Genomic DNA, 54,756 nt, shown 5'->3' with positions numbered 1-54,756 from the left:
AGGACGTCGAGGGTTTCAAGGCAAAGTGCCTGGCTCAAGGCCTGAAGTTTGGCGCTACGCACAGGGCGGACGGTTATTCTTTTTCCAACGCCAAAGACCCCGACGGTAATTCCATTTCCATCTCCAGCAGAGCGTTTGCATGCAGCTGAACTTTCATAAGATGCATGCCAATGGCGATGACTTCTTTATCGTCGACTCGCGAGATTCAGCCAGCCCCATCACAAGTGCCATGGTTCGGCGAATGGGGAATCGGAACCGGGGCGTGGGTTTCAACCAACTCGCGGTGTTGCTCGCTTGCGACGATGCCGATGCGCGCGTGATGTTCTGGAACGCAGACGGCTCCGCGCTGGATGTTTGTGGCAGTGCGACGCGGGGTGCGGCGGATATGTTGATGCGCGAAGCAGATGTGACTTCGGTAGCGCTGCGCACTAACCGTGGTCTGCTGACGTGCGAGCGTACTCCGACCGGCGACATTTCCGTCGATATGGGAATGCCGCTTTTTGGCTGGTCGGACATTCCTTTGGCGCAAGCACTGGACACCGCCGCCTTGCCACTGGCCGGCAGTCCAGCCGCGTGCAGCATGGGAAATCCGCACTGCACCTATTTTGTCGATGATCTGGCTAGCGTTGATATCGCGACGATAGGGCCGGCCATCGAAACCAATGCGCTATTCCCACTCAAGACCAACGTTCATTTTGTCCAGATCATTGATCGCACGCATATTCGATTGCGCATCTGGGAACGTGGTGCTGGGATCGCGCTGGGTTCAGGTTCTTGCTCGTGTGGCGCGGTTGTTAATGGGATTCGTCGCGGTTTGTTGGACAGCGTCGTTGAGGTTGAATGTGATGGCGGAAGCGTGACGGTGCAATGGGATGGTGTGGGCGCGGTCTTTCTTATCGGACGGGTGGAAACCGTATTTTCGGGAACAGTTGCGGATGGCTTATTGGACGTTGACAGATGTTAAACTAAGAGTAGTAGCAAACAATCGAAATTTTGTGGAAAAGTTCTGAAGTAGGTTCAGGTTCTCGTATTTCTGATTTTTTTATAGATTTTTTTGATCTTGATTTTTTTGTGCTTATATCTAAAAAGGTGCGATGCTAAGCTATTAGTGATAATAAAAATAATGAATTCAAGCGCTTAAGCTGATGAGTTGCTCGGAGCGGCTCAGCATGAAAGGTAAAAATATAGAAGTGTCGTATTTGAACTTTTTGGAGTTGTGAACTTGAGTGATGGCAAATAGCCCTTTCGTCATTTCCCAACTAGAGACAAGGAGGTCAGGATGAATGCATTCAACGTACTGATTATGTCGGTCCTCGCTGTTGCGCTCACCGGTTGTGGAAATTGGAATAGCGTCTATCGCTCACATAAATTTGAGGATGGCAACTCAGCATTTATTGATATAAAACAACGAGCAATAATCACGGGTGGTGTCACAAAAAAAGCGGACGGTTCTGTGAATAGTGTCGTCACTTGCGCGGAACCCAGCCCTGACGCACTTTCTGCTTATGCCGGGGAGCTGGCAGCAAAGGGGGATGTCGCAGGGAAGGGGGGAGCGGAGTTGGCTGGGGCCTATCAGGAGGCTGCGTCCTTTGTTGGAATGCGAAGCCAATCCATACAAATATTGCGGGACCAGCTGTATAGATTATGCGAAGCAAGGATGAATAATGTTATTTCAGCGCCGCAGTACCAAATGCTCTTGGTTAGAAATCAGAAGTACACGTTGCTGCTCATGGCGATCGAGCAACTGACAGGCGCGTCGCGTGTACCTGTGGTGACCCTTACAAGTACTTCAAGTGCAGAGCTGATTGGGAATGTTGAGGTGGATCGCAAGCAACTTGCTGAGTCCGAAGCCAAGAAAAAGGATATTGAAGCGAAGGCAAAGGGTAACCCGACAGAGGATCAGAAGAAGGAGGTTGCTGCTATCGATGAAAACATAAAGGCATTAAAAAATCGTATTGAGATGGGCCGTCGCGCAATCGCATCAGGTTCTACAACTCAATATGTTGGAAGCTACACGGGAACATCTCCCATGACGGGGGCTTCTTCTGCCGATGTAAAAGAGATGGTGCTCAAGGCCTTCGAGTCAAAAGATTCCGAATATTTGTGTTTTACTAAGCTTGCGGAGTTGGCAGACCCAAATGCTTCCGGTGGGTATGAAGGAGCAAAAGCACTACTTGTGAAGTATTGCGAAGGTATATTGGTTAAAGAACAAAGTCTTGGCTCTGCGGGGAATGGCGCTTTGAAAGGCTTTAATGTTGTAGAGTTCGCGTCAAAGATAGAAAAAAATCCAGCTAAATACAAAGAGTTCATCGAGTTTATGAAGCAGGATGCGGGTAAACCGCTTGCGCCAGACTGAACCAGCTGGGTGTCAGAATTAGAAGTACTTCTGTCGCATATTTAGTGGCTGAATCGAACGGCGTCGGTATCGTTTACGGCGTCTTGACCTCACTCCTCAGCTCATCAATATCCCCAAAGAAAAACTGAAACTCAATCTCCCTCCAACCCAGTTGATCTACAATGCCGCTCCTTCGACAGAGACCGGCATTTCGTGGATGCGTTTTCCCTTGTCTATCAACACCTGAGCGCATGGGTAATCGCACCCGTCACCCAGCAGTTCCTCGGCATTTTCAACCTGAACGGCCGTCTCGGAATTCTGTTTCTCTGCGCTTCCTACGGTGTCGCCTATGGCCTGTTCCGTTTCAGAAAACACCAGGGCCTGACTGACGCCCATTCATTCTGGCAATTCATTGGCGGCAGCCGAGTGCATCTGCACCGTTCGGCGTTGCTGGACTATCGCTACTACTTCGTCCGAGCCATTCTCAAGGTTGCCTTGGTGTTGCCCATTGTCCATCTGGTCGATCCGTACATCCTGCGCTCCGGGGACTACCTGGCTTTTTTCAGCAATCTCTGGGGCGCGCGTCCGCGTCTGGGGGAGAATTTTTCGCTCGCCTTGCTCTATGGGCTGGGGGTGTTCCTGGTGAGGGATTTCGTCCACTACTGGGCGCACCGGGCGTTTCATTCGCGCTGGCTCTGGGCGTTTCACAAGGTGCATCACTCGGCGCCCGTGCTGGTGCCGGCCACCGCGAGTCGGGTGCACTTTGTGGAGAAGATCGTCGAGAAGCTCGGCATCACCGCCTGCCTGGGCCTCTTCGCGGGTGGCTTCTGGTATGTCTGTGGCGGTGAAATCAGCCGCTACACGTTGTTCGGCGTGACGTACCTGGTGTTCATCTTCAATAGCCTGGCGGCCAACTTGCGTCACACCCATGTCTGGCTGTCCTTTGGCCCGGTGCTGGAACATGTGCTGAACAGTCCGGCCCAGCACCAGATCCACCACAGCGATGCACCGCGTCATTTCAACCGCAATTTCGGCGTCAACCTGTCGCTGTGGGACTGGATGTTCGGCACGCTCTATGTCACCAGTTCGCAGCCTGAGCACTTGCGTTTCGGCACCGGAGAACAGGACCACCAGCGTTACCTGACGGTGTATAGCCTGATTGTCACGCCTTTCGTCGAAACTGCTCGCAAGTACCTGCCCGCGTTTTCATATCAACGCCAACACGCCACAATGCGCCGAACGCCTGCCATTGGATCAGCGAGCGCTGTCACGGGTGAGGCTGAGCGAACATCCAGCAAGGAACGCCCATGAATTTCTTCAAGAAGCTCTTCGGTTCATCGAAAGCCCCTGAAACCCAAGACACCCGGTCCGCGCCGCAATCCCACGAGCTTGGCGACCTGACCGAGGCTGAAGCCGCCAACCTGGCCGTCCGGGAAGCTGGCGCAGCGTGCCTGGATCGTCATTGGAGCGCTGTCGGCACGGTCGAGCGGGATGTCCTTGCCTACCTGATCAGCCCGACCTTTTCCGGCGGCCCGTACTGGCCTTCGACCCGTCAGGCCTACCGCTTGGTCCGTCGTGGCGACACGATCATTCTCGCCACTGAAGGCCTGTCCGATCCATTCGATGATACGGAAGGCATGGGCAACGGCTTCGAGATGGAATTGTTCGTCGAAACCGCGGATATCCCCGAGCACGCCTATGGCCCCGTGGGGGAGGTCGATCCATTCAAGCGCAGCTGGGCCTTCGAGCTGCTGGAGCACGTCGCTAAAACGGTGGCCGACGCTGGCGGCATCACCCACCAACTCGACCAATACGGGACGCTATCCCTTGAACTTCCCGGGCTCAGCCAATCGCACCACATGAGCGATCAACTGCCCAAGCTCTTCGTGACCGATGACGATTCCACCGGCGTTCTGCTCGGCGCGCCGAAACCGGATTTTCCTACCCAGCTGGATGACATGCCTTTGTCCCCGGTCAGATTGGTACCGGTGGTATTGATTACGGCGGCGGAGCTGGAGTACGTGCGTTCGGGAGGGCGAGCGGCGCGGGAGGATCTGGTGAGTCGTTTGCAGGCGGCGGGCGCTGGGCATATGAGCAGCCTGCATCGGGCGAGTGTGGTGTGATACATAGCAGCTATTGCTCAGAAACGGATGCTCAAGCGTGTCATTGCTCGCTCTAGTGGTAATCGTCGCATTGGGCATTCAAGGAGAGTGAAGCACCCATGGAATTGATTAAAGAAACTGAAAGAGCTGCCAAAAACGCCCCGATATGAAGCTTTCTTCGTGCTTTAGCAAGCTTTCGGACTTGAGTCACGACGCTATCTGTAGCTGTTTGGGTCATTGGAAAGTTCTCTACCTACAGCTCTGTAATGCGTACTTAAGAAACGATGAATGCGTGGCGAGGGAGCTTGCTCCCGCTTGAGCGCGAAGCGCTCCCAAAAAGGGCCGCTACGCAGCCCAGCGGGAGCAAGCTCCCTCGCCACAGGTTATCGGCTAGAGGCTTATAGAGTGGAACCTGTCGGTGCCGCATCCAAGCGTCGTGCAATCACATCCATCACGTCGCACCCATCACGCAATGGAATGCAGCAAAGCTGTGCCAGATCTTGCAGGGTCGCGGGGTCGATGGTCTGTTCATCGCGCATCGCCAAATTTTCCAGGAACTGGGTAGCGGCACGGATTCGGTAGGCTGCTGAGTCGAGCAGGATGTGTAGCGGGGCGGTGGTATCGACGTAGAGGGGTTGGTCGTCGGCGTTGCTGGTAAGGCCCATGTATTGGTTCGTGACAATTCCCTGTGTTGTTGGAATTGTGTCAGTCGAGTCGCCAAACCCGGCCGCCATTTGGGCGACGCCAAGACTATAGTCGCCACCGCAAAAAATACGCAAGGGATTGATAGGGAAGGGGATTCCCAATCATATGTAGGACGTTGCCATAATCGTAAGCATCCGAACTGTACTTCTTACAAATCAGCAGGGCCTCCACCTACATCTTCCGCGGGCAAGAACATCATCCCGTGCTGTGCGAATACTGGGGGCGGATGGCGGCGTTCACAGCGTTTAAGGAATGACGAATGATTCAAGCCATGCAAACCAGAGAAGTAAGATTGATACCACGTCCCACCCAGTACCCTATCGAGACATCAGTGATTGATTACCGTGGACTGATCCTTGAAGACACCCGTGAAGGCGCCACCGACGGTGCCATCGCGCAACTGGAAGCCAGCCTGGGTGCCCGCCTGCCGGACGACTATCGCCAGTTCCTCAAGACCTGCAACGGCGCCTACGTGGAATACGATGTGCTGGCGACCCTGGCCAATGGCGATGAGGAATTGCTCAGTTTTTCACTGTACGGGCTGGACCCGGACAAAACGTATGAATCCAACCCCTTCGAACTGGAGCAACTGCGGGCCCAGCCCGGCTTCCCCGCAACGGGATTGCTGCCGATCGGTCGCGACGGCGGTGCGAGTATCTTGCTGCTGGATTTACGGGAAGGGCGCCAGGATGTGGCGGCGATGGTCGCGGGCTTGCCCGCCTGGACTGGGCGTCGTCAGCAGGGCGATGAGTACGTGGTGCTGGCGGATTCTTTCAATGGCTATCTGGATTCGCTGCATTTATCGCAAGAGCGGATCGAGGAGCATATCAATCACTTCATGATCAACCCTGAGAGTATCGAGGCGACGTTGGAGTGGTTGGATAAGGGGAGTCCGGGGTGGCGGGAGCGGTATCGGGAATTGTGGAATGCGAGGGTTGTGGATCGGTTGATTTGAAGACTGATTGGGTGGGTGAATTCCGGTCTTGTCCCCTGGAGGCTGTTTACCTCTACTTCCCAAGTCGTCACCAATCGGCAGCTTTACGGGCGTTCGTAGCTTTTTTAAAGACTGCGGATCTTGGCGATGCTTTCAGATAAAGCCGGCTTTCATCTGGAAGTAGAGAAATAGGTAAAGACGACCTGTTGATTCGAGCAGAATTATCTTGGCTGTCTTGCCTAAAGCTTCAGGCAACAACGTTAACTTTCGATAGGCTATGAGCGATGCAAGTGGGAGCTATAGACACGAAGCGGCCTTGGTCAGCACAGTAGCTGTAACTTCGATAGCTGTAACTTCGATCTTCAGTCAGCAAGGATATCTCATTGAACGACTCTGAACATGTGAAAGAACTGTGCGCCCGTTTCAACTCTGGAGAACATCTGAAATTTACGTTTTTCTGGGGGCACCAGCGCAGCAAAATTGCCGTTACGGCTTCGTGCTTCAGCCAATGGTTCGAGGCCGGGTTCATTGTCGAGGGGCAACATTACCCGACAGCCGAACACTTCATGATGGCCGAGAAAGCGGCCTTGTTCGACGATCAGGAAATTCGTGCGCAGGTACTTCACGCCCCGACACCTAATGCCGCCAAGGCACTTGGCCGCAACGTGCGCGGATTCGATGATCAGGTTTGGCTGCAACACCGATACGACATCGTCGTTCGAGCGAACCAGGCCAAGTTCTCTCAGAATCCGCAGTTGAACGAATATCTTCTACAAACCGGTTCGAGCGTTATTGTCGAAGCCAGCCCGGTTGATAACATCTGGGGTATAGGGCTCGCACAGGACAACGCGGATGCGAACAATCCGAATCTGTGGAAAGGCTTGAATCTGTTGGGATTTGCGCTGATGCAGGTGCGGGACGGGGAGTAAGTTATCCCTTCGCCGCTTGAATCCAGTCCTCAATCGAGACGCTCGATGGCGCGTGCAAGATTTGCGCGTGCCTGCTGCTCGAATGCGTCGAAGTACGCTGCGGTCGTATAGATGCGCCCGCGCGCCAGGAATCCCTCCAGGACCTGGCGCCGCTTTTGGCGGTACACAGGCAGAGGCACAAACTGGTACTCGTGGCGAATTTGTTGGTCGTATTCCTCGAACCGTTCGAACGACGCTCCAAGGATCGCCAGATCCGTGTCCATCAACACCGCTTCGTCTGCCGACTTCGGGGCGCCGTCGTGTCGTGTCACCATGATCAGGTCGTAAAGCCTGCGTCGCGTTTCATCGCCCAGGCCGCTATCACGTGCCACGTCGTCCAACCATTGCGCACTGCGCAGTTCGTTGTCGCTGCGAAGGGGGTCGTAGATCACGTCATGGAACCACAGCGCGAGGTCGATTTCGGCGCAGACCTGGCAGGCCGCGTTGACGAATCGGCGCACTTGAAGGCATTCCTTCAGGTGCTGGAGGTTGTGGTAGGCGCGGTGCGGCTCGCAGTAGTGTCGAATGAGTTCCTCATACGTCTCTCGTGACGCGCATACGACGCCAAGCTCCGCCCAGACGCGAGCCCAGGCGGCGAAACCTGCGCCGTCAGCCACGTCGAGGTCGCCCTGTGTGCTGGCCGGGGATAGACCGTTCTCTTCTGGCGAACCCGTCATCGTTTCTCCTGCGCTTCAAAAATGAAAAAGGCGACACTCATTTTGAGTTATTGGGCATCACCCGCCGGCATGTTCCGCTGCCAACATCGACCTGAACTGAGCAATGATCTCTGAAGATAACCCGGCACCTTCGAACACTGCGCAGGTGAAGCTCACGGGGGCAGGGCCTGGAGCAGTGATGATGCGGTCCGCAACCACAGCTACTGGGCTGCTTCGATAAAACTCATTTCCTTCATAACCCACGGCATTCTTTTGCAAGAAGTCGGCGCTGTTCGAGGTATGAGGAACGGTGTCGAGAAGCCCCGCCCTGGCAAGTGCCAGGGTTCCTGCGCAGATACCGGCAATTGTCGCGCCACTTGATCGACTAGCCTGAAGAAAGTCGCGAATATCGGGTGCTTCTGCACGTTCCCAGACCATTCCACCAATGACGACGACAACATCCGGTTTCCAGTCCAGGCATTCTTGCAAACTGCTATCAACCGTTACGGCCAATCCACCCTGGGAGTGGAACTGCCCCATAGCAGGAGCGAAAAACCTGACGTCGATCCCGTAAAAAGGGGACGCGGTTCCAGCGATGAAAGCATATTCCCAGTCCGCAAAACCGGGTGTCAGTATCAAACCCACGCGTGCCATCGATCAGAATCCTCCATGAATGCCAAATGCCTACCACGGCATTTTCGTTAAGCCGCAGCGAGTCAGTACCACCCGTTACAAACTGCCTTTTTTGTCTGTAGGTGGCTGCGCCAGAAACTCCGCTATCAGCGATGCAACCTGCTGCTGAATCACCCCACGAGCACGCCCGCCATCCGCATCCTGACAAATAATGCCATCCCCCGGCACGTGCTCTTCGAGGATCTTCTGCGCACCAGGTTTGCACATCGACATAAAGCTGAAATGGCTCGCGTCTTTGATTTCAACGTAACGGCTTGATGCTTGGGGTAGACGTTTTGCCAGGTTGGCAGATTCCAACTCGGCGGGAAGCTCTCGCGACGGTACGCCAGCCGCGATCACCAGGGCGGGGACAGGCAGTGCGGACAAGCTTTTATCGGTCATGCCCCGTGAAAGGCCGAGGTCCAATGTCACCACCGCAGTAACACGTTTATCGCGCCAATCGGCGGCCAGTTCGGCCTTTGATTCAGTGGTGCTGGCAGGGTTCATCAGTTCGTAAACGGTGCAGCTGGCTAGCTGCGGGTGGGTTTTACAGTCTTGGGCGAAGCGCCCTGGGTCGAAGCGAGCGCCGGCGATTTCCAGGACAGTCCAGCCGCCGAGTGAATGGCCCACGGCTGCAATTCGGCCATTGGCGATGCGGCCAAATTTTTCAGGTTGAGTCGTGACTGCATCGATGGCTCGGCGCAGGTCAACGGGCCGCTGCCATAGCTGCGCCGCTGCTTGGGGGCTGCGGTCATGGGTGGTGCTGCCGGGGTGGTTGATGGCGGCGACGATGTAACCCTTCTGGGCCAAGGAACTGGCCAGCCAGATCTGGTTGCTCCAGTTGCCCCTGTAGCCGTGGGAGAGCACCACCAATGGATGTTCGCCGGCAGTGGGTGGCGCGTTACGCACGGCAGCGGCGCCGACAAACACTGCGTTATCGGCGATCAGTTGCGGGGTTTCGGTGGTTGCGCTGGGGTACCAAACGACCATCTCCAGTGCGCGGCCATTGTGCGGGTCCGGCAGGGTGGAGGATTGGAAACCGACGGGGTTTTCGCTAGCAAATGCAGTGGTCGTCAGGCAAGCCAACAACAGGGCGCCGAAAGCTGTTTTCAATGTCGTTTCTTCCTTGATTAGACGAATGGGGTTGTCGACAAGCTCGGGCATTAAAGCTCAGATTCGAACCGCTGCGCATAACTTTCATCAATCCGAGAAACTAGTCCCCGAAAGCAAACTCCGACGGCGCGAATCGGTCGCTGGTGTCCATACGAATATTGCGCAGCGCCACGGTTTCCAGGTGTGACGCGTAGAGTGACTCCGAGAAATAGCTGATTAGGATTGAGTGTCACCGGCAGAGCCTGAAAGCTGTACGGCGCGTGACTCGTCATTGAAGTCGAAAGGTGGGGCGCCCGGCTCAGGTCGATGGCTGCCGGGGACGATCCGTGTCGCGCCGTTCTCGGGGCCGTAATCGTCGAAAAAAGCCAGGGCGATGGCGATGTCGCCTGGCCGTTGGGCCGACAAGTCGCGGTGCAATTGTTGGTGGCCGCCTCCGGCAAGGGGCTCGCGTCCTTCCACTTGGGAGAGGAAGAATCGTTCGCCGATCAATTCACCTGCTACCGACAGTAGTTGGGGTAGACGACTTCCAATACCCATTAATGCGCCCCACCCACCGGATGGATCTCGAGGTAGCTGTCGACGGCATCGTCTATGGTTGGGAAGAACGCCGTTTCGCCAAGTCGGGCGAACAACCCGAAGCGCTTCAGTTTATCCTTGACCGGATCCTTCATCTCGGCCACGCACAACTTAATACCCGCTGCATGCAAGGTTTCGTCCAGCTCTGCCAACATATCGGCAGAAGTCACATCGACACTGGTGACTGGTTCTGCCGCGACGACCAACCAGAGCACGGGCGTGGGCGATGCCGCCACGGCGTCCAGCACGCGCTCGCTGAACAGTTCGGCGTTGGCAAAAAACAATGGCGCATCCCAGCGAAACAGGACCAGGCCGGGGATCAAGCTCGCGTGCGGATAACGCTGGATATCGTGGTAGCCCTTGACCCCCGCGGCTTGCCCCAGCACTGCGGAATACGGCCTCCAGCCATCCCACAGGAACTCGATGACGGCGATCACGATGGCCAGACCGATACCCTCGATTGCACCGAACACGGCGACGCCAATGGTGCAGGTGATCGACAGCCAGAACTCCCAGCGCTGGATACGATAAATGCGTCGCAGGTCGGCCACTTCGATCAAGCCAATGGCCGACGCAATCACCACGGCTGCCAGTGCGCTGGTGGGCAAGTTCTGCAACAGGTTCGGTGCCACCATCAGCAACAGGGCCACCGCCAGTGCGCCGACCACCCCGGTAAGCTGGGTCTTGGCGCCGGCGGCTTCGGCCACGGGCGTCCGTGAAGAACTGCTGCTGATAGGAAAACCCTGGAAAAAACCCGCCGCCAGATTGGCGAAACCGAGTCCCGCCATCTCCTGATTCGGGTCGACATAGGTCCGGGCTCGCGCCGCGTAGACTCGCGAAAGCACGCTGGTGTCGGTGAACGAGACAAGGGCGACGGCGAAACCGCCGATGATGACCGGGACAATGTCGGCGCGGGTGATCCAAGGAATGGCGAACGCCGGTAAACCTTGTGGAAGGGAACCGATGACCGACACGCTCGCGCGCGTGGCGAGGTCCAGCACGCCCACGGCGACGGTCGCACCTGTCACTGCGATGAGGATGCTCGGGATACGTTTGTTGCCTCTGAGTAGCAGGATCAGCACCAGGGTGGCGGTGCCCACGATGAAGGTGGTCCAGTTGGTTTTGCCTTCCATCACCCCAGTGGCGATGGCCCACAGGTTTCTTCCCGGACCATCGGATTCGATCGAGAAACCGAAGATTTTCGGCAACTGACTGATTAATACCGTTAAGGCAATCCCATTCATGTAGCCGTAGCGGATCGGTTTGGAAAGCAGCTCCGTGATGAAGCCCAGGCGTGCGATGCCCGCCAGGATGCACACGGTTCCCGACACGATCGCCATCATGCCCGCCAGAGCAACGGCGCGCTGGGGGTCGCCACCCGACAGCGGCACAACGACTGCGAGGATCACGGCGGTCAGCGAGGAATCCGGACCCAGCACCAGAATCCGGCTGGGTCCGAACAGTGCATAGGCGAGTAGCGGAACGATGGACGCGTACAGGCCATAGATGCCGGGTAAGCCCGATGCCACGGCATAGGCGATGCCAACGGGCACCAACATCGTGGTGAGCACCAAGCCGGCCATGATGTCGTGGCGCAACCAGGCTATCTGGTACTCGCGCAGCGTGCGAAACCCGGGAAGCCACCGGCCCCAACCGGTTTCACCGCCGATATTGCGGCGTGCAATTCGGCCCGGTTCCGGGACTGGAGGGGAAGCATCCGAATCGCTCATGGAGCTGAGGCCTATAGGTGTACAGCGCAAACTCGCTAAAACGTGCCCGTCAGAATTTTTCGGCGACTCGTCGATACGGATAATCCGGGTCGCGATAGCTGCCTGGCTTTTGCCGCTTGGGCAATACCACCTTCTCGCGTGCGACATCTTTGTAGGGGATGCGGCTGAGCAAATCGGTGATGATGTTCAGACGCGCCCGTCGCTTGTCGTTCGAGTTGGCCACCAGCCATGGGGCATGATCAGTGTCGGTTGCGTTGAACATATCGTCACGTGCACGCGAATAGTCATACCAGCGGCTGTATGACTTGAGATCCATGGGGGTCAGTTTCCAGATTTTGCGTCCATCCTTGATCCGCGCCACTAGCCGTCGGGTCTGCTCCCCTTCGCTGACTTCAAGCCAGTATTTGAGCAGGATCACGCCCGAGTCGACGATTGCACGCTCCACCAGAGGCGTTGTCTTCAGGAAAGTGGCAACCTGCTCTGGGGTACAGAACCCCATCACACGCTCGACGCCTGCCCGGTTGTACCAACTGCGATCAAAGATCACCACTTCGCCGGCCGCCGGCAGATGCGGCAGGTAACGCTGGACATACATCTGGCTTTTCTCTCGCTCGCTCGGCGCCGTTAGCGCCACTACCCGAAAGACCCGCGGGTTCACGCGTTCGGTGATCGCCTTGATCGTCCCGCCCTTGCCAGCGCCATCGCGTCCCTCGAAGACGATGCAGAGCTTGATGCCCTTGGCTTTTACCCACTCCTGTAATTTGACCAGTTCGACGTGCAAGCCACGCAGTTGCTCAAGATAGTCCTTGTTCTTCAGCTTCGGGGTTGGAGCAGCATTACCCTTGGGGACTTTTTTCTTGTCCTTTGCCATGACCAAGACCTCACAAATGGCAGTTGCTGCATCGATAGATAGACCTGCCAGCGCAGCTATCGGCTCGTAGATTTCGCATGACTTCGAGCAAACCGTAGCGCTGCTCTGCTTTTACATTTGGCTGCGAGACTAGCCACGTGAGATTAGTCCATGACCCAAGCGTTTACATTTGCGGCTAAAGACTCTTCGAGCATGAGGGGCATTGTTGATATCGCGTTGAAGCCTAAGTTGCATCAACAAGCGACAGGCTATGCTTTGGGTCTGCGCGGGCATATGAAGCTGAACGCACCGCTTCACCGTAGCTATTGAGCGTTACTTTGGCCTCAGGACAACCGGTATGACAAATCCGCAAGATAAAGCCGAGTCCGACGCGGATTTAGCTCAGATGGTTATAGGGCTAGGGCCCTGCACTTATCTGTTGCTGCTCTTACTTGGGTTGATCCTCCTGTTTCCCTTCCTTGAGGAGGGTTTAATGGCTCGCACGTCGCTCGGCATTCTGTTTTCAACGGTGCTGCTCGTGGGCGCTTTCGCCATCAGGCAGACTCGGCGAGGGTTCATCCTCAAACTATGCCTGGCGCTGCTTGGAATTGGCCTTCAATGGGGGGGGTTGTGGGCTGGGAGTATCGAGATTCTTGAGCTTGCCGGGATTTTCTATGTGGCGTCCCTTGCAGTTTCGTTTAGCGGAGTGCTTCGCTATATCCTCCAGCGCGGGCCAATTACAGCCGACAAGCTGCATGGCGCGCTTGCCGGTTACATCATGCTGGCCTTCGTCTGGTCCTTTATCTATGCCCTGGTCGAGATATCCGCCGCTGGCTCGTTTGGCCCTGACCAACTCGACTTCAGGCAGCCCGGCACTTTCTTCAAACTGATCTATTTCAGCTTCACGACGCTCACAACCACCGGCTACGGTGATGTGATTCCGTTGACTAACCACGCCCGCTCACTGGTGATGGTCGAAGAATTTTCAGGCGTCTTTTATGTTGGTGTTGTGATCGCGCGGCTTGCGGGTCTTTATCCGTCGAATCAGGCCAGGTGATGCTCGATTTGCCTGAGTTGAGTTGTAGCGCATCTGCCAATGTTTGGCTCTTTCATCGACCAAAAAAACTAGCCCCCGAAAGCAAACTCCGACGGTGCGAATCGGTCGCTGGTGTCCATACGAATATTGCGCAGCGCCACGGTTTCCAGGTGTGACGCGTAGAGCGACGCAGAGAAATAGCTGATCAGAATGGAGCGACGGCGTGCGCCGAGCACGTTCAGGCTGCCCGCGTGTACCAGATCGACATCGAACACCAGAATGTCACCGGCAGAGCCTGAAAGCTGTACGGTGCGTGACTCGTCATTGAAGTCGAAGGGTGGGGCGCCCGGCTCAGGTCGATGGCTGCCGGGGACGATCCGTGTCGCGCCGTTCTCGGGGCCGTAATCGTCGAAAAAAGCCAGGGCGATGGCGATGTCGCCTGGCCGTTGGGCTGACAAGTCGCGGTGCAGTTGTTGGTGGCCGCCACCGGCAAGAGGCTCGCGGCCTTCCACTTGGGAGAGAAAGAATCGTTCGCCGATCAACTCACCTGCCACCGACAGTAGCTGGGGCAGACGGCACACGGCCTGAATCTTTGAATCATCGTCCAGCATCGAATAACGCCAGCCCGTGCCGCGGGGCACTGGCCATTGGTCTGACGGTCGCACACCTGCATCGAACACGGCACGAAGGTCGGCCAGCCACTCGGTCGGGATTGCTTGACGGAGCAGGGCGTAGCCGTCTTGGTGGAGTTGTTTGCGGTCAGGCATGGTTTTTTCGACTTCCTTGTGCGGACCTTTGGAAGGCTAGTCTGCAAACCAAAGTGGGACCACCAGCCCTTGATGAGTCAGGGGCTCTGTAGGAGCTGTGTAGGAGCTGTCGAGTGCAACGAGGCTGCGATCCTTTGATCTTTCGCTCCGAACTCAATTGGCAGTGAAAAGATCGCAGCCTCGTTGCACTCGACAGCTCCTACAACGCAGTTCAAGCGGGAGCAAGCTCCCTCGCCACAGGTTGTTGGCTGGCAGGCTTTATAGAGTGGAGCCTGCCGGTGCCGCATCCAATCGTCGTGCAATCACATCCATCACGTCACACCCATCACGCAGTGGGATGCAGCAAAGTTGCGCCAGATCTTGCAAGGTCGCGGGATCGATGGTCAGTTCATCGCGCATCGCCAAGTTCTCCAGGAACTGGGTGGCGGCACGGATTCGGTAGGCTGCTGAGTCGAGCAGGATGTGTAGCGGGGCGGTGGTATCGACGTAGAGGGGTTGGTCGTCGGCGTTGCTGGTAAGGCCCATGTATTGATTCATAAGTAAGCTCCACTGGATAGTTTTGCCCACTGCGGGTCGCCAAACCCGGTCGCCATCTGGGCGACGGCAAAACTATAGACGCCCCTACAAAAACGATGCAATAGATGGATAGGCAGGCCAATTCCCAACGATATGTAGGACCTTTCTGTAGCCCCACCCCCCATTTTCGCCTTTCATCCCCCATTTGCCCCTCGACGCATCCCACAATCCAATCGCGCATTCCCACTCGGCGCGGGATAATACGGGCCTGCTTGGGGTCACAAGCTTTTCTCCCTCGTTGGTATTGGCGGCTCAGAAGGATCGAACGCAATGACAGATTGGCTCCAGAACTATGGAGAAATGGCTGAGCGGGTTCGCCGCCATCCTTGGGAGGACACGCCGCTCGGGCCGCCTGCGCAGTGGCCTGATGTATTGAAGACCACCGTGGCGTTGAGCCTCGCTTCGCATTTTCCCCAGGCCATCGTATGGGGGCCGGACCTGATCACGTTGTACAACGATGCGTTCCTGCCGATCCTCGGCAGCAAGCCCGAGGCGTTGGGTCGGGGGTTCGATGAGGTGTGGCAAGAGGTCTGGCGCGATATCGGGCCGATCGTGCGCGCGGCCTTCGAGGGGCAAGCGACCTTTATAGAGAATTTTCCCTTGGTCATCGAGCGCGGCGGCGGTCCTGAGCAGGCTTATTTCACGTTCTGCTACAGTCCCATCCGTGACCAGTTCGGCAAGGTCGTGGGCATGCTGGATACGGTCACCGAAACCACCTCGACGGTGTTCATGACCCAGCGGCTGGCGGTGCTCGATGCCATCGGCAATGCCGTGGCGAACGCCACCGACCCGCAGAGCATCATGGCGACCACCACGCGGATCGTGGCGGCGCACCTGAACTTGTCCAATTGTGCCTATGCGGACATGGATGAGGACGAGGACGGCTTCACCATTCGTGGCGATTGGGCCAGGGCTGGCTCACCGCATATCCTTGGGCATTATCAGCTGGCCGATTTCGGGCGGCTGGCCGTCGCCAACCTGCGGGCGGGCAAGCCGCTGGTGATCAACGATAACCTCAAGGAACTGGCGCCGGAGGAAGCGGCGGCGTTTCAGGCCCTTGGCATCGCGGCCACCATTTGCGTGCCGTTGATCAAGGGCGGGCGATTGACCGCGTTGATGGCGATCCACGATAAAACGCCGCGGGTCTGGTCATCCTACGACCTGGCGCTGCTGATGGAAGTCACGGAGCGATCCTGGGCCCACATCGAGCGCGCCCGTGCCGACGCTGCCGTGCGCGAAGGCCTGGCGGCCCTGGCCGAATTGAACGCGACGCTGGAAGAACGGGTCGAGGAGCGCACCACGCGCTTGAAACAGACCGAAGCGGCGCTGCGTCAATCGCAAAAGCTCGAAGCCATCGGCCAGCTCACCGGCGGCGTGGCCCATGACTTCAACAACCTGCTGACTATCATTCGTTCTTCGGTCGACTTCCTGCGCATGCCCAGCCTGTCCGAAGAGCGCCGACAACGCTACATGACGGCGGTGTCCGAAACCGTGGAGCGCGCCTCCAAGTTGACCAGCCAGTTACTCGCGTTTGCCCGGCGCCAGCCGTTGAAGCCGCAAGTCATCGATGTGGGCAAGCAAGTGCAGAGCCTGGGGGACATGCTGCAAACCGTCACCGGGGCACGGATCCAGGTCCACGTCGAGTTGTGCGATCGGCCCTGCTACATCCGGGCAGATCTGAGCCAGTTCGAGACCGCACTGATCAACATGGCCCTCAATGCCCGGGATGCCATGAATGGCCAGGGCACGCTGTGGCTTCGGCTCAGTTGTGGCGCTGGCATGCCGCCGATCCGTGGTCATTCCGGGGCCGGGCAATCCTTTGCTGCCATTGCCTTGGCGGACACCGGTACCGGTATTGACTCGCCAGTGCTCGAGCACATCTTCGAACCTTTCTTCACCACCAAGGAAGTGGGCAAGGGCACGGGGCTGGGCTTGTCCCAGGTGTTTGGCTTTGCCAAGCAATCTGGCGGCAACGTCGATGTTTCGACTGTGGTGGGCCAGGGCACGGTGTTCACCTTGTACCTTCCGGAAGTGGCGCCCGAGAAAAATCAAGAGCCGGCCAAGGAAGAACTCACGCACCTGCTGCCGGAAAAGGGCAAGCGTCGGGTGTTGATTGTTGAAGACAACCTGGAGGTGGGGCGTTTTGCCAACCAGATCCTCCAGGACCTGGGCTACGAAACCGCCTGGGCGACCAACGCCGAAGAAGCGTTGGAAATGGTCGGCCCGGGTGCGATGGCATTCGACGCGATATTTTCTGACGTGGTGATGCCGGGGATCAGCGGCATTGCCCTGGCCAGGGAACTGCGCCAGCGTCGCCCGGATTTGCCGGTGGTGCTGACGTCGGGTTACAGCGAAGAGCTGGCCCACAGCGGTCATGAGGGCTTTGAGTTCTTGTCCAAACCCTATTCGGCCGATCAGGTTTCCCGGGTTTTAAACCGCACGATACTGGGGGTTGAATGAGTGTTTCCTTTGAGTTCCATTCGTCGGCCAAGGGCTTTGTTGAATCAACAGTCTGTTGATGACCTACTAGTCTCACTTTCGTGAAGGTCGATATTGTCAGGCAACCGGTTGTTGCCGATATGGGCCTCGATGAAAGGGGAAAGGCAATGGGAGCAGTACCGTACAGCGAAGAGAACACAGCCGCGTATCCGATCAATGAAGGGTTGCAGTGTGGCCAGTCGACCTATCACGCGGACTTCGGTGATGAGCCGATCAAGTCCATCAGGACGAAGGTGGCCAAGGTGCAGCGAGGGGAGAAGGCCAAGTTCCTGCCCCGGGTCCCGGTCAGAAAGTGACGGCGAATCATGGTAGGGGAGCTTGCTCCCGCCGGGCTGCGTAGGAGCTGTCGAGTGCAACGAGGCTGCGATCTTTCCCCAGACAAATTGAGTTTCAAGCGAAAGATCAAAAGATCGTCCGAACGCGGCCCGAGCCTTCGGCAGCTCCTACAGGGCGATTTCGGTTTTTGCGTAAATATTTTTCATCTTTTCTCAGCGGGCGTTTTCTTTCACGTTTCTTTCACAAGCAGGTACGTACTCTCAGCTCATCCGTTAGAAAGCAGTACCTGCCCGTTTCCCCAGCGGGCTTTTTTTTGCCTGTCATAAAATAAACCGCCGTTTCGTTGTCCAACCGTCATGGCTGACGTTGTCTGGCGTAGACTCGCGCCCGCGCGCACCGGCCATTTCTCCCCGATGCGGCATTCTTGAGGTTTCTATCATGCGTTTGACTTTGTCCACCTTGGTACTGGGATTGGTGGTTGCCCAGGGCGCGATGGCTGCCGGCGACGGTACCGCCGCGGTCGGCGGTGGTCTGGGCGGTGTGTTGGGCAACGTAGTCGGCCAGCAGATGGGCGGCAGCACCGGCGCCGCGATTGGCGCGGGCGTTGGCGGCGCAGCCGGTAGTGCCGTGGGCGCGCGCAAGGGCAGCCGCACCGAAGCGGCCATTGGCGGTGGCTTGGGTTCGGCCGGCGGTTCGGTTGTCGGTAATCGTCTGGGCGGCTCCACCGGTTCCACCATCGGTGCAGGCATCGGCGGCGCGGCGGGCGGCGCATTGGGCAGCAACCTGTCCAATGACAACGATGGTCATTCCGGTGGCAAGAAGCACAAGCACAAGAGAAAGCATCGTTAAGCGGATGCTTGGATGAATAGACCCCGGCCTTGCCGTGATGCTGTTCATTTGGAAAAAACGGCGCTTCTTTCAGAAATGGGAAGCGCCGTTTTTTTTGAGAAGGCTCGGTATTTACTTGCTTTGGTGTGTATATCCATTACCGAAAAAACGGATATACACTCCAACCTGACCCCCCCAAAAAAACGGCAAATCAAAATCTCCGGAACGATTGCCATCCCCCCGCTTCGAACTCATACATCCATCAACAATTGCGAGGTGTACCATGACGCCGCAAACGCAAGACAAGGACGAGAACGACTCCTCGGGCACGCCTGTCGTCAATGACCCGGGCAATGAAGACCCCGGTTCCCTGATGGATGACGCCCAGGTTCCCTTGATCGAGGAGGATGAAACCCCGGAATACCCGCTGCCTTCGCCCACCAATTCCCTGAGCCGCGACCAACGTCCACCCGATGACGATGCCGGCGTGGAGCAGGTCCCCAGCGACGATGAGGATGTCGAGGCGACCCCGGATGATCCGGACATTGCCGGTGAGGATGCCTCCGGCAAACCGAGCTGACACCAGGCCCGCCTGTCGATTCAGCGGCACCATCGTCCCGCCACGCGTGCCACACATCAGGTAAGTATCTTGAAAAGGAGACTCACCATGATGAAGTCCAACATGACCGCGCTGACACTCGCCGGGATTCTTTCGCTCGGCTCGCTGGCTGCCTTGGCAGATTCTTCGGGTGGTACGCCCCCCGTGGACAAGGGCGGGATGCCACCTTCCACAGAAATGGAGGCCGGCTCTAGTTCCGGTGCCAACGGTAACGCCTTGCCCCCAGGCTCCGTGAGCGGCGGGAACGGCGGCGATGCCAGCGGCAGCAGCACCAGCCCCGGTACGGGCAGCGGTTCGATGAGTGGTGGCAGCACGATGGGCGGTGCCGACGCCGGCGGAGGGACCAACGGAGGAACCGGTACCAGCGACAGCGGTGGCAGTGGTTCGGGCTCTGGCAGCTCGGGCCAATAGCCGTCCCACCATCATCCGGCACCGATCTGCTTTTGTGACGAGGGCGCTTGCTCCCGCTCGGTTGCGCTCTGTAGGAGCTGCCGGAGGCTGCGATCTTTTGATCTTTCGCTTGAGATTCAAGTGTCTGGGGAAAGATCGCAGCCTCGTTGCACTCGACAGCTCCTACGACGCAACCGAGCGGGAACAAGCTCCCTCGCCACGGACCCCGTCCATAGATTTCCCATTGCCGCCTCCAAGCCCCCTTGGTTATCCTGCTGAATCCTTTAAGGCGAACAGGCCGCCCTGGCCGCACCTGAGCCATCCCTGGAATGTTGTGTTGATAACGGATCAGATGCGATGAATGCACCGCTGAAAGAGTTTGGCCCGATCAAGGCTGTGATTTTCGACATGGATGGGCTGTTGCTGGACACCGAGGGGATCTACACCGAGGTTACCTCCATCATCGCCGAACGCTACGGGCGCACCTTCGATTGGAGCGTCAAGCAGAACATCATCGGGCGCGGGGCCACGGACCTGGCCAATTATGTCGTCCAGGCACTGGAGTTGCCGATCACCCCCGAAGAGTTCCTGGTCATCCGCGAGCCCTTGATGCGTGAGCGCTTTCCTCACGCCTTGGGGATGCCCGGTGCCGAGGAACTGGTGCGGCATTTGAAAGCCCACAACGTTCCGATTGCGGTGGGCACCAGTTCGTCGAGCCCTACGTTTGCACTGAAAACCACCTTGCACCGGGACTGGTTCGCACTGTTCGACTTCATCGTGACGGCGGATGACCCTGAGGTCGGCGCGGCAAAACCGGCGCCGGATATTTTCCTCACGGCTGCCCGGCGCCTGGGTATCGATCCGCGCGATTGCCTGGTGTTCGAGGATTCGCCGTTCGGCGTGACGGCCGCCAAAGCCGCCGGCATGACCGCCATTGCCATTCCGGATTCGGCCATGGCGGATGAAAAATATGCCCACGCCGACGGAATCATCCGTTCCTTGAAAATGTTCCAGCCCAGCCTTTGCGGTCTGCCGGAGTTGGAGTGGGCCTGACACTGTCGCGCTACACAGCAAAACGCCGGTCATGGTTAATGCCATGACCGGCGTTTTTTCATGCTCGGATCAGGCGCCGAAACCACCGTCGATGGTCAGGCTGGCACCAGTGATGTAACCGGCTTCCGGCCCTGCCAGGTAAGCGACGAAGCTGGCGATTTCATCGACGTTGCCGTAGCGCCCGACAGCCATCAGCGACAGCAGGCTGGAGGCGAAGTCGCTGTCGGCCGGGTTCATGTCGGTGTCCACCGGGCCGGGCTGCACGTTGTTGACGGTGATCCCGCGTGGCCCGAGGTCACGGGCCAGGCCTTTGGTCAGGCCCACCAGCGCGGATTTGCTCATGGCGTATGTGGCGCCGCCGGCGAAGGGCATGCGGTCGGCGTTGGTGCTGCCGATGTTGATGATCCGGCCCCCTTCGCCCATGTGCCGCGCAGCGGCCTGGGTGGCGATGAACACGCTGCGCACGTTGATGGCCAGGGTCTGGTCGAAATCTTCGAGTTTGAATTCATCCAGCGGCCCCATCGCCAGCACGCCAGCATTGTTGACCAGGATGTCCAGCCGGCCAAAGGCCTCGACGGTGGCCGCGACGGCGTTACGGATGGCCTCGGCGTCGGCGCTGTCCGCCTTGATCGCCAGGGCCTTGCCGCCTGCAGCGGTGATGCTGTTCTGCAGTTCTTCGGATTTTGCGCCAGAGCTGACGTAGGTGAAGGCCACGGCGGCGCCTTCTGCTGCAAGGCGTTTGACGATGGCGGCGCCAATGCCGCGAGAACCGCCCTGGATCAAGGCGACTTTACCGCTCAGTGCTTGGTTACTCATGATGATCTCCAAAAAGTGCCGGGGCGAGATGCCGCGGTGATGGAGCGAGTATCAAGAAGGTGCGGTGGGCTGTGTAGACCGCCATTGCTATAGTCTGTCTAAACCAAAAGTTTAGAGTGAGGCTCATGGAGACCTTCAACAGTATCGAATGCTTCGTGCGCAGCGCCGAAGTCGGCAGCTTTGCCGAGGCGGCGCGACGTTTGAGCGTAACCCCGGCCGCGGTGGGAAAAAGCGTCGCCAAGCTGGAGGCGCGAATGGGCGTACGCCTGTTCCAGCGTAGCACCCGCAGCCTGAGGCTGACCGAAGCCGGCCAGTTGTTCCTGGGGGAAGTCGGCAGCAGTTTCAACACCATCCAGAATGCCGTCGCCAACCTGGCCAGCGCCGGTGGGCAACCGGCAGGGACGCTGAAGGTGAGCATGGGCACGGCGTTCGGTCGATTGTTTGTCGTGCCGTTGCTGGGGGAGTTTCTGCGACGCTACCCGGCGATCAACCCGGACTGGCATTTTGATAATCGCCAGGTGGACCTGATTGGCCAGGGCTTCGATGCCGCCATCGGCGGCGGTTTCGAGTTGCCCCAGGGGGTGGTGGCGCGCAAATTGACGGTGGCTCATCGGGTGCTGGTTGCCTCAACCGACTACCTGCGAACCCATGCCGCGGTGACAGAGCCGGAAGATCTGGCACAGCACCAAGGCATCCTGATTCGTTCACCACAAACCGGGCGGGTCCGTTCCTGGCAACTGACCAGCCGCAATCGGGAACACAGCCCGCTGACGCTCAAGACGCGCATGACCATGAGCGATTCGGAAGCCGACTGCGCGGCCGCCGCCCAAGGGCTTGGCATCGGCCTGGTGAGCATGCCGATCGCCGTGCCCTTCCTGGAATCCGGAGCACTGCAGCGGGTGCTGCCGGACTGGTATGTCGACGATGGCAACATCTCCATCTACTACGCCGAACATAAACTGTTGCCGGGCAAGACCCGGGCGTTTGTGGATTTCATCATCGAGCAGTTTGCCGAGCAGGGGTTGGCGCGGCGGTTCAGTGCGGTTTGAGCTGGGCTTCGGACCGAGGCGAGCCCTTCGCGAGCAAGCCCGCTCCCACAGTAGATCGGTGTCGTACACAAACCTCGTGACTAGCACTATTCAATGTGGGAGCGGGCTTGCTCGCGAAGGGCGCGCTGCGGTCTAAAGCCGTGAACTCACCGCCCAAACCGCCCCGGCCAGCCAATGATGGTCTTGGGCCGGGGCGTCGCGTAGGTGCGTACTTTCGACGTCGACAGCCCCAGTCGCACCAGCGCTTCGGCAATGGTTACCGCCGCCGTCACCCCATCGACCACCGGCACCCCGGTGCGCTGGCGGATCTGCTCGTCGAGCCCGGCCATGCCGCCGCAGCCCAGGCAGATCACCTCGGCCTTGTCCTGGCTCACTGCCAGTTCGGCCTGCTGCACAATGGCTTCCAGCGCCCGTTGCGGATCTTGCTCCAACTCCAGCACCGCCAGGCCGCTGGCCCGTACCGAGGCGCAGCGCTCGAACAGGCCGGACAGCTTGAGCCGGTCTTCGATCAGCGGCACGGTGCGGTCCAGGGTCGTGACCACCGAGTAAGCGTGGCCGAGGAACATGGCGGTGCTGGCGCCGGCGTCGGTGATGTCCACCACCGGCACGTTGAGCAGTTCCTGCAGGCCTTCACGGCCATGCTCGCCATAGCCGGCCTGGATCACCGCGTCGAACGGCTGGTCGTAGGACATCACCCGGTCCATCACCGCGATGGCCGCCAGGTAGCTTTCAAAATTGCCCTCGATAGAGTCGGCACCGAAATGCGGCGTGAGCCCGACGATCTCGGTGCCCGGCGCGGCGACGGCCTGGGCCTGTCGGGCGATAGCCTGGGTGATGGATTCAGTGGTGTTGACGTTGACCACGAGAATTCGCATGAACTGTCCTCCTTAACACACAAAAGTAAGCGGCCCGAACCTGGCGGGCCGCCTTGAGCGATCAATGACTGACGTTATCCACCGCGATGGATTCGCCGCTGACGTCCTCGTAGTACGGCTGGCGTTTGGCGATGATCAGGTACAGCAGCCCTGCAATTGAAGCGCCAATCAGCCAGGAGAACGGTGAAACACTGTCAAAACCAGGCACCAGCGCCAGGACAATCGCGATCAGCGCTGCCGGAATGAACGCCGCCACCGCGCGCAGGTTGACCCCACTGCTGTAGAAATACGCACCGTTTGGGTCCTCGCTATACAGTTGCGGCACGTTGATGCGGCCTTTTCGCAGCAGCCAGTAGTCGACCATGATCACCCCGTACAGCGGCCCGAGCAGGGCGCCGAGGCCGGACAGGAAATACACGATCACCAGGGGGCTGTTGTAGAGGTTCCACGGCAGGATCAGCACGGCAATGGCGGCGCTGATCAACCCGGCGCGGCGGAAGGTCAGGTACTTGGGCGCCAGGTTGCTGAGCACAAAGGCCGGGGCGACGAAGTTGGCCATGATGTTCACCGCCACGGTGACGATCAGGAAGGCCAGGCAGCCCAATACGAGGAAGAAGGTGTTGGGGATCGAGGCAATCACCTGGGTCGGGCTTTCAATGATTTGCCCATTGATCTGGAACTGCGCACCGCAGAGCAGGATGGTGATCCCGGCAAACACCAGGATGTTCACCGGCAGGCCCCAGAAATTGCCGACGACGATGGTCCGGCGGCACGGCGAGGAGCGGGCGAAGTCGCAGAAATTGAGGATCAGCGTGCCGTAGATCGACAGCCACAGCGCGCCACCGGCAAAGATATTGCGCCACATCTCGCCACCGGTCAGCGGTTTGCGGATCGACCAGGCAATGGTGGCGTCGGCCTGGGTGTACATCCAACCGGCCAGGGCCGCGACAGTCACCAGGATCACCGGCCCGGCAAAGCCTTCATAGCGGCGCACCATCTCCATGCCGTAGGCCAGGATCACCAGTTGCACGAACCAGATCGCCACGAAGCACACCCAGCCCAGGCTCGACAGGCCGAGGATCGAGTCGTGGTCGTAATCGGCAAAACCCGGGTGGATCGCCACCAGCAACACGCGCAACACCACCGAGGCCAGGTAGGTCTGGATACCGAACCAGGCAATGGCGATGACCGCCCTGATCAAGGCCGGAATCTGCGCGCCATGAATCCCGAAGCTGATCCGGCTGATCACCGGGAACGGCACCCCGGTTTTCTGGCCCATGTAGCCGGACAGGTTCATGAAGCCATACACCAGCGCCGCGCCAATCCCCAGGGACAGCAAGATCTGCCAGCCACCCAGGCCTAGCGCATACAGGCCGATGGCGAAGGAGTAGTTGGCGATGTTGTGCACGTCGTTGGTCCACAGGGCAAAGATGCTGTAGCGACCCCAGCGTCGACCTTCGGCCTTGGTCGGTGCCAGGTCTTTATTGTGCAGCCTCGGGCTCAGGGCCAGGGGCGCGGCGGTGTTGTCGTCGAGGGCCGTGGTGGTGGAGGGCAGATCCAGCGCGATGTTATTGGAGAGACTTGTACGCATTCCGGCAGGCTCCTGATTCTCGGCGCAGCGATGACTGTGCATGAGCGCGGGGCTCGACAAATCTTCGTCGCGGCGGGCGAGCATCACTAATTACGGGGCATCTGCAGCCTGTACGGGATAGGGCGCTTCAGGCTTGCGGATCTAAAGTGTGTGTATGTTTTATATAAGTTGTATACAAAACACGTGTCGACTCAAGCCAGATTTATGCCACTTACGAATCTATCCGAAGAAGTGCTAATTTCGTTTCGTTATGATGTTTGAATAAGTAACTGAAATACCGTGATTTAAAACTGACCGTTTAAACAGGTATTTATTTTTTGGCGAACGCCAACAGGGTTGGGAGGGCAGGCGAGGCGGGAGGTGTGTGTAACCTTTGGGGGCGGTAATGTAATAAGTGCACACAAAAATGCCACTTGTAGTGACATTTTTGTGTACAGGGTGCGGCGAGCGCTTAGACGGTCTTGGATTTGGCGATGATGTTCCCGGCGTGCAGCCCGCATTCTTTCTGCGTGGCTTCTTCCCACCACCAACGGCCTTCACGCTCGTGCTGGTTTGGCAGCACCGGGCGGGTGCAGGGCTCGCAGCCGATGCTGATGAACCCACGCTCATGCAGGCTGTTGTAAGGCAGTTCCAGCATGCGGATATAGCCCCAGACTTCTTCGCTGGTCATCTGCGACAGCGGGTTGAACTTGTACAAGGTGCGCTCCGGGGTGGAAAACGCCGTGTCGATTTCCAACACCGCCACCTGGCTGCGGGTGCCGGGGCTCTGGTCTCGGCGCTGGCCGGTGGCCCAGGCGCGGACATCGGTCAGTTTGCGCCGCAACGGTTCGATCTTGCGGATGCCGCAGCACTCGCCGTGTCCGTCCTTGTAGAAGCTGAACAGGCCTTTTTCCTTCACGAAGGGTTCAAGTTTCGTGTAGTCCGGCGACACCAGTTCGATGTCGATCTTGTAGTGCTCGCGCACCTGGTCGATGAAACGATAGGTTTCCGGGTGCAAGCGGCCAGTGTCGAGGCTGAACACCTTGACGTTCTTGTTCAGTTTCCAGGCCATGTCCACCAGCACCACGTCTTCGGCGCCGCTGAAAGATATCCACAGCTCGTCGCCGAATTCGGCGAAGGCCAGTTTGAGGATGTCCTGCGGGGACTTGTTGGCATAGGTCGTGGCGAGTTCCACGACGTCAAACGATGGGCTCATCAGGGCGGTTTCCTACAGGTCGGTGGCGCTGGGCGCTCTATATGGGGCTGATGGTAGCAAAAGCTGTCGGGGCTGGCGCGTTCCTGTGCGTTGCGCAGGCTTCGACGAATGGCTAGAGTCGGCAAGCCTTTTGTTCGCTCAACCAATAAACATCAAAGAAAATGGGAGTGTCTTGTGGAAATTGCCTGTCTCGACCTGGAAGGTGTACTGGTCCCGGAGATCTGGATCGCCTTCGCTGAAAAAACCGGGATTGACGCCCTCAGGGCAACCACTCGGGACATTCCCGACTACGACGTGCTGATGAAGCAACGGTTGCGCATTCTCGACGAGCACGGCCTCAAGCTCTCCGACATCCAGGAAGTCATCGCCACCCTCAAGCCGCTGGACGGCGCCATCGACTTCGTCGACTGGCTGCGCGAACGCTTCCAGGTGGTGATTCTTTCCGACACGTTCTACGAATTTTCCCAGCCGTTAATGCGCCAGTTGGGCTTCCCGACGTTGCTCTGCCATCGACTGATTACCGATGACAGCGGGCGGGTGACCGGCTACCAGTTGCGTCAGAAAGATCCCAAGCGCCAGTCGGTCCTGTCTTTCAAGAGCCTTTACTACCGGGTGATTGCCGCGGGAGATTCCTACAACGACACCACGATGCTGGGCGAAGCCGATGCCGGGATTCTGTTCCATGCGCCTGAAAACGTGATCAGCGAATTCCCGCAATTCCCGGCAGTGCACAGCTTTGCCGAGTTGAAGCAGGAATTCCTCAAGGCTTCGAACCGCAGCCTCAACCTGTAAACCCAATCCTTGATGTGGGAGCGAGCCTGCTCGCGATAGCGGTGCTTCAGCCGGCATTGGTGTCGACTGACACACTGTCATCGCGGGCAAGCCTTGCTCCCACAGGGGTATGAAGCAATCCTGTGTGCGAGGCTGCTCAGCCTTGTTCCCACAGGGGGATGGCACGCAGCCTGTGGGAGCAAGGCTTGCCCGCGATGCTTTAAAGGTTCTGCAAGGTTTCGAGCAACACCTTCACCTTGGTAATCGACTCCTGGTACTCGGCCTCCCAGTCCGAGTCCGCGACAATCCCGCCGCCGCCCCAGCAGCACACTTGCCCATCCTTGACCAGCAGGCTACGGATGGCGATGGAGCTGTCCATTTCCCCGCGCACGTCCAGGTACAGCAACGAGCCGCAATACAGGCCGCGTCGGGTCGGTTCGAGTTCGTCGATGATCTGCATGGCGCGGATTTTCGGGGCGCCGGTGATCGAGCCACCGGGGAAGCTGCCGGCGATCAGGTCCAAGGCGTCCTTGTCGTCGGCCAACTCGCCGGTCACGCTGCTGACCAGGTGATGCACGTTCGGGTAGCTTTCCAGGCTGAACAACTCCGGCACCCGCACCGAGCCAATGCGGCAGGTGCGGCCCAGGTCGTTGCGCAGCAGGTCGACAATCATCAGGTTTTCCGCCCGGTCCTTGGGGCTGGCCAGCAGCTCGGCGGCGTGGGCTGCGTCTTCGCTGGGCGTTGCTCCGCGGGGCCGGGTGCCCTTGATCGGCCGGGTTTCCACATGCCCTTCGCTGACCTTGACGAAGCGTTCGGGCGACAGGCTCAGCACCGCGCCGCCATCGGGCAGGCTCTGGAAACCGGAAAACGGCGTCGGGCACGCCGCCCGCAGCGCCTGGTAAGCGGCCCAGGCATCGCCCTGGCAGGGCGCGCGAAAGCGCTGGGCAAAATTGACCTGGTAGCAGTCACCCGCCTGGATATACGCCTGGATACGCTCGAAGGCCTGTCGATAGGTTTCGGCGCTGAGGTCGGGGATCATCGCTCCTTCGAGGCTGAAGGCGCCAACGGAGGCCGCAGTCGGCTGGCTGAACAGGGCGATCAGGCGCTGGCGTTCGCCTTCGCCGCAATGGGGGTGGAAGACCAATTGGCTGGTGCCGGCCTGGTGATCGCTGAGCAGCGCCCAGTCGTACACGCCAAAACGCGCGTCGGGCAGTTGCAGGTCGTCCTTGGCGTGGGATGGCAAGGTTTCGAGGTGTCGGCCGAAGTCATAGCTCAAGTAGCCGATCAGGCCGCCGGCAAAGGGCAATTGCACCGTGGTAGGCAGTACGGCGTGCCCCAGCCGTGTCAGTTGGATGCGCAGGCGTCGCAGGAAATCTGCACCGCTCTCGTCCGGCAGCACCGCCAGTTGCGCCAGCGGCCAGGCGCTGAGCAGATCATAACGCCCACGTTCGGCACTCGGCCGGCCACTGTCGAGCAGCACGCTGCCGGGGGCATGACGGATCGCCGCGAAATACTCGGCAGGGTTGGCGCGGTAGGGTAGCGGGTGTACGGAGCAGGTTGGCATGGGCGGGGCAGGTCAGCCGTTCAGGCGGGGGAGCGATTGTAATCCTTCTGTAGGATTTGCTCCTAGAGGGATGTCGGAGATGGGCATGTCTGGAAGGATCGACGATATCTGTGGCAAGGGAGCTTGCTCCCGCAGGGTTGCGCCCGTAGGAGCTGTCGAGCGAAGCGAGGCTGCGATCTTGTCCCTGGCAGTTGAGTCGCAAGCCAAAGATCAAGATCAAAAGATCGCAGGCTTCGCCAGCTCCTACAGAACCCGGCGGGAGCAAAGTTCAATTTTCAACCCTCAACCGGCGCAATATGCCCGAACAACGCCTGGGCAAACGCCACGCGCTCTTCCACGGTTTCGGTAACGCCGCGGGCCTTGAGTTCTTCCAGGTGGGCTTCCACCGCGTGGGTGCGCAGGGTCAGGCCGCAGTCGTTGGCGATCTGGATGTTCAGCCCTGGCCGGGCGTTCAGCTCCAGGATCAATGGGCCTTTTTCCTGGTCCAGCACCATGTCGACGCCGATGTAGCCCAGCCCGCACAGTTCATGGCAACCGGCGGCCAGTTTCATGAAGCCGTCCCAGTAGGGCAGTTGCACGCCGTCCACCGCGTTGGTGGTGTCGGGGTGTTTGGCGATGATGTTGTTCAGCCAGGTGCCGCGCAGGGTCAGGCCGGTGGCGAGGTCGACGCCCACGCCGATGGCGCCTTGGTGCAGGTTGGCCTTGCCGCCGGACTGACGGGTCGGCAACCGCAGCATGGCCATCACCGGATAGCCCATCAGCACGATGATGCGGATGTCCGGTACGCCTTCGTAACTGATGCTCTTGAAGATCTGGTCCGGCGTCACGCGGTACTCGATCAGCGCCCGGTCACGGTGCCCACCCAAGGAGTACAGGCCGGTGAGGATGCTGGAGACATGGTGCTCGATTTCCTCATGGCTGATGATCTTGCCGGACACCGTGCGATAGCGACCCTCGAAACGGTCGGCGATGACAATGATGCCGTCGCCGCCTGCGCCCTGGGCCGGTTTGATCACGAAGTCGCTGCGCCCGCCGATGATCTCGTCGAGCTTGTCGATTTCCTTTTCGGTGGAGATCACCCCGTACAACTCCGGCACATGAATGCCGGCGGCGATGGCCCGTTCCTTGGTGAGGATCTTGTCATCGACGATGGGGTACAGGCTGCGCTTGTTGTACTTGAGCACGTAGTCGGCATTACGCCGATTGATGCCCATGATGCCCCGGGCTTCCAGGGCCTTCCAAGTCTTCCAGAAGCCGAACATCAGGAGTCTGCCTTGAGGAAGGCCTTGAACCGCACCAGCTCGGTCAGGCGGTAGCCGCGATAACGCCCCATGGCCAGCATGAAGCCCACCAGGATCAGCAGGATCGCCGGGAATGTGAACACGAAGTACACCAACTCCGGCACGCTCATGATCAGGTGCGCCAGGGACGCGGCGAACAAGGTGCCGATGGCGACTTTCATCGCATGGCCGGCACCGCGCTCTTCCCAGGTGATGGACAGGCGTTCGATGGTCATGGTCAGGATCACCATCGGGAACAGCGCCACCGACAGGCCGCGTTCCAGGCCCAGCTTATGGCTGAACAGGCTGATGGCGGCGATCAGCACCACCACGAACGTCAGCACCACCGAGAGCCTTGGCAGCATCTGCAGCTTGAGGTGCTCCAGGTACGAACGCAGCGACAGGCCCAGCGTGGTGATCACCGTGAACAGGATGATGCCGAAGCCCAGTTGGGTCTCGCGAAAGGCCAGGGCGATCAGCACCGGGGTGAAGGTCCCCAGGGTTTGCAGGCCGATCAGGTTGCGCAGTATCAGGATGACCAGCACGCCGATCGGGATCATCACCATGATCATGAAGGTTTGCTGGGTCTGCAGCGGCAGGCCGTAGAGCGAGTATTCGAGGAAGTTGGCGTCGGTGTTCTCGTCTGTCAGCTTGGCCAGGCGAATGGCGTTCATTTCGCTGTTGTTCAGGGTGAAGGTGACGGTGGCTTTCTTGCCACCATCGACGGTGACCAGGTTTTCATCGCCGGTCCACCACAGCAGGCGGTCGGAAGATAGGCCCTGCTCGCCGGTGTCCGGGTTGAAATACAGCCAGTCGGTGCCGTTGAAGCTGCGCAACCACAGTTCAGGTGTCTGCGGTAGATCAGCCACCAGGCGGATGGTGTGGACCTTTTCCACTGGCACGTGGGCGATGGACAGCACCAGTTCGACGATTCGCGCCTTGTTGGCCGAGGAAGGGTCGCCGGCCAGCAACAGCTTGACGTTGTCGTCGTTGAGGTTGTTGACCCGCTTGATCGTTTCGCTGATGAACGTCTCGACGTCGGCCGAATGCTGGCGGATCGGCGCGAGCAGGGCTTCGGCGGCCAGCTTCTCCGGACCTTCGACGGCGATGCTGTCGCGGAAGGTCGGGCCCTTGAGCTTGGTTTTTTCGGCGCTGTAGCGCTTGGTCAGCACCAGGCGGTAATAAAGGGTCTGGTTGCCCTTGGCGCGACGAGCCGACCACGTCACCTTGCGGTTACCGTCGACTCGGTTCACTGCCACGCCGTAGTTATTGGAAATGAAACTCTCATTGAGGCTCACGTAGTCGCGGCTCAAGGGCGGCACGAACATCTGGATCTTCACCGGATCCTTGGCGTTGGCGACGAACTCGACCTTGGCGTCGATGTTCCACAAGTCGTCGGTGGCATCTTCGGTCACCGGAATGCCGAGCACGAAAATCTGATAGGCCGTCACCGACAGGCCCAACGCCACCAGGATGGCGATCAGTATTTTCAGATGGAGGGTAAGAGAGCGCATTGGGATTACTCTGCGGTATGAGCGGCATTGGCGCAGGCAGGTTTGCCGGCGGCGTATTTAAGGCTGGGGTCGACCAGTGCGTCGAAGCGCTTGAGCGCCTCGGAACCGATCAGTAACGGGTATTGGAAGGCGCTGCGGTCGGTCAGGTTCACTTCGATGCTGCGCAAGGCCGAGCCCATGCAGATATCCAGTTCGATGACCGGTCGGGCCGTGTATTTCTTGCCTTCTTCCGGGTCGTAGTCACCGGCACGGCGTTTGATCTTGCTGACCCGGGCCAGCGGACGTTCGATGGGGTGCGAGTGGGCCGCGTCGATGGCCAGGTAAAAGCGCACCCAGGACTCGCCATTGCGCTTGAAGCGCTTGATGTCCCGGGCACTCAGCGAGGCGGTCTTGGCACCGGTGTCCAGCTTGGCGGCGACCTCCAGGTCGATGCCCTGCAGGGCGGCGTATTCGTTGAGGCCGTACACGGTTTTTTCACCCGCCGCGGCAAGCCCCGGCAGGCACATGAAGTAAAGAACAGCAGTTAAGGGCTTGAGTGTCATAGATCCTGGTGCGCAGCGTTCCGTTTATCGGTTCAGGCCCTGGCATTACTGCACAAGCTCCCTGGGCAGCCTTCCCTATAAAAGGAGAGCGGCAAATCGCGCGGCATTCTAGCACGGTGGTTTTCTGACGCCACCGCTGGCCGGACGCTACGACGCATTCAAACGAGCGGTTATGGCAATGGGGCTTATTAGACGATTGTCGACAATGTCGATTTATGTTTTGACGTTAACGGCTCTTTTGGTTAGTTTTTGCCGTATTGATTTTAAAGGTGTCGACAATATGCTCGATCAGCTCGAAACCCCGGTGATGGCCCAAGACGATTCGGAGACCCTTTCCGAGAACGTCTTCCGACGTATCCAGGCCGCCATCGTCAAAGGCGAGATCGCCCCGGGCAGCAAGATCTCCGAGCCCGAGCTGGCGCGCACCTACGGCATCAGCCGCGGACCGCTGCGCGAGGCGATCCATCGCCTGGAAGGCCAGCGCCTGCTGGTGCGGGTGCCTCACGTCGGTGCCCGGGTGGTGTCGCTGAGCCACGCCGAGCTGCTGGAACTCTACGAAATCCGTGAGTCCCTCGAAGGCATGGCCTGCCGCCTGGCGGCCGAACGCATGACCCTGGAAGAAATCGACGAGCTGCGCCGGGTGCTGGAGACCCACGAACGCGATGCGGCGTTCCAGGCCGGTGTCGGTTATTACCAGCAGGAAGGCGATTTCGACTTTCATTACCGGATCATCCAGGGCAGCGGCAACCGCACCCTGACGCAGATGCTGTGCGGCGAGCTGTACCAACTGGTGCGCATGTACCGCATCCAGTTTTCCACTACGCCGAACCGTCCGCGCCAGGCCTTTGCCGAGCACCATCGGATTCTAGACGCCATCGCCGACCGTGACGGCGAACTGGCTGAATTATTGATGCGCCGGCACATCGGTGCGTCCAAACGCAACATTGCGCGTCATTTCCAGGACAGCGCCGCCACTGAACGAGGTGAGTCATGAGTTCCAGCAAGAGCACGCCAGGCCAGCGTTTCCGCGAGGCGGTCGCCACCGAGCATCCGCTGCAAGTGGTGGGCACGATCAACGCCAACCACGCGCTGCTGGCCAAACGCGCCGGTTTCAAGGCGATCTACCTGTCGGGCGGCGGCGTGGCCGCCGGCTCCCTCGGCGTGCCGGACCTGGGCATTACCGGCCTGGATGACGTGCTGACCGATGTGCGCCGTATCACCGACGTGTGCGATCTGCCGCTGTTGGTGGACGTGGACACCGGCTTCGGTTCCTCGGCGTTCAACGTGGCGCGTACGGTCAAGTCGATGATCAAGTTCGGCGCGGCGGCCATCCACATCGAGGACCAGGTCGGCGCCAAGCGTTGCGGCCATCGTCCGAACAAGGAGATTGTCTCGCAGCAAGAAATGGTCGACCGCATCAAGGCCGCCGTCGATGCTCGCACCGATGACAGTTTCGTGATCATGGCCCGTACCGATGCCCTAGCGGTGGAAGGCTTGGAGTCGGCCCTGGATCGCGCCGCCGCCTGCATCGAGGCCGGTGCCGACATGATTTTCCCGGAGGCCATCACCGAGCTTGAAATGTACAAGCTGTTCGCCAGCCGCGTGAAAGCGCCGATCCTGGCCAACATCACCGAATTCGGCGCGACCCCGCTGTACACCACCGAACAGTTGGCCGGTGCCGACGTGTCCCTGGTGCTGTACCCGCTGTCGGCGTTCCGCGCCATGAACAAAGCCGCCGAGAACGTCTACACCGCGATCCGCCGCGACGGCACGCAACAGAATGTCATCGACACCATGCAGACCCGCATGGAGCTTTACGATCGCATCGACTACCACACCTTCGAGCAGAAGCTCGATGCGTTGTTCGCGGCGAAAAAATGAACAGGTCGCAGCCTCGCTGTTCCGTAGGAGCTGTCGAGTGCAACGAGGCTGCGATCTCTTCCCTCCATTCTCTACAAATCTAAAAACGGGAGACAGCAAATGGCCGAAGCAAAAGTACTCAGTGGCGCCGGGCTCCGTGGCCAGGTAGCCGGGCAAACCGCATTGTCCACCGTAGGCCAGTCGGGCGCCGGCCTGACCTATCGCGGCTATGACGTTCGCGACCTGGCGGCAGATGCGCAATTTGAAGAAGTGGCCTACCTGCTGCTGTACGGCGAGCTGCCGACCCAGGCACAGCTGGACGCCTACATCAGTAAATTGCGCGGTTTGCGGGACTTGCCCCAGGCTTTGAAAGAAGTGCTGGAGCGCATTCCCGCCGAAGCCCACCCGATGGACGTCATGCGCACCGGCTGCTCGTTCCTGGGCAACCTGGAACCGGAGAACGACTTCTCCGAGCAGCACGACAAGACCGATCGCCTGCTGGCCGCGTTCCCGGCAATCATGTGTTACTGGTATCGCTTCAGCCACCAAGGCCAGCGCATCGAATGCGTGACGGACGAAACCTCCATCGGCGGCCACTTCCTGCATCTGTTGCACGGCAAGAAGCCGAGCGAGCTGCATGTCAAGGTGATGAATGTTTCGCTGATCCTCTACGCCGAGCACGAATTCAACGCCTCGACCTTCACCGCCCGGGTTTGCGCCTCCACGCTGTCGGACCTGTTTTCCTGCATCACGGCCGCCATCGGCTCGTTGCGCGGCCCGCTGCACGGCGGCGCCAACGAAGCGGCGATGGAAATGATCGAGCGCTTCAGCTCGCCCCAGGACGCCATCGAAGGCACCCTCGGCATGCTGGCGCGCAAGGACAAGATCATGGGCTTCGGCCACGCGATCTATAAGGACAACGACCCGCGCAACGAGGTGATCAAGGGCTGGTCGAAAAAACTCGCCGATGAAGTGGGCGACACGGTGCTGTTCCCGGTCTCCGAAGCCATCGACAAGACCATGTGGGAGCAGAAGAAACTGTTCCCCAACGCCGATTTCTACCATGCCTCGGCGTACCACTTCATGGGCATCCCGACCAAGCTGTTCACGCCGATCTTCGTTTGCTCGCGCCTGACCGGCTGGGCCGCCCACGTGTTCGAACAACGCGCCAACAACCGCATCATCCGACCGAGCGCCGAATACACCGGCGTCGAACAGCGCAAGTTCGTGCCAATCGAACAACGCTGAGCTGGAGGGTTCTAGCCGCAGGAACTGGATACCCCCGAAACCCTGTGGGAGCGAGCAAGCTCGCTCCCACAGTGGCCGGGGTCGCTTCAAGTCCGGCGCCACCCTTCTGAAACCACCGTGACCCGAGTCCTGACGATGAACACAGAATTTCGCAAACCGCTGCCCGGCACTTCGCTGGATTATTTCGACGTTCGTGAGGCCGTGGACGCCATTCGCCCCGGCGCCTACGACGGCCTGCCATACACCTCTCGCGTGCTGGCGGAAAACCTGGTGCGGCGCTGCGACCCGGCCACGCTGGGCGAGTCGCTGCTGCAACTGATCGAGCGCAAGCGCGACCTGGACTTCCCGTGGTTCCCGGCCCGCGTGGTGTGCCATGACATTCTTGGCCAGACCGCGCTGGTGGACCTGGCAGGCCTGCGCGACGCCATCGCCTTGCAGGGCGGTGACCCGGCGCAGGTCAACCCGGTGGTGCCGACCCAACTGATCGTCGACCACTCGCTGGCGGTGGAAAGCGCCGGTTTCGACCCTCAGGCCTTCGCCAAGAACCGCGCCATCGAAGACCGGCGCAACGAAGACCGTTTCCACTTCATCAACTGGACCAAGAAAGCCTTCAAGAACGTCGACGTGATTCCGCCGGGCAACGGGATCATGCACCAGATCAACCTGGAAAAAATGTCCCCGGTGATCCAGCAGCGTGACGGCGTGGCGTTCCCCGACACCTGCGTGGGCACCGACAGCCACACGCCCCACGTCGATGCCCTGGGCGTGATCGCCATCGGCGTCGGTGGCCTGGAGGCCGAAAGCGTCATGCTTGGCCGCGCCTCGTGGATGCGCCTGCCGGAAATCATCGGCGTCGAGCTGACCGGCAAGCTGCAACCGGGCATCACCGCCACTGACATGGTGCTGGCGTTGACCGAATTCCTGCGCCAGCAAAAAGTCGTCGGTGCCTGGCTGGAGTTTTTCGGCGAAGGCGCCAGTGCCCTGACCTTGGGCGACCGCGCGACCATTTCCAACATGGCCCCGGAATACGGCGCCACGGCGGCGATGTTCTATATCGACCAGCAAACCATCGATTACTTGAAACTCACCGGTCGTGAAGACGAGCAGGTGCGGTTGGTCGAGACCTACGCCAAACAGGCCGGCTTGTGGGCTGACAATCTCAAAGGCGCGCAATATGAGCGTGGCCTGACCTTCAACCTGTCGTCGGTGGTGCGCAACATGGCAGGTCCGAGCAACCCGCACGCCCGGGTTGCGGTGTCGGACCTGGCTGCCAAAGGCATTTCCGGACAGTGGGACGATGTGCCGGGGCAAATGCCCGACGGTGCGGTGATCATCGCCGCCATCACCAGTTGCACCAATACCAGCAACCCGCGCAACGTGATCGCCGCCGGCCTGCTGGCGCGCAACGCCAACCGCCTGGGCCTGGTCCGCAAACCGTGGGTCAAGTCGTCCCTGGCGCCGGGTTCGAAAACCGTGGCGCTGTACCTGGATGAAGCCGGCCTGACGTCCGAACTCGAGAAGCTGGGCTTCGGCGTGGTGGCGTTCGCCTGCACCACCTGCAACGGTATGTCTGGCGCGTTGGACCCGGTGATCCAACAGGAAATCATCGACCGCGACCTGTATGCCACCGCGGTGTTGTCGGGCAACCGCAACTTCGACGGGCGTATCCATCCGTACGCCAAGCAGGCGTTCCTTGCCTCGCCACCGCTGGTGGTCGCTTATGCCATCGCCGGGACCATCCGCTTCGACATCGAGAAGGATGTACTGGGTGTGGTGGACGGTCGGGAAATCCGCCTCAAGGACATCTGGCCGAGCGACGAAGAAATCAATGCGGTGGTCAAGGCCTCGGTGAAACCCGAGCAGTTCCGCCAGGTGTACATCCCGATGTTCGCCATCCAGGAAGACACCGGGCCGAAAGTGACGCCGCTGTACGATTGGCGCCCACAAAGCACCTACATCCGTCGTCCGCCGTATTGGGAAGGCGCGCTGGCCGGTGCGCGGCCGCTCAAGGGCATGCGCCCGCTGGCGGTGCTGCCGGACAACATCACCACCGATCACCTGTCGCCGTCCAACGCCATCATGCTGGACAGCGCCGCCGGCGAATACCTGGCGAAAATGGGCCTGCCGGAGGAAGACTTCAACTCCTACGCGACCCACCGCGGCGACCACCTGACCGCGCAGCGCGCCACCTTCGCCAACCCGAAACTGTTCAACGAAATGGTCCAGGAAAACGGCAAGGTCAAGCAGGGCTCCCTGGCCCGGGTCGAGCCGGAAGGCAAGGTCATGCGCATGTGGGAAGCCATCGAGACCTACATGGAGCGCAAGCAGCCGCTGATCATCATTGCCGGAGCCGACTACGGCCAGGGTTCGTCCCGGGACTGGGCGGCCAAGGGCGTGCGACTGGCCGGTGTCGAGGCGATCGCCGCCGAAGGCTTCGAGCGCATCCACCGCACCAACCTGGTGGGCATGGGCGTGTTGCCGCTGGAGTTCAAGCCCGGCACTGATCGCAAGACCCTGGGCATCGACGGCAGCGAAGTCTATGACGTGATCGGCGAACGCACGCCGCGTGCGACGCTGACCCTGGTCATCACTCGCAAGAACGGCGAGCGCGTCGAGGTGCCGGTGACCTGCCGCCTCGATACCGCTGAGGAAGTGTCGATCTACGAGGCCGGTGGCGTATTGCAGCGTTTTGCCCAGGACTTCCTTGAATCGGCGAATGCCGTCTAAATCACAGTTGCGGACACCCCCTTGGGTGTCCGCTTGAGGAGCATCATGGCTCACGCACCGCAAATCAGAATACCCGCCACCTACATGCGTGGCGGCACCAGCAAAGGCGTGTTCTTCAGCTTGCAAGACTTGCCCGAAGCAGCCCGCGTTCCAGGCACCGCCCGGGATACGCTGCTGCTACGGGTGATCGGCAGCCCCGACCCGTACGAGAAGCAGATCGATGGCATGGGCGGCGCGACGTCCAGCACCAGCAAGACCGTGATCCTGTCCAAGAGCACCCGGGCCGACCACGATGTCGATTACCTGTTCGGCCAGGTGTCCATCGACAAACCGTTCGTGGACTGGAGTGGCAACTGCGGCAACCTGTCGGCGGCGGTCGGTTCATTCGCGATCAGCAGTGGTTTGGTGGACGCCGGCCGCATCCCGCAGAACGGCGTGGCCGTGGTGCGGATCTGGCAAGCCAACATCGGCAAGACCATCATCGCCCATGTGCCGATCACCGACGGCGCGGTGCAGGAAACCGGTGACTTCGAACTCGACGGCGTGACCTTTCCGGCGGCTGAAGTGCAATTGGAATTCATGGACCCGGCGGCAGAAGAGGAGGGGGGTGGTGGCTCGATGTTTCCCACCGGCAACCTGGTGGACGACTTGGAAGTGCCCGGCGTTGGCACCTTCAAGGCGACGCTGATCAACGCCGGGATCCCGACGATTTTCATCAATGCACGGGACGTCGGCTACACCGGCACCGAATTGCAGGGTGCCATCAACGGCGATCCCAAGGCCTTGGCCATGTTCGAGACCATCCGCGCCCACGGGGCCTTGCGCATGGGCTTGATCAAGCACCTGAACGAAGCCGCCCAGCGCCAGCACACACCGAAAGTGGCGTTCGTTGCACCGCCAGCGGACTACCTTTCATCCAGCGGCAAAGCCGTGGCGGCTGGCGACGTTGACCTGCTGGTACGGGCGCTGTCCATGGGCAAGCTGCATCACGCCATGATGGGCACCGCAGCGGTGGCCATCGGCACGGCCGCGGCGATTTCCGGCACCTTGGTCAACCTCGCGGCCGGTGGCATCGAGCGCAATGCCGTGCGTTTCGGCCACCCGTCCGGCACCTTGCGCGTCGGCGCCGAGGCCAGCCAGGTCAACGGCGAGTGGACCGTGAAAAAAGCCATCATGAGCCGCAGCGCGCGGGTGTTGATGGAAGGGTTTGTGCGGGTGCCAGGGCAAGCCCTGAGCTGAGTTGAGCCCTGTGGGAGCGAGCTTGCTCGCGAAGGCGGTGTGTCAGTCGACAAAAATGTGATGGCCCCACGGCGGATGACTGTCAGCCTCCCGTCAGCGCCGTGACGACCAGCTCCACATTGCTTTCCAGCTCCGCCACCGGGTCGGCGCCATCGGTGCTCAACACCAGTAATTGGCTACCTCCTTCGGTAATGGCTGCTTTCAGCGCATCCGAGGGCTGGCGATGGTGCAGCACCAGCGCCACGTCATTGTCTTTCAACGTCGCGCTCAACTGCTTGAGGGCTTCGGTTGTCCAGTCGGCGTCGGGCCGGGCGTCGGTGCTGATTGCGTCCAGGTTGAGCCCGCTGATCAGGTAGCCAAAATGCTCGCTCAGGCTGATCACGCTCAGGTTATCGGCGCTGGCGAGGCGTTTTTCGCTGTCGGCGCTGAGTTTGAGCAGGCGCTGCTTGAGGGCCGCCAGGTTGGCGTCGATCTTCGGTTTGTCCGCCGGGGCCAGGCGCACCAGGTCGGCGGCGATCACGTCGGCCATGCGTCCCAGGTTATGGCTGGCCATCCACGGCTGGCTCGCCAGGCCGTCGGCGATGCCCGGTTGCACGGCGATACCAGGCAGGGCACCGTCCACGGGGCGGGCGGCATCGACTTCAACGATGCGGATATTGCTGCGTCGCGCCATGGGGTACAGCGGATCGTCCGGCCAGAGCGAGCGCAGGCCGATCACCCCGTCAGCATCGCCGGCCAGTTTGCTCAAGGCCGGCGCGCCACGGCCGCTGAAGTAGGCACTCTGTCGGGTACCGGGCAGAGTGGCGGGTGCGGCCCGCTCCAGGCTGACCTCGGTGCCCTTGAGCAAGGCCTCGCCCAATCCGTAGGTGACCGGCAACGATGCCAGCAGACGGACCTTTTCGGTGGCAGATGACGAGGTGACGGCCACGGCGCATAACGCGACGGCCAGGGTCAGTTGTCGCAATGAAAAAACCATTTATCCAAGATTCCCTTTGAGGCTGGGGACGACACCGCGGGCGATGGCGCTCAGGGCGAAGGCGATGCCGGCCACCAGAATGATTGCGGCGCCGGACGGGATGGGCAGGTCGAACACAATGGGCGCGAGAATCCCGCACAAGGTGCTGGCGGTGGCAATCAGCACTGAACACCAGAAAAAACCTTTCAATGATTGGCTGAGCAGGCGCGCCGCGGCAGCCGGGATCACCAGCAACGCGCCCACCAGAATCGCGCCGATGACTTTCACTGCTGCCACGGTGATCAGCGTCACCAGGATCACGAACAGGTAGTCCAGGGTCTTGACTGCCACCCCGCGCACCGCCGCCAGTTGTGGGTTGAAGCTGGCGAGCATGATGCGGTTGTATAGCGGCAAGGCCAGGGCCATCACCAGCGAGCCGACCACCGCCAGCACCAGCAGGTCATTGCCATTGACCGTCAGCACCGAACCAAACAGTACGTTCTCCAGGATGTGCACGTTGATCTTGCCCGCCAGGATCAGCAGCAGGCTGGCGCCCAGGGCCAGGGACACCGACAGGAAGACGCCGATCAACGTGTCGGGCGCCAGGCCGGTGCGGTTGCGCAGGTAATTGAGCAGGATGCCGAACAGCAGGCAGTAGCCGAACAGGCTGCCGTAAGGCCCGGTGTAGGGTTCGCCGAGCAGGATACCGACCGCCACGCCGGTCAGCGCCGCATGGCCCACCGCCTCGGAGAAAAACGCGAAGCGCTTGACCACCACCAGCGTGCCCAGGCCGCCCAGCACCGGGCCGATCAACAATCCGGCCAGCAACGCGTTGACCACGAACCCATAGGCCAGCGCTTCGGGCAAGTAACCGGACGAGGCCCAGCCCTGGACCATCAGACGAAAGGCTTCATAGCTCATCAGGCAGCGCTCCCGTTCGTGCGCGGATGGGTGGAAAACAGCGTCAGCAGGCGTTCTGGCGTCAGGGTCTGGCGGGGCGGACCGTCGAACAGTACCCGGCGGTTCAGGCCGGTGACACGGTCGGCCAGGCGCCCGACGGCTTCCAGGTCATGTTCGATCCACAGCACGGTGATCCCGGCTTGGCGCCAGTCCTGCAGCAACCGTTCGAACACCTGGATGCCGGCCTCGTCCAGGGCTGACATCGGTTCATCCAGCACCAGCAATTGCGGCGAGGGAATCAGCCCCTGGGCCAGCAACACGCGCTGACGCTCACCGCCGGACAGCGCGCCCATGCGCCGTTTGCGCTTGTCCTGCATGCCGACCCGCTCCAGGGCCTGTTCTATGGCACCGGCATAGTGCTTGCTCAAGCCGAGAAATGCCGGCCGCCGCTGACACATCGCCGCCATGAAATCCTCCACCGTCATGGGCAGGCCCCGGTCGAACTCCAGCGCCTGGGGCACGTAGCCGATCACCCCGGGCTCGCCTGGCCATTGCAGGCTCAAGCGTCCCTGGTGCGGCATCTGTCCGAGCAAGGTCTTGATCAGCGAACTCTTGCCACCACCATTGGGGCCCACCAAGGCATGGATGCTGCCGGGCTCCACCTGAAATGCCACGCTGTCGAGAATGGTGGTGCGGCCCAGGTTCAGGCTGACGTCGGCGAACGCAATCAAGGGGCCGACGCGGTGCAGGGTGAGGGTTTCCTGGACGGTCATGCGCCAGACTCCTGGATCGCCCGGACCACGGTGTCGAGGTTGCCGGCCATTTCCTTTTCGTACTTCTCGGGGCTGTAGTCGCCGTAGGAAATGTGCGAGAGCGGGTACAGCTTCACGCCCGATTCACGCTGGATGGTGTCGACGTAGGTGGACGGGAAGTCCATCTCCGAGAAGATCACCTTCACGTCCAGCTCGCGCAGTTGGTCGATGGTTTTCTTCAACTGGCTGGGGCTCGGTTCGATGCCGTGGGCCGGCTCGACCACGGCGGTCACTTCCAGGCCGAATTCGCGCAACAGGTAGTCGTAGGCGGCATGCACCGTGGCGACCCGCAACTCGGCATTGGGGGCCTGGGTCAGCTTCGCCAGGGCGGCGGCGCGCATCTGCCGCAGGCGCTTGCCGTAGGCGCGGGCGTTCTGGGTGTAGGCCTTGGCGTTGTCCGGGTCGAGCTTGCCCAACTCCCGGGCAATGTTATTGACCTGGGCAATGGAAGCGCTGATGGACAGGAACGTGTGCGGGTTCACGACTTTGCCCGCGCCCCGGGCTGCCGTGCCGGTGGCGGCCAGCAGGGGCACGTTTTCATTGGCCTCGATCACTTTCATGTTCGGGGTTTCGCTGGCGGCGATCATGCGGTCGGCGAAATCGTCGTGGCCCACGCCGTTGAGCACGATCACGTCGAGACTGCTGATACGCTTGATGTCTTCGGCCCGTGGCTCATAGGCATGGGGATTGAAACCGGCCGGGATCAGCGGCACGACCTCGGCCTTGTCGCCGACGATATTGGCCACGTAGCTGTAATAAGGGTGCAGGGTGATGCCGATGCGCAGGCGCTTGGCTGTTTCGGCGTACGCCTGCGAGGTGAACAGGCAGGCCAGCAGGCCGATCAGCAGCAGGTGCAACAAGGGACGGCGTGGGGATGCAATGGGCATGGGCAAACGGTCTTCTCTTGAATGAAGGCGTGGGGTCAGTGCCGGTGCTGGCGGGTTACGCCGGCATCGAATTGCGCGACGATCTGTTGCCAGCCGGCGGCGGACAAAGCGGCGTCGTCCAGCGCGCCGGGCATCGCAAGGCCATTGCTGCGGTTGAGCCAGATGTCCGGGGCGGCGTCGGACGCTTCGCCGATGCGCATCAGAAAGGAACCGGCGACGGACGAATTGGCACTGGCGCCGAAGTAGGCCTGGTCCTGCAGCTGTTGCCAGGCGTGGCCACCGCGACTGACAGCACTCGCGTCCTGGGCGAACGGCGCGAAGCCTTCTTCGGCCAGGGTCTGCGGGCTGGGCAGGGTGGGTTGGTCTTCGCGCAGCAAGCGGATTTCATCCAGGGTCACCCGCAAATCGGCGTAGATGCCTTGCTCGGCGGCACTGAGGTCGCGGCGGGCGTCGAGTTGGTTCGAGGCCAGGCGCGTGATGTCTTCGGCTTTGCCATGCCAGGCCACCACAGACCCGGCGACCAGCACGATGACCAGGCACAGCAGCAACACATACAGGGTTTCATGGCCCGCACCAGCGGGGCGTATGACTTGAGTCGTGGCGTTGGTCATGGGGCCTCGATGTCGGCTTGGTCGATTTCTACAACGTGGCCGGGGCCGGCGTCGAAGAGCACGTAGAACTCAGCTTCCGGCTTCTTGAAGGTCAGCTTCGAGTCGGCACCGAGCTTGCCCGGGACGAGGATGGTCTCGTCATAGCCGATCACATCCAGGGTCACTCCGGGCGCGCCGCTGCCGTCGGAAAAGCCGCCGGTGCATTGGATTTGTTCGGCATCGATGGCCTTGCATTCGCATATCGGGTTGTGGGCCAGGGCGCTGGTGCTTGCACCTGCACAGAACAGCAACGCCAGGCCGTTGGATAAGACGCGCAGGGTCATGGTTTGGGTCCTTGGTTCTTCAGCCAGGCGACGGTGGCCGGGGAGGCCTGGCTCAGTGGAATGGAGGCCTGGTGCATCGAACCGTCCCAACCCTCGAGGGTTATCCACAGTTCGGCATTGGGCTGGGTCTTTGGCGGAACCGGCAACAAGGCGCCCATGCGATAGGGCGAGCCGAAGAAAATCACCCCGGCGGCCCTTAGGCTGCGGGGTTTGCCGATGCGCAGGTAGGTGGCCTTGACCTGGTCGATACAGCGTTCGCACAGGGCCGCGTTGAAATGCTTCATGGGCCCGGCAGGTCCCTGGACGCGTGGGGCTTCGTTGCGAAATTCCGCCAGGCGCAGGCTCCAGGGGCCGACCTGGACTTCGCCGACGTCCCGCTCGCCAAGCCCTGCGTCACCGCGAAACAGTGCGGCTTCGGACAAATACTTGGGCATGAACCCCAGGGGGATCAGCAACAACAGCACGTTGAGGTGGAAGCGCCATTTATGCCAGAACAGGCTCAGGCGTGACGGTGATGAAGCAGTATTGGACGGATTCACAGGCTGCCCTCCGACGATTCACGCTGGATCGACGGCTGCAACGCCTGCGCGATGCGGGTTTCACGGGAGGGTTTGTGGCTACGCTTGAGGGCATTGGCGGTGGCCAGGGCTGTGCGTTTGGTCCAGATCAGCAGCCCGCTGAGGACCATCATGCTCAGGATCAAGCCGAAGAAAAACCAGATCAGCTTGATCCAGAGGCCGCCGAAGTCGCCGGTGTGCAACGGGCGCATGGATTCGGTGACGAACTCCAGTGTCGTGCGGTCCGACAGCAGCCGTGAGGCAGCGACATCGCCGTTGTAGGGATTGATGGTGGCGGTCTGAAACATCAGCGGATACCAACCGCGACCGCCAATTTCCAGATGGCTGTAGGCATTGCCGGGCAGGCTGATGAAACTTGCTTCCAGGCCTGGGATGCGTTGCCGGGCGATTTCAATGGCCCGGTCCAGGTCCAGTTGCGGCGGTGCAAGACCATCGGCCGACAGCGGAACGCTTTCACGCGCCACCACCGGAATGACTGGCGCGCTGGAAATGGAAATCTGATTGTCCGACAGCAGGGCCTCGATCAGGAACCAGATGCCGGTAATGGAAATCACCGCGACGAACCAGATCGACCAGATGCCGCTGAGCCGGTGGAAATCCCCCCAGAAAATCCGCGCGCCGTGGCGGATCCGCAGCGTCGGACGGAAAAAGCCTTTCCAGAAGCGCTTGTAGACCACCAGCCCGGTCACCAACGAGGCCAGCAACGGCAGCCCCAACAATGACACCAGGTACCAGCCCCAGCTGTAGCCATTGGTGAACGGCACCAGCCACCAGCCATGCAGGGCACGGGTAAACCCCCTGAAGTTGAACGTCGGCGCCGAGCCTTGGATGACGCCGCTGTAAGGGTTGACGTAGACCTTGTCGGGACGTCCGTCGGGATAGGTCACGCCGACCTCCAGCGCGAAATGCGACTCGTCCGGGCGGACGATGCTTTGCACCTGGGTTTGCGGCTGGGCGTGCTTGATCGCGGCGACCACCTGGTCATAGCTGAGCAGTTGGGCATCGTCCGAGGGTTTGCTGGCGCGCATCTCGGGGTTGACCAGCCAGACAATCTCCTGGCTGACCACTGCGAGGGTGCCCGTGACGCAAACGATGAGCACGAAAAACCAGATGGGCAATGCCAGCCAGCTATGGACCAGGAACCAGAGTTTGGAGCGGGACTTCTTCGACATGATTGAACGTCTTGATTCGATGAAAGGTTCGGTATTACGGGCTTCGCAACACCGTGAACCCAAAAAGGCAGACCGTGGCTTTTGCCGACGCGGACTGCTGCATCTAATTAAGACGAACGAGCGATCGAAATCCCGAAGAGGAAGATGAAAGAAAATGTTTCGCGAGGTAGGAGCTGCCGAAGGCTGCGATCTTTTGATCTTTTGATCTTTCGCTTGAGACTCAAGTGTCAGGGGAAAGATCGCAGCCTCGTTGCACTCGACAGCTCCGGGGCTAACCCCGCGGGAGCAAGGGCAAGTCAGCCTTGCTGTTGAAACATCTCCCTGGCCCGTTGCTCGATCTGTTCCTGGCTCAGATCTTCCTTGTGCGTCGCCAGGAACCACAGATGCCCATAGGGATCTTTCAAAGTGCCGGTACGATCGCCGTAAAACTGATCCTTGACCTCGGAAATCACTGTGCCACCGGCCGCAATGGCCTGGGCGAATGCGCTGTCCACGTCCTCGACATATAAATGCAGGCCGACCGATGGCGAACGGTCCGGGCTGCTCAGCGGGCCTTGATCGCAAGGCGTGCCGAGCATGATCGGAAAACCGTTGATCCGCAGTTCGGCATGCCCGATGCCGCCGTCGGGCATGGCCAGGCGCATGACCTCGGTGGCATTGAAGGCTTTTTTGTAGAAGTCGATGGCTTCGGCAGCTTTTTGAATGCCCAGGTAGGGCGTGATGTTATGGAAACCTTCGGGAATGGCTTTGACGCCCATGACGTTTCTCCTTGTTGTTATGGGAGGCGAAGAGAGTCTTCGTCGGTTTGCGCCCATCCACTATAGGTCAGCCACTGTGGATGGGCCCATGTCCCGACGAACGCTTCACGGCTGTTCCAACAGGTGAGCCCCAGGCCCGTGTTTGCCCAGCACGTCGCCCTGATTGCGCAGCGGGCAGGCGTCCATCGACAGGCATCCGCAGCCGATGCAACCGTTGAGTCGATCACGCAGCGCCATCAACTGGTTGATGCGCTCGTCCAGGTCCCGGCTCCACTGCGCCGACAAGGTCTGCCAGTCGGCGGCCGTTGGCGCACGGTTGTCCGGCAGGTTTTTCAACGCCTCGCCGATTTCCGCCAACGGAATGCCCAGGCGCTGGGCAACCTTGATCAGCGCCACGCGGCGCAATACTGCCCGTGAGTAACGACGTTGGTTACCTTGGTTGCGTGTGCTTTTGATCAGCCCCTTGGATTCATAGAAGTGCAGGGCCGTGACCGCCACGCCGCTGCGGGCGGCCACTTGGCCGACGGTGAGTTCCTTGTGGACATCGATCTGCGTCATCGCTTCAATTCACTGCTTGACCTCAAGTTAACTTGAGGTTTTACCCTGCACGCGTTCGGATCGCAAGATCCGCCTTACGTGCAGAGGGGACCGTTCATGCAATCACCAAGGAACAATCGCAGTTTCACCCAGTTGATGGAATTCGATATCGAGCCGCAATGGCAGCAGGCGCTGGTCACGGCCTTGTCGGAACAGACCGAGCGCCTGGCTCGGGACCACCGGGGGTTTCTGAGTGCCAGTATCCAGGCCAGCGAGGATGGTCGGCGCGTGCTCAATTATTTGCAGTGGCAAACCCGCGAAGCAGGCGAGGCGGCCCTTCGAAGCTTCGAAAGTGGCGAACAGGATTTCTGGCGGCTGATCCAGGCTCACCGAGCCAAAGCCGTGACGTTCGGCTCGTTCCAGGTGCTGCGCAACATCGAGCGCAGCCTGGACAACGCGCTGCATTGCCAGTTGGTCGACTGAGTGCTGCGGCTGATCCGCAAAGGCAATAGCCACTATCGAGAGGGTTGATTTCTGCCGCGCAGGGCTGGCGGGTAGCCTTTGTTCATCGCCCAACTCCAGAACACCGGACACTCGCCATGAACCGTACCTTTGCTGTTTTGCTGCTGTTGACCGCTACCCTCTTGGGCGGTTGCGCCAGTTCCTCCCCGGAGCTGCGCCCCTACACCGCCGACGAGACCCGCGAACTGGCCCTGGAAGCCTTGAATCGTCGAGGTCTCTCGTTCGATGAGTACCACGCGAAAAAAGCCGAGCTGCTCGGTTCGTCGCAGAAAAACGTGGGTTTCGACGATCAGGGCCAGATGAGCGCCGAGCGGGTCGTGCAACAGCCAGGCCGGTCGAGCTGAGGGACTGTACCGCTTAAAGTTTTGCCCAACTGTCCGTGGGTTTGCGCCAAGGCGTGGGGTAGGGTCATGACTTGACTGACCGCCCCTGATGGACTGACCTGACATGACCCTTTCGCTTGACCTGCTGCTGGGCTTCGCCCTGTTTGCCCTGGTGACCTCGATCACGCCTGGCCCTAACAACACCATGTTGTTGGCCTCGGGAGTCAATTTCGGTTTCAACCGTACCATCCCCCACATGCTGGGTATTACCTGTGGCTTCTTTTTCCTGGTGCTGGCAGTGGGCCTTGGCCTGGGCGCGGTGTTCCAGACTTATCCGTTGCTCTATACCGCGCTGCGCTACATCGGCGCGGCGTACTTGTTGTACCTGGCGTGGAAAATAGCCCACTCCGGTCCGGTTTCGGAAAGCCAGCCGGGAGACAATACGCCGATCAGCTACTGGGGCGCAGCGGCGTTCCAATGGGTCAATCCCAAGGCCTGGATCATGGCCATTGGTGCCATCAGCACGTACACGCCACTCCAGGGTTATTTCTTCAACGTGTTGGTGATTGCGGCAGTATTTGCGCTGATCAACCTGCCAAGCGTGAGTCTGTGGGTAGTGTGCGGGAGCCTGTTGCGCAACCTGTTGCGTGATCGTCGCTGGTTGCGCATGTTCAACTGGGGCATGGCGCTGCTGTTGGTCGCTTCGCTGTATCCGTTGTTGCTCGAAAGCATCAGTTGAGGGCTGAGCTTCGCCGCGATGCCTGCTAAGCTCGCTGTTCAGGAGCGTTCCTACGCACTTTTAAACGAAGTCCGACTTCTTTAAGGTCTTTGATCAGGTATTGCTAGTCTCGAACCCAACGAGGGCGCCTGATCCTGGAACAGGCTCTGCGAGTTTCCTATGAATAAACGTCCTTTGTATTTCGATTACGCCGCCACCACGCCGGTGGATGAGCGGGTCATCCGGGTCATGGTCGAGTGTCTGGGCTTTGACGGCAATTTTGGCAACCCCGCTTCCAGTTCCCATGCCTTCGGCCAGGAGGCCCGGCGCTCGGTGGAGCGCGCCCGCCAGCAGGTAGCGCAATTGGTGGGTGCTCAACCCGAACAGATCGTTTGGACGTCCGGTGCCACCGAATCCAATAACCTGGCCCTCAAAGGGGTGGCCCAGGCGCGTGGTGGTTCCGCCGGCCATGTCATCACCAGCCTGATCGAACACAAGGCGATTCTCGACACGGCGCGCCAGCTCCAAGAGAGCGGCGTCGCGGTGACCTGGCTGGCGCCGGACGCTGAAGGCCTGATCAGCCCGCAAGCGGTTCGCGAGGCGTTGCGCGAAGACACGTTCCTGGTGTCGCTGATGCTGGTAAACAACGAGTTGGGCACCGTCAACGACGTCATAGCCATCGGCGAGAGCGTTCGCGAGCACGGTGCGCTGTTTCATGTGGACGCAGCCCAGGGCGCTGGCAAGGTGCAGATCGATCTGTCTCGCTGGCCGGTGGACCTGATGTCTTTTTCCGCGCATAAGATCTACGGCCCCAAGGGCATCGGGGCGCTCTACGTTGGCGACCATGCCCGGCCACGGCTGTCGGCGCAAATTCACGGCGGCGGGCATGAGGGCGGTTTGCGCTCCGGGACCCTGGCGACTCATCAGATCGCAGCCATGGGCGCCGCATTCGAACTGGCAGCCGGAGCATTCGAAGAAGAACTCGCTAAAATTGCCCGGTTGCGCAATCGTTTGCTCGAACCGCTACTGGCCTTGCCCGGTGTGTGTCTAAACGGTAGTGCGAACCGCCGGATTCCCCACACGCTGAGCCTGACGTTCAACGAAGGTGAGTTCAACCCGGCGACATTGGGTGCATCGATTGCATTTTCCGCGACCTCGGCCTGCAACTCGGCGCAGAACACCCCGTCCCACGTGCTGCTGGCCTTGGGGCACGATGCGCGTGCGGCGGGGCGGACCATTCGCTTGAGCCTGGGCCGCTTTACCACCGAGCAGGATGTCGACGAGGCGGTGCGGCTGATCCAGGCGGCGTGCGCGACTGCGCCGGCGTTCTGGGCCACGACCCCATAAGCCGCCTTCGGCATCGAACAACAATATCAATGAGCAGGAGAAACAATGAGCACCGAGCCTTTGCCCCATGGACTGGTTCCCCAGCGCCTGGCCCAAATCCGCCAACTGATGAGCCGAGAGGGCATTCATGCGCTGCTGGTGCCATCGGCCGACCCGCATCTGTCTGAATACCTGCCGGGTTATTGGCAGGGGCGACAATGGTTGTCGGGCTTCCATGGCTCGGTGGGTACCTTGATCGTGACCGGCAGTTTCGCTGGCGTCTGGGCCGATAGCCGTTACTGGGAGCAGGCCACCAAGGAGCTGGAGGGCAGTGGAATCGAGCTGGTCAAGCTCATTCCCGGCCAGCCTGGCCCCTTGGACTGGCTGGCCGAACAAACGCCTGAAGGCGCAGTGGTTGCGGTCGACGGTGCGGTCATGGCCGTGGCGTCGGGCCGCACCCTGGGTGGCAAGCTTGCGGAACGCGGCGCGCGGTTGCGCACCGACATCGACCTGCTCAGGGACATCTGGGCTGATCGCCCAAGCTTGCCGGATCAGCCGGTCTATGCCCATTTGCCTCCCCAGGCGACCGTCAGCCGGGTCGAAAAGCTCGCCAAGCTGCGCGAATCCCTCAAGGAGCGTAGTGCCGATTGGCATTTCATCGCCACGCTGGATGACATCGCCTGGTTGTTCAACCTGCGCGGCGCGGATGTGTCGTTCAACCCCGTGTTCGTCTCCTTTGCCTTGATCAGCCAGCAACAGGCAATGCTGTTCGTGGCCCTGGACAAGGTTGACGCATCGCTGCGTGCCGCGCTTGAACAGGACGGCGTGACCCTGCGCGATTACAGCGAAGCCGCCGCCGCGTTGCGTGAAGTGCCGGACGGCGCGAGCCTGCAGATCGATCCGGCGCGGGTGACGGTCGGCTTGCTGGATAATCTGGGCAGCGGCGTGAAACTGGTCGAAGGTCTCAATCCAACGACGCTGGCCAAGTCCCGCAAAAGCCTGGCGGACGCCGAGCACATCCGTCGGGCCATGGAGCAGGACGGCGCGGCGCTCTGTGAGTTCTTCGCCTGGCTGGAAGGGGCCTGGGGGCGCGAGCGCATCACCGAGTTGACCATCGACGAACACCTGACCGTCGCTCGCACGCGACGGCCGGACTTCGTCTCCCTGAGTTTCAACACCATCGCCGCTTTTAACGCCAATGGCGCGATGCCTCATTACCACGCCACGGAAGAAGCCCATGCGGTCATCGAAGGTGATGGTCTGTTGCTGATCGATTCCGGCGGCCAGTACTTGGGGGGCACCACTGACATCACTCGCATGGTGCCAGTCGGCACACCCACCGCTGAGCAGAAACGTGATTGCACACGCGTACTCAAGGGCGTGATTGCCCTGTCCCGGGCCAAATTCCCGCGGGGGATTCTTTCGCCGTTGCTGGATGCCATCGCCCGCGCACCGATCTGGGCGGAGCAGGTGGATTACGGCCACGGCACCGGCCATGGCGTCGGCTATTTCCTCAATGTCCATGAAGGCCCGCAGGTGATTGCCTATCAAGCTGCTGCCGCGCCACAAACGGCGATGCAGGCTGGCATGATCACCTCCATCGAACCGGGCACTTATCGTCCCGGTCGCTGGGGTGTGCGCATCGAGAACCTGGTGTTGAACCGCGAAGCCGGAAGCAGCGAGTTCGGCGAGTTCCTTGAGTTCGAAACCCTGACCCTGTGCCCGATCGACACCCGCTGCCTGGAACCTTCGCTGCTGACCCAGGACGAAAAAGACTGGTTCAACGCCTATCACGCCGAGGTTCAGCGTCGCTTGAGCCCGTTGCTGGACGGCGATGCGCTGCAATGGCTCAACACGCGAACGATGGCCATTTGAAGTAGAGGATCAGGCGAGGGCTTCACGGACGAAGTCCAGCCGATCCTGGCCGAAGAACAGCTCATTGCCGACAAACATGCTCGGGGCGCCGAACACGCCCCGTCCGATGGCTTCTTCAGTGGCGGCCTTGAGTGCTTGCTTGACCTGCTCGTCGTTCGTCAGGGCCAGCGCGTAGTCGGCATCGAAACCGCCTTCGTTCAGGACCGCTGCGACAGTCGCGGGGTCATTGAGATTGCGGGCGTCCACCCAAAAGGCGCGGAACAGGCAATCGATGAAGGCCTCGAAGCGTTCGGGTTGGCGCAACTGCATGCCAGTCACCGCGCGCATCAGTTGCAGTGTATTGATGGGGAAGTGTGGATTGAACTGGAAGGCCACGCCGTAACGTTTGGCGAAGCGATTCAGATCCTTGAACAGGTAAGGGTTCTTGGCCGGCACTGTTGCCGGTGATGCATTGCCGGTGGCCTTGAAGACGCCGCCCAATAACATCGGGCGATAGATCAGCTGGCTATTTGTTTGCGCGCACAGCGTCGGCAACTGGGTGTAGGCCAGGTACGTGGTCGGGCTGCCGAGATCGAAGTAAAACTCCACCGATTTGCTCATGGGATCTGCTCTCTTGTTGTTGTGAGGGGAGGGTTTACCAGCGTTCGTTCCAAGGGCGCAGGTCCAGCTCGAAGGTCCAGGCGTCGCGGGGTTGGCTGTGCAGGTACCAGTAATTGTCGGCGATGTGTTCAGGGTTCAGGATGCCGTCCTCATCCTTGGTGGCATATTTCTCCGGGAAATTATCGCGGATGAAGTCGGTGTCGATGGCGCCGTCCACCACCACATGGGCCACGTGAATATTCATCGGTCCCAGCTCACGGGCCATGCTCTGGGCCAGTGCCCGGATGCCATGTTTGGCGCCCGCGAATGCAGCGAACCCCGAAGCGCCGCGCAATCCCGCCGTTGCCCCGGTAAACAGGATCGTCCCGCGCTGGCGCTTGACCATGCGCTTGGCCACTTCCCGTGCATTGAGAAAGCCTGAGAAACAGGCCATTTCCCAGATCTTGAAATACTTGCGTGCGGTTTCTTCGAGGATGCTGCAGGGGACGTTGGCGCCGATGTTGAACACAAAGGCTTCGATCGGGCCGATCTGGTTCTCGATTTGCTCGATGAGTGCGATCACGTCATCTTCTTTACGCGCATCACAGGAAAACCCGTGGGCTTCGCCGCCTTGGGCGCGGATTGCAGCCACCAGAGGCTCGAGTTTGTCGGCGCTGCGACGGGTAACACAGGCAATAAAACCTTCCTGTGCAAAGCGTTTGGCAATCGCTCCGCCCGTGGCATCGCCTGCGCCGACAACCAGTACGACCTTCTTGTTATTCATGGTCAGCCTCATTGGTAAACGATCGTTAACTAAACGGACGTTATGCTAAGATCCGGCAAGCGTCAAGGTGAGCAATCAGGGGCAGGACCATGCGATATTCAGCCAATCACAAAATGGAAACCCGCGAGAAACTGCTCGCCAGCAGCGCCGTCTCTGCCAAAAAGTCGGGTTTCTCCACGGTCGGTGTCGATGGTCTGATGAAGGCGATCGGGTTGAGCGGCGGTGCGTTCTATAGCCACTTCTCATCCAAGGATGAGCTTTTCAAGGCCATTGTTGAGCGGGAGTTGGCCCAAAGCCTGGATCGTCTGAGTGGAGACGGTGCCATGGACTCAATGAAGCTGGAGCGCTGCCTCAAGCAGTACTTGAGCATGAGCCACGTTGAGCAACCCGAAGCAGGGTGTGCGTTGCCGGTGCTGGGTGCCGAGATCGCGCGATCGGATGTCCAGGTGAGGGAGGCGGCGCAAACGTGGATTTGTCGTTTGCACGAAGCCTGGGCGCGGATATTGGGGAGCGACAGTCTGGCCTGGGCCATCCTGTCTCAGTGCGTGGGAGCGTTGGTTGTTGCGCGGATGCTGGTCACGCCGCAGGTCCAGCGTGACGTCCTCAAGTCCAGTCACGAGGAAATAAGGCGCCGAATGGCCGAGCAAGGGCTCGACTGACGTGGCCTATTTACAGATGACGATCATGCTGCGGCTGGTATAACCAGCGGGGTTGAGCCCGAAGAGATAATCCCCGGGTTCCTCGACGACGTCGCCAGACTTGGCAATGACCTTGTAACCCTTGGGCGCACATGAGTTGGCGGCGCTGGCGGCGCACTGGTCCCAGGATGAGGACAGGCCGGAGCAGTTGATGTGCAGACCTTTTTTACCGCGCTTGACTTCAGTTTTCGATGTCGCCGCACAGCCCGCTACTGCAAGTACGGCGATCAGTATCAAAATTCGTTTCATTCCCGTCCTTATAATCGTCGTGGATCTTGTGTCCACGTACGATTGTGTTCGCTCTTGCTTGAAGCGTTCATGACGTCCTGTATGAAAAAATCCATGTCTGACACTGGGTTACTGGTCTAAACATGGCCTAAATGCGTGGCAAATACCAGACCTTCGTTAAATCCTGCTTCAATCTGCCGCGACGGCAGGCTTCGCGGTGTTAGCCATGGTCAGCGTTGCGCCGACCGACGCGAGGATGATGCAGGTAATGGCTAACCACTGGGCCAAGGACAAGTACTCCTGCAGAAAGACCAGCCCTGACAGGGCCGCGACTGCCGGTTCGACGCTCATCAGAGTGCCGAAAGTGCGGGCTGGCATTCGGGTCAGAGAAATCATTTCCAGGGTGTAGGGCAGGGCCGTAGACAGGATGGCGACGCCGATGGCAATTGGAATCAGGCTTGGTGTGAGCAGTGCGGCGCCCGCGTGCACAATGCCAATCGGTGCGACGAACAGGGCTGCGATCATCACCCCCAGTGCGGCGGTTTGCACACCATTGTCCGCGCCGGCCTTCTGGCCAAACAGGATGTACAACGCCCAGCAAACACCTGCGCCCAGCGCATAGCCGGCTCCAAGCAGGTCGATACCGGCATTGGTCGCTCCGGTCGGTATAAGCAGAAGCAGGCCAGCGACTGCCAGGGCGATCCACAGAAAATCGATTGCCCGGCGCGAGGCGTAAATGGCGACTGCCAGAGGCCCGGTAAATTCCAGCGCCACGGCAATACCCAGTGGAACGGTACGAACCGACATATAGAAAAGAAAGTTCATACCGCCCAAGGCCATCCCATAGACGATCACGGTGCGCAGGGATTGGGCGGTGAGCTTGGCGCGCCAGGGGCGTAGCAATAACACCATGATGAGGCTGGCAAAAATGAGTCGTAGCGTTGTTGTGCCCTGTGCGCCCACTACCGGGAACATGCTTTTGGCGAGGGAAGCTCCTGATTGGATGGAGGCCATGGCTATTAATAGCAGGGCAACCGGGTACAGGGTGGAGGCCAGGCTGCGATGTGGAGGGGGCGTCATTACGAAGTGTCGTCCAGAATAAAGGCGGGGGAGGCTGTATTGAGCAGTATATTGCGCATATGTGGCGATTCCGTCTATATATCGGGCAGATTTAAGTGTCTTGTCGGGCTATAGATAGAAAAATCAAATTAGGG

General features: G+C 60.1%; 57 protein-coding genes and 1 pseudogene (1 of these 58 only partly in view). 27 read left to right on the top strand and 31 right to left on the bottom strand.

All coding sequences use genetic code 11. The features are described from left to right. The 5 genes from AC09SL_RS14855 to AC09SL_RS14835 form a co-directional block, all read left to right on the top strand. On the top strand, positions 1-149 hold the 3' end of the coding sequence (locus AC09SL_RS14855; protein WP_058544293.1) for a VOC family protein. It extends 217 nt beyond the left edge of the window; only the last 149 of its 366 coding nucleotides appear in the window; its start codon lies off the left edge, out of view; the stop codon is at positions 147-149. After that, entirely contained in the window at positions 140-964 is an 825-nt protein-coding gene (gene dapF, locus AC09SL_RS14850) for a diaminopimelate epimerase (protein WP_058544258.1), read from the top strand. Before AC09SL_RS14855 ends, dapF begins: the two co-directional genes overlap by 10 nt. A 315-nt stretch (positions 965-1,279) precedes the next feature. Beyond that, a complete protein-coding gene (locus AC09SL_RS14845; RefSeq protein ID WP_058544257.1) occupies positions 1,280-2,356 on the top strand; it encodes a hypothetical protein in 1,077 nt (358 codons plus the stop codon). Between the two features lie 192 nt (positions 2,357-2,548). Continuing rightward, positions 2,549-3,646 (top strand): sterol desaturase family protein, encoded by a 1,098-nt coding sequence (locus tag AC09SL_RS14840; protein WP_058544256.1) that lies wholly within the window; start codon positions 2,549-2,551, stop codon positions 3,644-3,646. Next, the gene (locus tag AC09SL_RS14835; protein WP_058544255.1) at positions 3,643-4,458 is read left to right on the top strand and encodes a suppressor of fused domain protein; all 816 of its coding nucleotides are present in this window, start codon (positions 3,643-3,645) and stop codon (positions 4,456-4,458) included. Before AC09SL_RS14840 ends, AC09SL_RS14835 begins: the two co-directional genes overlap by 4 nt. A gap of 377 nt (positions 4,459-4,835) precedes the next feature. On the opposite strand, the gene AC09SL_RS14830 is transcribed toward AC09SL_RS14835, so the two are convergent. Further along, a complete protein-coding gene (locus tag AC09SL_RS14830) occupies positions 4,836-5,102 on the bottom strand; it encodes a hypothetical protein (RefSeq protein WP_058544254.1) in 267 nt (88 codons plus the stop codon). Positions 5,103-5,473: 371 nt separating this feature from the next. Here AC09SL_RS14830 and AC09SL_RS14825 point away from each other — a divergent pair, with 371 nt between their 5' ends. Then, on the top strand, positions 5,474-6,097 hold the full coding sequence (locus tag AC09SL_RS14825; protein WP_058544253.1) for an SMI1/KNR4 family protein: 624 nt from the start codon (positions 5,474-5,476) through the stop codon (positions 6,095-6,097). 362 nt (positions 6,098-6,459) lie between these two features. Next, positions 6,460-7,005: an NADAR family protein gene (locus AC09SL_RS14820; protein ID WP_003204120.1), complete on the top strand. Its 546-nt coding sequence runs from the start codon at positions 6,460-6,462 to the stop codon at positions 7,003-7,005. Between the two features lie 29 nt (positions 7,006-7,034). Here AC09SL_RS14820 and AC09SL_RS14815 read toward each other — a convergent pair whose 3' ends face one another. From AC09SL_RS14815 to ppk2, 6 genes and pseudogenes are all read right to left on the bottom strand, one after another. Beyond that, positions 7,035-7,721 (bottom strand): HD domain-containing protein, encoded by a 687-nt coding sequence (locus AC09SL_RS14815; protein WP_058544252.1) that lies wholly within the window; start codon positions 7,719-7,721, stop codon positions 7,035-7,037. Positions 7,722-7,778: 57 nt separating this feature from the next. After that, positions 7,779-8,354, bottom strand: coding sequence for a DJ-1/PfpI family protein (locus AC09SL_RS14810; protein ID WP_058544251.1), 576 nt, complete (start codon positions 8,352-8,354; stop codon positions 7,779-7,781). A 75-nt stretch (positions 8,355-8,429) separates the two neighbouring features. Then, positions 8,430-9,485, bottom strand: a complete 1,056-nt coding sequence (locus tag AC09SL_RS14805; protein ID WP_058544250.1) for an alpha/beta hydrolase family protein — start codon at positions 9,483-9,485, stop codon at positions 8,430-8,432. Positions 9,486-9,585: 100 nt separating this feature from the next. Continuing rightward, positions 9,586-10,007: pseudogene (locus tag AC09SL_RS14800) on the bottom strand (phytanoyl-CoA dioxygenase family protein); the annotation flags it as partial. Between the two features lie 14 nt (positions 10,008-10,021). Then, positions 10,022-11,791, bottom strand: coding sequence for a SulP family inorganic anion transporter (locus AC09SL_RS14795; RefSeq protein ID WP_058544248.1), 1,770 nt, complete (start codon positions 11,789-11,791; stop codon positions 10,022-10,024). 49 nt (positions 11,792-11,840) lie between these two features. Continuing rightward, positions 11,841-12,662, bottom strand: a complete 822-nt coding sequence (ppk2, locus tag AC09SL_RS14790; RefSeq protein WP_058544247.1) for a polyphosphate kinase 2 — start codon at positions 12,660-12,662, stop codon at positions 11,841-11,843. A 337-nt stretch (positions 12,663-12,999) separates the two neighbouring features. Here ppk2 and AC09SL_RS14785 point away from each other — a divergent pair, with 337 nt between their 5' ends. Next, positions 13,000-13,698 carry a potassium channel family protein gene (locus AC09SL_RS14785; RefSeq protein WP_058544246.1) on the top strand — a complete coding sequence of 233 codons (699 nt, stop codon included), beginning with the start codon at positions 13,000-13,002 and terminating at the stop codon, positions 13,696-13,698. A gap of 68 nt (positions 13,699-13,766) precedes the next feature. Here AC09SL_RS14785 and AC09SL_RS14780 read toward each other — a convergent pair whose 3' ends face one another. Together AC09SL_RS14780 and AC09SL_RS14775 are read right to left on the bottom strand one after the other, a co-directional pair. Continuing rightward, entirely contained in the window at positions 13,767-14,444 is a 678-nt protein-coding gene (locus tag AC09SL_RS14780; protein ID WP_058544245.1) for a phytanoyl-CoA dioxygenase family protein, read from the bottom strand. A gap of 258 nt (positions 14,445-14,702) precedes the next feature. Next, complete coding sequence (locus AC09SL_RS14775; protein ID WP_058544244.1) at positions 14,703-14,981, bottom strand: hypothetical protein; 279 nt, start codon at positions 14,979-14,981, stop codon at positions 14,703-14,705. Between the two features lie 309 nt (positions 14,982-15,290). On the opposite strand from AC09SL_RS14775, the gene AC09SL_RS14770 reads away from it, so the two are divergent. The 6 genes from AC09SL_RS14770 (at position 15,291) to AC09SL_RS14745 (ending at position 20,685) form a co-directional block, all read left to right on the top strand. After that, positions 15,291-17,480, top strand: coding sequence for a GAF domain-containing hybrid sensor histidine kinase/response regulator (locus AC09SL_RS14770; RefSeq protein ID WP_058544243.1), 2,190 nt, complete (start codon positions 15,291-15,293; stop codon positions 17,478-17,480). Positions 17,481-17,626: 146 nt separating this feature from the next. Further along, positions 17,627-17,815 (top strand): hypothetical protein, encoded by a 189-nt coding sequence (locus AC09SL_RS14765; RefSeq protein ID WP_058544292.1) that lies wholly within the window; start codon positions 17,627-17,629, stop codon positions 17,813-17,815. A gap of 418 nt (positions 17,816-18,233) precedes the next feature. Then, positions 18,234-18,644 (top strand): glycine zipper domain-containing protein, encoded by a 411-nt coding sequence (locus AC09SL_RS14760; protein WP_064106989.1) that lies wholly within the window; start codon positions 18,234-18,236, stop codon positions 18,642-18,644. Between the two features lie 352 nt (positions 18,645-18,996). Then, positions 18,997-19,203, top strand: a complete 207-nt coding sequence (locus tag AC09SL_RS14755) for a hypothetical protein (RefSeq protein ID WP_058543729.1) — start codon at positions 18,997-18,999, stop codon at positions 19,201-19,203. An 87-nt stretch (positions 19,204-19,290) separates the two neighbouring features. Further along, positions 19,291-19,653 carry a hypothetical protein gene (locus tag AC09SL_RS14750; protein ID WP_058543728.1) on the top strand — a complete coding sequence of 121 codons (363 nt, stop codon included), beginning with the start codon at positions 19,291-19,293 and terminating at the stop codon, positions 19,651-19,653. A gap of 336 nt (positions 19,654-19,989) precedes the next feature. Next, positions 19,990-20,685, top strand: coding sequence for an HAD-IA family hydrolase (locus tag AC09SL_RS14745; protein ID WP_058543727.1), 696 nt, complete (start codon positions 19,990-19,992; stop codon positions 20,683-20,685). Positions 20,686-20,754: 69 nt separating this feature from the next. Here AC09SL_RS14745 and AC09SL_RS14740 read toward each other — a convergent pair whose 3' ends face one another. Further along, positions 20,755-21,501 carry a 3-oxoacyl-ACP reductase family protein gene (locus tag AC09SL_RS14740; protein ID WP_058543726.1) on the bottom strand — a complete coding sequence of 249 codons (747 nt, stop codon included), beginning with the start codon at positions 21,499-21,501 and terminating at the stop codon, positions 20,755-20,757. Positions 21,502-21,626: 125 nt separating this feature from the next. Between AC09SL_RS14740 and AC09SL_RS14735 the strand changes: the two genes are divergently transcribed. After that, on the top strand, positions 21,627-22,550 hold the full coding sequence (locus AC09SL_RS14735; protein ID WP_058543725.1) for a LysR family transcriptional regulator: 924 nt from the start codon (positions 21,627-21,629) through the stop codon (positions 22,548-22,550). A gap of 146 nt (positions 22,551-22,696) precedes the next feature. On the opposite strand, the gene AC09SL_RS14730 is transcribed toward AC09SL_RS14735, so the two are convergent. The 3 genes from AC09SL_RS14730 to AC09SL_RS14720 form a co-directional block, all read right to left on the bottom strand. Beyond that, entirely contained in the window at positions 22,697-23,425 is a 729-nt protein-coding gene (locus AC09SL_RS14730; protein ID WP_058543724.1) for an aspartate/glutamate racemase family protein, read from the bottom strand. 61 nt (positions 23,426-23,486) lie between these two features. Further along, the gene (locus AC09SL_RS14725; protein ID WP_058543723.1) at positions 23,487-25,016 is read right to left on the bottom strand and encodes an NCS1 family nucleobase:cation symporter-1; all 1,530 of its coding nucleotides are present in this window, start codon (positions 25,014-25,016) and stop codon (positions 23,487-23,489) included. 451 nt (positions 25,017-25,467) lie between these two features. Next, entirely contained in the window at positions 25,468-26,211 is a 744-nt protein-coding gene (locus AC09SL_RS14720; protein ID WP_013693959.1) for a phosphoadenylyl-sulfate reductase, read from the bottom strand. Between the two features lie 174 nt (positions 26,212-26,385). On the opposite strand from AC09SL_RS14720, the gene thrH reads away from it, so the two are divergent. Next, positions 26,386-27,003, top strand: a complete 618-nt coding sequence (thrH, locus tag AC09SL_RS14715) for a bifunctional phosphoserine phosphatase/homoserine phosphotransferase ThrH (RefSeq protein WP_058543722.1) — start codon at positions 26,386-26,388, stop codon at positions 27,001-27,003. 199 nt (positions 27,004-27,202) lie between these two features. Here thrH and pabB read toward each other — a convergent pair whose 3' ends face one another. From pabB to rloA, 4 genes are all read right to left on the bottom strand, one after another. Next, complete coding sequence (pabB, locus tag AC09SL_RS14710) at positions 27,203-28,546, bottom strand: aminodeoxychorismate synthase component I (protein WP_479571949.1); 1,344 nt, start codon at positions 28,544-28,546, stop codon at positions 27,203-27,205. A 275-nt stretch (positions 28,547-28,821) separates the two neighbouring features. Beyond that, on the bottom strand, positions 28,822-29,808 hold the full coding sequence (locus AC09SL_RS14705; RefSeq protein WP_058546385.1) for an alpha-L-glutamate ligase-like protein: 987 nt from the start codon (positions 29,806-29,808) through the stop codon (positions 28,822-28,824). Next, positions 29,808-31,340: an osmotic stress tolerance membrane protein RloB gene (gene rloB, locus AC09SL_RS14700; protein ID WP_058546384.1), complete on the bottom strand. Its 1,533-nt coding sequence runs from the start codon at positions 31,338-31,340 to the stop codon at positions 29,808-29,810. Before rloB ends, AC09SL_RS14705 begins: the two co-directional genes overlap by 1 nt. Positions 31,341-31,345: 5 nt before the next feature. Continuing rightward, positions 31,346-31,882 (bottom strand): retropepsin-like aspartic peptidase RloA, encoded by a 537-nt coding sequence (rloA, locus tag AC09SL_RS14695; RefSeq protein WP_058546383.1) that lies wholly within the window; start codon positions 31,880-31,882, stop codon positions 31,346-31,348. 280 nt (positions 31,883-32,162) lie between these two features. Between rloA and AC09SL_RS14690 the strand changes: the two genes are divergently transcribed. The 5 genes from AC09SL_RS14690 to prpF all read left to right on the top strand — a co-directional run bounded on the left by AC09SL_RS14690 (position 32,163) and on the right by prpF (position 38,956). Next, positions 32,163-32,876 (top strand): GntR family transcriptional regulator, encoded by a 714-nt coding sequence (locus AC09SL_RS14690; protein WP_003204063.1) that lies wholly within the window; start codon positions 32,163-32,165, stop codon positions 32,874-32,876. Then, positions 32,873-33,763: a methylisocitrate lyase gene (gene prpB, locus AC09SL_RS14685; RefSeq protein ID WP_058546382.1), complete on the top strand. Its 891-nt coding sequence runs from the start codon at positions 32,873-32,875 to the stop codon at positions 33,761-33,763. The genes AC09SL_RS14690 and prpB overlap by 4 nt, the downstream gene beginning before the upstream one ends. Positions 33,764-33,862: 99 nt before the next feature. After that, positions 33,863-34,990: a bifunctional 2-methylcitrate synthase/citrate synthase gene (gene prpC / locus AC09SL_RS14680; RefSeq protein ID WP_058546381.1), complete on the top strand. Its 1,128-nt coding sequence runs from the start codon at positions 33,863-33,865 to the stop codon at positions 34,988-34,990. A gap of 135 nt (positions 34,991-35,125) precedes the next feature. Then, complete coding sequence (gene acnD, locus AC09SL_RS14675; RefSeq protein WP_058546380.1) at positions 35,126-37,717, top strand: Fe/S-dependent 2-methylisocitrate dehydratase AcnD; 2,592 nt, start codon at positions 35,126-35,128, stop codon at positions 37,715-37,717. A 45-nt stretch (positions 37,718-37,762) separates the two neighbouring features. Then, on the top strand, positions 37,763-38,956 hold the full coding sequence (gene prpF, locus AC09SL_RS14670) for a 2-methylaconitate cis-trans isomerase PrpF (protein WP_058546379.1): 1,194 nt from the start codon (positions 37,763-37,765) through the stop codon (positions 38,954-38,956). Positions 38,957-39,038: 82 nt separating this feature from the next. Here the strand turns inward: prpF and AC09SL_RS14665 are convergent, their stop codons facing one another. The 10 genes from AC09SL_RS14665 to soxR all read right to left on the bottom strand — a co-directional run bounded on the left by AC09SL_RS14665 (position 39,039) and on the right by soxR (position 46,510). Then, positions 39,039-39,932 carry a metal ABC transporter solute-binding protein, Zn/Mn family gene (locus AC09SL_RS14665; protein ID WP_058546378.1) on the bottom strand — a complete coding sequence of 298 codons (894 nt, stop codon included), beginning with the start codon at positions 39,930-39,932 and terminating at the stop codon, positions 39,039-39,041. Next, on the bottom strand, positions 39,933-40,832 hold the full coding sequence (locus AC09SL_RS14660; protein WP_058546377.1) for a metal ABC transporter permease: 900 nt from the start codon (positions 40,830-40,832) through the stop codon (positions 39,933-39,935). Continuing rightward, positions 40,832-41,584, bottom strand: coding sequence for a metal ABC transporter ATP-binding protein (locus AC09SL_RS14655; protein ID WP_058546376.1), 753 nt, complete (start codon positions 41,582-41,584; stop codon positions 40,832-40,834). Before AC09SL_RS14655 ends, AC09SL_RS14660 begins: the two co-directional genes overlap by 1 nt. Further along, entirely contained in the window at positions 41,581-42,510 is a 930-nt protein-coding gene (locus tag AC09SL_RS14650) for a metal ABC transporter solute-binding protein, Zn/Mn family (RefSeq protein WP_058546375.1), read from the bottom strand. Before AC09SL_RS14650 ends, AC09SL_RS14655 begins: the two co-directional genes overlap by 4 nt. Positions 42,511-42,545: 35 nt before the next feature. Further along, a complete protein-coding gene (locus tag AC09SL_RS14645; protein ID WP_058546374.1) occupies positions 42,546-43,121 on the bottom strand; it encodes a DUF6162 family protein in 576 nt (191 codons plus the stop codon). Beyond that, entirely contained in the window at positions 43,118-43,444 is a 327-nt protein-coding gene (locus AC09SL_RS14640; RefSeq protein WP_058546373.1) for a hypothetical protein, read from the bottom strand. Before AC09SL_RS14640 ends, AC09SL_RS14645 begins: the two co-directional genes overlap by 4 nt. Then, a complete protein-coding gene (locus AC09SL_RS14635; protein ID WP_058546372.1) occupies positions 43,441-43,983 on the bottom strand; it encodes a hypothetical protein in 543 nt (180 codons plus the stop codon). The genes AC09SL_RS14640 and AC09SL_RS14635 overlap by 4 nt, the downstream gene beginning before the upstream one ends. Further along, positions 43,980-45,194 (bottom strand): PepSY-associated TM helix domain-containing protein, encoded by a 1,215-nt coding sequence (locus tag AC09SL_RS14630; RefSeq protein ID WP_058546371.1) that lies wholly within the window; start codon positions 45,192-45,194, stop codon positions 43,980-43,982. The genes AC09SL_RS14635 and AC09SL_RS14630 overlap by 4 nt, the downstream gene beginning before the upstream one ends. 296 nt (positions 45,195-45,490) lie before the next feature. After that, the gene (locus tag AC09SL_RS14625) at positions 45,491-45,952 is read right to left on the bottom strand and encodes a VOC family protein (RefSeq protein ID WP_058546370.1); all 462 of its coding nucleotides are present in this window, start codon (positions 45,950-45,952) and stop codon (positions 45,491-45,493) included. A gap of 105 nt (positions 45,953-46,057) precedes the next feature. Continuing rightward, entirely contained in the window at positions 46,058-46,510 is a 453-nt protein-coding gene (gene soxR / locus AC09SL_RS14620) for a redox-sensitive transcriptional activator SoxR (RefSeq protein WP_058546369.1), read from the bottom strand. A 96-nt stretch (positions 46,511-46,606) separates the two neighbouring features. On the opposite strand from soxR, the gene AC09SL_RS14615 reads away from it, so the two are divergent. The 5 genes from AC09SL_RS14615 to AC09SL_RS14595 all read left to right on the top strand — a co-directional run bounded on the left by AC09SL_RS14615 (position 46,607) and on the right by AC09SL_RS14595 (position 51,253). Beyond that, a complete protein-coding gene (locus AC09SL_RS14615; RefSeq protein WP_058546368.1) occupies positions 46,607-46,972 on the top strand; it encodes an antibiotic biosynthesis monooxygenase in 366 nt (121 codons plus the stop codon). 116 nt (positions 46,973-47,088) lie between these two features. Then, positions 47,089-47,355 carry a hypothetical protein gene (locus AC09SL_RS14610; RefSeq protein WP_018600280.1) on the top strand — a complete coding sequence of 89 codons (267 nt, stop codon included), beginning with the start codon at positions 47,089-47,091 and terminating at the stop codon, positions 47,353-47,355. 103 nt (positions 47,356-47,458) lie between these two features. Next, positions 47,459-48,073: a LysE family translocator gene (locus AC09SL_RS14605; protein WP_058546367.1), complete on the top strand. Its 615-nt coding sequence runs from the start codon at positions 47,459-47,461 to the stop codon at positions 48,071-48,073. A gap of 159 nt (positions 48,074-48,232) precedes the next feature. Continuing rightward, on the top strand, positions 48,233-49,399 hold the full coding sequence (locus AC09SL_RS14600) for a cysteine desulfurase family protein (protein WP_058546366.1): 1,167 nt from the start codon (positions 48,233-48,235) through the stop codon (positions 49,397-49,399). Between the two features lie 45 nt (positions 49,400-49,444). After that, positions 49,445-51,253, top strand: coding sequence for an aminopeptidase P family protein (locus AC09SL_RS14595; RefSeq protein ID WP_058546365.1), 1,809 nt, complete (start codon positions 49,445-49,447; stop codon positions 51,251-51,253). 9 nt (positions 51,254-51,262) lie between these two features. Here the strand turns inward: AC09SL_RS14595 and AC09SL_RS14590 are convergent, their stop codons facing one another. Both AC09SL_RS14590 and AC09SL_RS14585 read right to left on the bottom strand, forming a co-directional pair. Beyond that, the gene (locus AC09SL_RS14590; protein ID WP_058546364.1) at positions 51,263-51,853 is read right to left on the bottom strand and encodes a 2-hydroxychromene-2-carboxylate isomerase; all 591 of its coding nucleotides are present in this window, start codon (positions 51,851-51,853) and stop codon (positions 51,263-51,265) included. A gap of 34 nt (positions 51,854-51,887) precedes the next feature. Then, positions 51,888-52,616 carry an SDR family oxidoreductase gene (locus tag AC09SL_RS14585; RefSeq protein WP_058546363.1) on the bottom strand — a complete coding sequence of 243 codons (729 nt, stop codon included), beginning with the start codon at positions 52,614-52,616 and terminating at the stop codon, positions 51,888-51,890. An 89-nt stretch (positions 52,617-52,705) separates the two neighbouring features. Here AC09SL_RS14585 and AC09SL_RS14580 point away from each other — a divergent pair, with 89 nt between their 5' ends. Next, positions 52,706-53,275, top strand: a complete 570-nt coding sequence (locus AC09SL_RS14580; protein WP_058546362.1) for a TetR/AcrR family transcriptional regulator — start codon at positions 52,706-52,708, stop codon at positions 53,273-53,275. A gap of 6 nt (positions 53,276-53,281) precedes the next feature. Here AC09SL_RS14580 and AC09SL_RS14575 read toward each other — a convergent pair whose 3' ends face one another. Then, positions 53,282-53,563, bottom strand: coding sequence for a hypothetical protein (locus AC09SL_RS14575; protein ID WP_058546361.1), 282 nt, complete (start codon positions 53,561-53,563; stop codon positions 53,282-53,284). A 168-nt stretch (positions 53,564-53,731) separates the two neighbouring features. Beyond that, positions 53,732-54,622: a threonine/homoserine exporter RhtA gene (rhtA, locus tag AC09SL_RS14570; protein WP_058546360.1), complete on the bottom strand. Its 891-nt coding sequence runs from the start codon at positions 54,620-54,622 to the stop codon at positions 53,732-53,734. Positions 54,623-54,756 lie beyond the last annotated feature (134 nt).

Source organism: Pseudomonas sp. PF05 (assembly GCF_056521845.1).
The sequence above is the reverse complement of the archived record's forward strand: the minus strand, read 5'-3'. Positions and strand labels throughout refer to the sequence as shown.

Excerpts from the sequence above, each read along its gene's own strand:
- dapF (WP_058544258.1), top strand. The coding sequence starts at position 140 with ATGCAGCTGAACTTTCATAAGATGCATGCCAATGGCGATGACTTCTTT.
- AC09SL_RS14845 (WP_058544257.1), top strand. The coding sequence starts at position 1,280 with ATGAATGCATTCAACGTACTGATTATGTCGGTCCTCGCTGTTGCGCTC.
- AC09SL_RS14835 (WP_058544255.1), top strand. The coding sequence starts at position 3,643 with ATGAATTTCTTCAAGAAGCTCTTCGGTTCATCGAAAGCCCCTGAAACC.
- AC09SL_RS14830 (WP_058544254.1), bottom strand. The coding sequence starts at position 5,102 with ATGGGCCTTACCAGCAACGCCGACGACCAACCCCTCTACGTCGATACC.
- AC09SL_RS14815 (WP_058544252.1), bottom strand. The coding sequence starts at position 7,721 with ATGACGGGTTCGCCAGAAGAGAACGGTCTATCCCCGGCCAGCACACAG.
- AC09SL_RS14810 (WP_058544251.1), bottom strand. The coding sequence starts at position 8,354 with ATGGCACGCGTGGGTTTGATACTGACACCCGGTTTTGCGGACTGGGAA.
- AC09SL_RS14795 (WP_058544248.1), bottom strand. The coding sequence starts at position 11,791 with ATGAGCGATTCGGATGCTTCCCCTCCAGTCCCGGAACCGGGCCGAATT.
- ppk2 (WP_058544247.1), bottom strand. The coding sequence starts at position 12,662 with ATGGCAAAGGACAAGAAAAAAGTCCCCAAGGGTAATGCTGCTCCAACC.
- AC09SL_RS14785 (WP_058544246.1), top strand. The coding sequence starts at position 13,000 with ATGACAAATCCGCAAGATAAAGCCGAGTCCGACGCGGATTTAGCTCAG.
- AC09SL_RS14780 (WP_058544245.1), bottom strand. The coding sequence starts at position 14,444 with ATGCCTGACCGCAAACAACTCCACCAAGACGGCTACGCCCTGCTCCGT.
- AC09SL_RS14775 (WP_058544244.1), bottom strand. The coding sequence starts at position 14,981 with ATGAATCAATACATGGGCCTTACCAGCAACGCCGACGACCAACCCCTC.
- AC09SL_RS14770 (WP_058544243.1), top strand. The coding sequence starts at position 15,291 with ATGACAGATTGGCTCCAGAACTATGGAGAAATGGCTGAGCGGGTTCGC.
- AC09SL_RS14765 (WP_058544292.1), top strand. The coding sequence starts at position 17,627 with ATGGGAGCAGTACCGTACAGCGAAGAGAACACAGCCGCGTATCCGATC.
- AC09SL_RS14760 (WP_064106989.1), top strand. The coding sequence starts at position 18,234 with ATGCGTTTGACTTTGTCCACCTTGGTACTGGGATTGGTGGTTGCCCAG.
- AC09SL_RS14755 (WP_058543729.1), top strand. The coding sequence starts at position 18,997 with ATGGATGACGCCCAGGTTCCCTTGATCGAGGAGGATGAAACCCCGGAA.
- AC09SL_RS14750 (WP_058543728.1), top strand. The coding sequence starts at position 19,291 with ATGATGAAGTCCAACATGACCGCGCTGACACTCGCCGGGATTCTTTCG.
- AC09SL_RS14745 (WP_058543727.1), top strand. The coding sequence starts at position 19,990 with ATGAATGCACCGCTGAAAGAGTTTGGCCCGATCAAGGCTGTGATTTTC.
- AC09SL_RS14740 (WP_058543726.1), bottom strand. The coding sequence starts at position 21,501 with ATGAGTAACCAAGCACTGAGCGGTAAAGTCGCCTTGATCCAGGGCGGT.
- AC09SL_RS14735 (WP_058543725.1), top strand. The coding sequence starts at position 21,627 with ATGGAGACCTTCAACAGTATCGAATGCTTCGTGCGCAGCGCCGAAGTC.
- AC09SL_RS14730 (WP_058543724.1), bottom strand. The coding sequence starts at position 23,425 with ATGCGAATTCTCGTGGTCAACGTCAACACCACTGAATCCATCACCCAG.
- AC09SL_RS14725 (WP_058543723.1), bottom strand. The coding sequence starts at position 25,016 with ATGCGTACAAGTCTCTCCAATAACATCGCGCTGGATCTGCCCTCCACC.
- AC09SL_RS14720 (WP_013693959.1), bottom strand. The coding sequence starts at position 26,211 with ATGAGCCCATCGTTTGACGTCGTGGAACTCGCCACGACCTATGCCAAC.
- pabB (WP_479571949.1), bottom strand. The coding sequence starts at position 28,546 with ATGCCAACCTGCTCCGTACACCCGCTACCCTACCGCGCCAACCCTGCC.
- AC09SL_RS14705 (WP_058546385.1), bottom strand. The coding sequence starts at position 29,808 with ATGTTCGGCTTCTGGAAGACTTGGAAGGCCCTGGAAGCCCGGGGCATC.
- rloB (WP_058546384.1), bottom strand. The coding sequence starts at position 31,340 with ATGCGCTCTCTTACCCTCCATCTGAAAATACTGATCGCCATCCTGGTG.
- rloA (WP_058546383.1), bottom strand. The coding sequence starts at position 31,882 with ATGACACTCAAGCCCTTAACTGCTGTTCTTTACTTCATGTGCCTGCCG.
- AC09SL_RS14690 (WP_003204063.1), top strand. The coding sequence starts at position 32,163 with ATGCTCGATCAGCTCGAAACCCCGGTGATGGCCCAAGACGATTCGGAG.
- prpB (WP_058546382.1), top strand. The coding sequence starts at position 32,873 with ATGAGTTCCAGCAAGAGCACGCCAGGCCAGCGTTTCCGCGAGGCGGTC.
- prpC (WP_058546381.1), top strand. The coding sequence starts at position 33,863 with ATGGCCGAAGCAAAAGTACTCAGTGGCGCCGGGCTCCGTGGCCAGGTA.
- acnD (WP_058546380.1), top strand. The coding sequence starts at position 35,126 with ATGAACACAGAATTTCGCAAACCGCTGCCCGGCACTTCGCTGGATTAT.
- prpF (WP_058546379.1), top strand. The coding sequence starts at position 37,763 with ATGGCTCACGCACCGCAAATCAGAATACCCGCCACCTACATGCGTGGC.
- AC09SL_RS14665 (WP_058546378.1), bottom strand. The coding sequence starts at position 39,932 with ATGGTTTTTTCATTGCGACAACTGACCCTGGCCGTCGCGTTATGCGCC.
- AC09SL_RS14660 (WP_058546377.1), bottom strand. The coding sequence starts at position 40,832 with ATGAGCTATGAAGCCTTTCGTCTGATGGTCCAGGGCTGGGCCTCGTCC.
- AC09SL_RS14655 (WP_058546376.1), bottom strand. The coding sequence starts at position 41,584 with ATGACCGTCCAGGAAACCCTCACCCTGCACCGCGTCGGCCCCTTGATT.
- AC09SL_RS14650 (WP_058546375.1), bottom strand. The coding sequence starts at position 42,510 with ATGCCCATTGCATCCCCACGCCGTCCCTTGTTGCACCTGCTGCTGATC.
- AC09SL_RS14645 (WP_058546374.1), bottom strand. The coding sequence starts at position 43,121 with ATGACCAACGCCACGACTCAAGTCATACGCCCCGCTGGTGCGGGCCAT.
- AC09SL_RS14640 (WP_058546373.1), bottom strand. The coding sequence starts at position 43,444 with ATGACCCTGCGCGTCTTATCCAACGGCCTGGCGTTGCTGTTCTGTGCA.
- AC09SL_RS14630 (WP_058546371.1), bottom strand. The coding sequence starts at position 45,194 with ATGTCGAAGAAGTCCCGCTCCAAACTCTGGTTCCTGGTCCATAGCTGG.
- AC09SL_RS14625 (WP_058546370.1), bottom strand. The coding sequence starts at position 45,952 with ATGGGCGTCAAAGCCATTCCCGAAGGTTTCCATAACATCACGCCCTAC.
- soxR (WP_058546369.1), bottom strand. The coding sequence starts at position 46,510 with ATGACGCAGATCGATGTCCACAAGGAACTCACCGTCGGCCAAGTGGCC.
- AC09SL_RS14615 (WP_058546368.1), top strand. The coding sequence starts at position 46,607 with ATGCAATCACCAAGGAACAATCGCAGTTTCACCCAGTTGATGGAATTC.
- AC09SL_RS14610 (WP_018600280.1), top strand. The coding sequence starts at position 47,089 with ATGAACCGTACCTTTGCTGTTTTGCTGCTGTTGACCGCTACCCTCTTG.
- AC09SL_RS14605 (WP_058546367.1), top strand. The coding sequence starts at position 47,459 with ATGACCCTTTCGCTTGACCTGCTGCTGGGCTTCGCCCTGTTTGCCCTG.
- AC09SL_RS14600 (WP_058546366.1), top strand. The coding sequence starts at position 48,233 with ATGAATAAACGTCCTTTGTATTTCGATTACGCCGCCACCACGCCGGTG.
- AC09SL_RS14595 (WP_058546365.1), top strand. The coding sequence starts at position 49,445 with ATGAGCACCGAGCCTTTGCCCCATGGACTGGTTCCCCAGCGCCTGGCC.
- AC09SL_RS14590 (WP_058546364.1), bottom strand. The coding sequence starts at position 51,853 with ATGAGCAAATCGGTGGAGTTTTACTTCGATCTCGGCAGCCCGACCACG.
- AC09SL_RS14585 (WP_058546363.1), bottom strand. The coding sequence starts at position 52,616 with ATGAATAACAAGAAGGTCGTACTGGTTGTCGGCGCAGGCGATGCCACG.
- AC09SL_RS14580 (WP_058546362.1), top strand. The coding sequence starts at position 52,706 with ATGCGATATTCAGCCAATCACAAAATGGAAACCCGCGAGAAACTGCTC.
- AC09SL_RS14575 (WP_058546361.1), bottom strand. The coding sequence starts at position 53,563 with ATGAAACGAATTTTGATACTGATCGCCGTACTTGCAGTAGCGGGCTGT.
- rhtA (WP_058546360.1), bottom strand. The coding sequence starts at position 54,622 with ATGACGCCCCCTCCACATCGCAGCCTGGCCTCCACCCTGTACCCGGTT.